Origin of the sequence: Streptomyces sp. NPDC051569 (assembly GCF_044454085.1) — a bacterium.
GTDB lineage: Bacteria > Actinomycetota > Actinomycetes > Streptomycetales > Streptomycetaceae > Streptomyces.
Genome location: NZ_JBITDJ010000009.1, coordinates 114,173 through 171,843 on the forward strand (window position 1 = coordinate 114,173; position 57,671 = coordinate 171,843).

Genomic DNA, 57,671 nt, shown 5'->3' on the forward strand with positions numbered 1-57,671 from the left:
GCGGCCACCGGGTCCCAGCTGGGCCCGAGCGCGGTCACGACCTCGGCCCGTCGCCGGGCTTCTTCGAAGGTCAGGTCGATCGTGAAGGGGACGAGGCCGGTGGTGTTGTCGTGCTGGTTCATGGCGACTCCGGTGTGCTTGCGGAACCCCACCACCTCTACCAGGCGACCACGGCGACAGGGAAGGGTGAGCTGCGTCGCCCCGGAGCGGCACACCACCCGCACCGGCGCGGGCCGTCCTCGGATCGGCCCACAGGGGCGGGCCGTTGCCGGCACCGGAGTCCGAACGGCGGATACGGTCCGCTCGCGGCACTGTGACGCACTTCATGTCCTGGTTCGGAGGAGAGGCTGAACGCCGGCCACCCGGAGAAGCGAGGCCGCCCGGGATCGGCGTCCCGACTTTCGGAGTCCCGTACGAGCCGGTGGAGCAGGCTGATGACCTGGTCGAACAGGCCGGTCTGCTGCCAGGCGGCGAAATACCCTTAGCGGCTCTCACGGGGTGAAGTCGTGCGGAGTCATCGTCAGGGCATCCCCGGCCGGTCGATATGCGACACCGGGTCATCGGCCTGTCGCAGAACGTGCCCGGCCGGCGTCCGATGCTCGCGGAACGGGCGCCGTAGCAGGTCGGGATCGTCGGGCCGGTTGAGCGCCCACACCCGCCGGGGGAGTCTCCCGCCTCGGGGCCGGCATACGGGCTGTCGCGGGAAACGCCCTCTCAGGGTACGAGCACGCTGTACGACCGCATGTCGAGGAAATTCTGCCGGTAGGCGTCATGCGCTGCGTTCGACGACAGGCGGATGATGGCCTCGTCGTTGTCCCTGAGTGACGACTTGTCCAGGTTGTGCGACCCGGTGAACACCCACTTGGTGTCCTTGTGGCCGGCATAATTCCCTTCAATGGCGATGTACTTGGAATGAACCTGGTATCCGGCGCTGTCCTTCAGGTGGTACAGACGCAGTCGCGGATTTCCGGTCATCCGGCTCTGCACCGGGCTGTCGGCGTAGACGACCTCGATCCAGCACTCCGCGTTGGCGAGGGCGACGAGCTTGTCGGCGATCGGCGCGCGGTCGAACAGCGACGCCGCCACCCGGACGACCGTCTTGTGCGACGCGGAGCCGGTCGAGGTGTTTCCCGTGCAGGTCACGTTGTTGAGGAAGTCGAGAACGGGGTCACCCGTCGCCCGGGGAAAGAAGTAGTACTTCTCGCTTCCCGCGTCTCCCTGCACGTGGTAGTCGTTGGTCTTCCTCATCGCGGCCAGGTCGTTGAAGTAGTCGACGTACGCCGTGTAGAGCGCCGTGTTTCCCACGACGGTGTAGGCGTTGTTCCAATAGCGGTTGATGTTCAACGCGGTCTGATTGGCCGACGCCTGGATCACCACGTCCTCAGCCACGCCGGCGTCACCGATGCGCGAGAACGTGAAGAACTTGTTGTGATGGATCGGATTCACACGGGCGGGTACATCCGCGATACAGGCGGAACCGGTCGGACACACAGTGACCCAGGATCCCTTGGACCTGTCGGTACCGAGAGCCGAAAGGAGATCCCGGGTCGCACTCTTGGCCCCGGAATGACTGTCCAGGACCACCCGCACGTCGACACCTCGGGCGTACGCGCGCTTGAGCGCGTCCGTGTAGCCCTGATCATCGAGCACATAGAGAGCCACTCGGATCAACCGGCCGGACTGCGTCTGATCGACAGCCGAGATGATGTGGTTCTTCACGGCGTTCTGCTCGGCGGTCGTCCCACGCGGGTTGTTGAACACGGCGCCGGTCGCGACGAGTGGTTCGGCGACGGCGTAGGCGGGTACGGGCGCGACGCCCAGAGCGGACACCGCGAAGAGAATCACGGACAACATCTGAAGCTTCGTTCTCACTTGTACATCCCCCTGTACATCCCCCCGCGTCACCGACGGCGAACTCGCCGGTTCCTCCGACGGGAACGGCGGTGATTCCACTGAACGGCCGTTACCGGTGTCCCGCCTGGATCGTGGACAGCGACGCGATCTTCACGGCCAGGCACTGCCTTTACGGCAGATCCGGAAGCGGATATTCCGACAACGCGTTCTTATTCCGGGTGAAGAACCTCAACCGTACCAGTGGCGGCGAATCGTGGACATCGCATTTCACCGCCGCTCCCGGGACCCCGCGACGGCGCCTCCGGAAGCACGGTGGACGAAAAGGGTTTGCCGACCGGGCCGGCGGTTGGATAGACCTTGCGGCTGGACCCCCGCCGACAGGGCTGAGGGGCCAGGACAGTGAGAGGAGGGATAAGCCCATGATCGCCATGATCACCGCGCTTGTGTCCTCCCGGGGTGCGTACCGCGCCTGACCCCGGAGCGGACGGGCGCCTTCACCGGAGCGTGCCTTGACCGTGGAACAGAACGACCTGACCATGCGTCCGATCACCGGACGCGAAGAACTCGACCTCTTCTCCCGATTGCCCTACGTCCTCAACGAAGAACTGGCGGACGACCTCGCCGGCGGCCGCCGACGGCCGGAATGGATGTGGGTCGCCCTGCGCGGCGACCGGCTGCTGGCGAGGGCCGCCTGGTGGAGTCGGACAGGAGATGACCCACCGTTCCTGTTGGATGTCCTCGACATCGATGACAGCGCCCCGGCATCCGAGCGGGTGGATATCGCGGTGCGACTGGTGCGCACCGCCCTGGCCAGGATCCTCCCCGCCGGTGTCCGTCCGCCCGAGTACAGCTGTTTCGTCCCGCCCGACTGGCGTGAGAGCCCGGTGTCCGGACAAGCCGTCGAGGACCGTATGGCGGTCCTGGAACGGATCGGCGCGCGGCTGTTCGTCGAACGCCTGCGTCTGGAATGGCGTCCCGAGGCGCCTGTTCCCGGGCCGAGCAGACGTCTTGCGTTCCGCCCGGTCCGCGATGCCGAGGAGCTTCTGACCCTGATGGCCTCGGCCCTGGAAGGGACGCTGGACGCACACAGCCGTGACGATCTGATCCGGATGTCCGTGCGCGAAGCGGCGGTCAGACACTACGAGGAGGAGCTCGCGCGTTACCCGAGCCCGAAGGACTGGTGGCGGATCGCGACCCTGCCCGGGGGAGACCCCGTCGGGTTCGTGATCCCGGCCCGCAACGCCTACAACCCCATCATCGCCTATCTCGCGGTTCTGCCCGCGCACCGCGGCAACGGCTATATCGACGACATCCTCCGCGAGGGCACCCGTGTCCTCGCCCAGCAGGACGTCCCCCGTATCCGGGCCTCCACGGACCTCGGCAACACCCCTATGGCGAAAGCCTTCCGGCGCGCCGGATACGTCAATTTCCAACGCGAGATCAACATGACCTGGAGCTGACCGAGCAGGGGGCGAGGACACGCGGAAACGGCGTCCTCGCCCCGCTCACCCGCCGTCGGACCGAGCGAACGCGCACGTCAGCGGCGCGGGAACACAACACACACCACGCTCACCGTCACGACCGTGGCGTGGCCACAGCCCGCCCGATCGGCCGCACGGGTCCCACCGCAGGCGGTCACGCGTCCACCACTGCCCGCCGGACTGGGTGACGGCCCTGCACGACGACCCGGAGTCGACGGCTTCGCGGCGCGTGGCGCTTCCGCTACGGCGTCCTCTCCGCAGGTCAGTTGACCCGCTGGAAAGGCGAAGCGCGTCGGGCGGGTCAACTCGGCGCGGAGGCGCTCCACACTCCCGTGGGGATGCCCCCCCGGCGGAATCGCCCTGGAGCGGTCCCTGACGGCTTCCCCGGACCTTGCGGGGGTACGGCCGCCCCGGGACGGGCTTCCTGTACGTACGTCAGATGCCGTGCAGGCTCTTCTTCGCCAGCTCGTACGCCGGGAGCATGCCCTCGTGTTCCTCCGAGTCGAGGCCACCGAGGTGCAGGACGACCACACCCATCGGTGTCGCCAGGGCCAGCGCCCGTTCCTTCTTCGGGGCGTCGAGGGCATCGCTGGTGTTGACGTACGCGACCTCCGTCGCGGCGAGGCCGCCCAGCGTGAGGTCGCTGTATGTCTCCTGGTCGCGGTGCTCCGCCTCGACCGCGACGAACGCCTCGAGCGCCCCGTGGGCGTCCTCGCCCTTCTTGCTGCCCGTCCACACCCGCAGGAAGCCGATGTGACCCGCCGGCTTGGCATCGATCTCGCATGCCAGCGTCACCGTGCCCTCGGTCGGCGACCCGAACTCGCCGTTGCCCGACTCGACGGCCTCCGCCTGCCAGCCGGCCGCGAGGTCGAACGTGACCGGCAGGGCGCATGCCGAGCCGGAGCCGCCGACCGAGCCGCCCTTCTTCACGGCGCCCCCCGCGGCCGCGCCTGCGGAGTCCTTCTTCTCCTGCGGGCTCGCCGAGGAACTCGCCCGACTGTCCTTCGGTGGCTCGCTGGAACAACCCGTCACGGCCGTCAGCAACATCGCCGCCGGAACCGTTCCGAGGCCCATGCCCCGCATCACGCCTCGCAACGCACTGCGCACTGTTGGATCCCCACCCGGTGAATGTCGTTGTGCTGTCGGGTCATCATAGGGAGTCGGCACCGGCGGGGATTTCCCGGCACACAGCGGTGGACAGATGCGCCTTTACGTGAATGCCGACCATGTGCGGACTGTCGTCGGCGGCGCTGTGCTTGGGTGAGCTTTGTTCGGACAGGACCTGGCCCGCGCGGCTGTGCGTGCGGCACATCGAGTCGCCAGCCCACAAAGACTTGGACCCTCCGGAGGCGGCCGCCGGTCAGTCCCACCAGAAACCCACGCGTAAGCCTTGATGAGCTGGTCGGCGTTCGCGGTGAGGCTTCCGGCTACATGTTGATCGTGCTGAAGTATCGCGGCTCGGCTGCGGGCCGGCAGACGTGCTGAAGGCCTTTCACCGTATCGGTGCGACCGGTGAGGGGATCGAGCGGTTCCGGATGGTTGCTCTGGATGCCCCGCCGGATGCGGCCCGGCGGCGGATGCGGAAGGTCTTGAGCACGGCGAGGCGCCGTGCCAGGCGTTCCGGGCCCGCGAAGATCCGCCGGACAGGGCCTGAGAGGCCACGTCCAGGGGCAGGCATGAGCGCTGCCGTCATGGGCAGCCGTTCTCCGTGGAGCCGATGCCGTGTTCTCCACGGCGGCTGGAGTCGAGCCATTCGTCGCTGTTCCACAGACGGGCATGGCTCCGACGGGTTCGAACCGGATGTCCGGGTCGTTGCTGTGGATCAGGGCGAAGAAGCGGCGCTGAACCACCGCCGCCCGGCGGGCCTGGTTAGCCATGATGTCCAGCACGATCTGCGCTGCTCCAGGGTCTGCGGTGGCGAAGCGGTCGTAGTCGGTGAAGGCCAGCACGAGCCCGGTGCTCTCGGCATCATCGTCGTAGGGGCCGAAGCAGGCCACGTCGCCGAGACAGTCGTTGAGAGCGTCCAGGTTGTGGCCGTAGTAGTCGGGAAACCGCAGGGTTGCGGCGATGCTTCGGTGCATGTCCTCTTCCGTTGTCCACCCGATCGCCGCCAGGTGGACGACGCGGAAGCCACGGTCCGCAAGTTGCTGCACGGCATCGGTGAGAAGGTGGCGTCGCCGGAGGAGTGTCACGAAGGCGTTGCTCATGTACTCGACACCGGGGAGCTGATCCGTCGTGTCCTGTGGGGCAGGCACCTGGGCTGTGTCACGCCTGAAGTTGTCCAGGAGCCGGAAGAACTCGTCGATCGGCGTGGAATCAGCCGGTGTGTGGCGCTCGATCTCTGCGGCCCAGGTGAGGGAACTGGACATTCCGTAGTACTCGTGGCTGGAGTGCACGGCGAGTGCCACGCGGTAGCCGGTGAGTATGGACTGCAGGTGCTGGAGTGAGCAGCCCGGCAGCCATGTGCCGGGCCGCAGGCGGATCTGCTCCAGGAAGTCGTACACATCGGAGTACTCCTGCCAATGCTTGACGGCGTTGGCAGGAGTGTCTTCGGTGGGCATGAGGGCAGCCTACGGTGGACGTTTCATGGGGCGTTGCCTGCGAGGCCTCGAAGACCCTCCTTACGATCAGTGACCGCGTGTGCACACAGGTGAGTCTGCTTCCGGCGCGCGGTGAGCGCGAACAAGTCGGTCGTGAACGCTCGACGGAGGCTCACCGCCGCTGTCGTCACGTCGGCCGCGTTGGAGGTCATCGGCGGGGGTACCGTCGCCTACGGCCCGCCCGCGCAGCTGGCCACGGCAACGCCCATGCCAACGCCGCCCCACACCCAGCCGCCGGGTCGGTGTCTGCCGTAGGGCGACGGGGCCGGGGCCGCGCGGGCGGCCCCGGCAAAGCGGGAGGACCCGGCGTGATTCGCCGGACCGTCTTACGCGCGGCTCACCGTCGCCGCCGCGTTGTACCCCTCCGTCCGCAGGGCGGGCCGACCCGAGGGCAGCGCCTCGGCGGGCCAGGAGAGCGTGACCGTCCGCGACTCACCGGGCAGCAACCATACGTAGTTGTCGCTGTAGAGCGTCGGCAGCACCCGCTCGCCGCTCTTGGCGTCCAGGAGCGACAGCCGTACCATCGCGGCCACCGCCGAACCCCGGTTGTGGACCGTCGCCGTCAGTGCCCGGCGCGCGCCCGACCGGGTCACCCGGCCGAGATCGGCGGATACCTTCACCGGCGTGGCCTTGTTGAGCGCCTTCATGTCGGCCGCCGAGCGGTAGCGCCAGTACGTATTTTCGGACAGGGCCTTGCCCCGCCGGTCCTCCAGACTCAGCCGCAGCAGGTGGAAGTCCGGCATGTCCTTCGTCCACTCGGCCGTGAACGCCTCCGTCGTCGTGGAGGACGCGACATCCACCGTCGTACGCCGGGCCGGTCCGCGCTGCCGTCCGTCCAGGTCGTAGAAGCGCGCGGTGACCGTCGCTCCCCTGATCGCCGCTGCTGTGTGGTTGACGGCGATGACCTGCCAGCTCCGGGGATCGGCCTGGACGTGCACGGCCTCGCAGGCCTTCCGGGCCCCGTAGTAGGTACCGTTGACGTCGAAGTCGTAGTCGTACGTCTGCCACACGGTGCTGTGCCACGCCGGGTGGGACATCCAGAGCATCAGGCCGCTGGCGTCCTTCCACAGGTTCGCGTTCCACGCCTCGAACATGGCGCGCGTGTTCTCGTAGTTCACGAACTGCGCCTTGCGCGCGAAGTCGTTCAGACCCTTCGCCGCGCCGAGACGGGTCTCGATGGCGGCCTGGTAGTTCTGCGGGGCCTGGTTTCCCCGCGTGCTCCAGTCGTGGTAGTACCAGGCGCCGCCGATCGGCCACTCTGGCTCGTCGCCGACCAGGTCGCGTACGCTCTCGGCCGTCGAGACCACGGGCATCCCGATCTCGGTGTGGAAGCCGAAGCTGCCGCTGCCGTAGGTGGTCGGGGAGAAGTAGCTCTCCGCCTCGACCCAGCCGTACGGGCCCCCACCGGTGACGATGCCCCCGGCGGAGTTGTTCTGGTAGAAGAGCCCGGGCGCCTCGGCCTGGACCGCGTCCCGCATCCCGCTGTCGATCGCCTCCGGCGGGTTGCCCTCGTTGGCGCCGCACCACACGACCACACTGGGGTGGATGCGGTAGCGCCGTACGGTGTCCCGCGCCAGGTCGTTGAAGGCCTGGTGGTCCGGCGGGTCCATCGCCCAGGCATTGGGGAAGTCGTTCCACACCAGGATGCCGTGCTCGTCGCAACTGGCGTAGAACTCCTCCCGGTTCACCGAGCCGACCCAGTTGCGGATCATGGTGAAGTTCATGTCGCGGTGCATCCGCACCGCCGCGTCCATCCGTTCGGCCGGCATACGGCGCAGCAGCTCGTCCCAGCCCCAGTTGCCGCCCCGGCAGAAGACCCGCACACCGTTCACACTGATCTTCAGCGGGTCCGGTGCGTTGTCCACCGCCCGCACGTCCGTCCATGTGGTGGCGTCGTCGGACACCTGGATCACATAGGTCTTCGGGTACGCCTGCTCCCACACGATGACGACCCGGTCGAAGGAGATCGGAGAGCCCAGGTCCACCTGGATCCACTGGTCGTCCTCGTAGGCCGAGGACCAGCGTGTGCCGGGGTTGCCGTCCGTGGCGTTGGCGGGAGGGTTCGACCCGTCGTCGGACCGCGCGGTGGCCGGCCGGCGCAGCGCCAGATCGGTCCCGGGCTTCGCGCTGTCGATGACCGACAGACTCCACAGCGACGTACCCCAGCTGGTTGCCCGCGCGCCGCCGCTGATCCGCACGTAACGGGCTTTCCTGGCAGGGAAGTCGACGTTCTGGAGGCTCGCGTCACCGCCCTGGAACGGCAGCGGGACCGCGGAGTTGTCGACCGTCCTCGCATCCGTCCAGGTGGAGCCGTCCGTCGACACCTGCACGACATAGGTCTTGGCGTACGCCTGCTCCCAGACCAGGTCGACCCGGTCGAAGGACACCGGAGAGCCCAGGTCCACCTGGATCCACTGGTCGTCCTCGAACGCCGAGGACCAGCGGGTCGTCGGGTCGCCGTCGGTCGCGTGGGAGGCCGGGTTGCCCGGATCGTCGACCGACTGGGCGGTGGCCGTCCGGTGCAGGGCCAGGTCGGTGCCGGGCGCGGCGCTGTCGAAGACCGACAGGCCCCACAGCGACGAACCCCAGTTCGTGGCCCGGGTCAGACACCGGATCCGCACGTACCGCGCGTTCTGTGCGCCCACCGGCACCGACTGCGTGTACGCGTCGCTGCCGCCGCCGAACGGCAGCTTGATCTCGTACTCGTAACCGAACTGGCGGATGCCGAAGCGGGTGGTGCGCCGGTCGCTCTCGTCGCCGCCGACCGACGCGGTCAGAGTCAGGTCGTGCAGATGCGGCTCGCCGTAGCCGTTCGGCCACCACAGCTTCGGGTCGCGCAGCCGAAGCCGTCCGTAGGCGGCGGGCGTGAAGGTGACATCGGTGGTCGCGCCGGCGGCCACGGTGACGGTCTGCGAGACCCGTACGTCGCCGAAGGAGGCGGTGACGGTCACCCGCCGGTCGGCGGAGTCGGCGTTGCGCACCGGCACCACGATGGTGACTTCGGCGCTGCTGGTGTCGGGCAGACCGGGCAGCTTGGTGTCCACCCGGGGGTCGCCGATGACCGCGTGGCCGGTGGAGCGGAGCCGTACGTGGTTCCAGATGCCCGCCGCCCGGTCGCGTACGGCCGGCATCCAGTCCCAGCCCGACGAGGCCAGGTACGTGGGCGAGTTGCGATTCATCATGGTGGCGCCGGCGTCCACGAAGGCCAGGCCGGCCGGCCCCTTGTCACCCGGGCTGCCCGGCAGGGGCATCGGCGTGATCTTCACCGCGAGCGCCTGCTCACCGCCGGTCAGCAGGCCCGTCACCTCGTGGGCCGAGCGGGCGAACGGGAATGTCAGCCCGCCCACCTGCCGGCCGTTGAGCCACAGATCCGCCTGGTGGTTGACACCGTCGAACTCCAGCCAGATATGACGCCCGGAACCGGTGCGCAGGCCCTTGGGGAGCCGGAAGCCGCGCCGATACCACCAGGAGTGACGGGACAGCGCCTCCGGGACGCGCAGGTTGTTCAGCCCCGCCACCGGGTCCGGCAGATGCCCCTGCTCGACCAGCGAGGCCAGGACCGTACCGGGCACGGTCGCGGGCAGCCAGCGGCTGGTGTCCACCGCCGTCCCGGACAGCTTCGCGCCGTCGCCGCCGGCCCAGTCGTCCATGGTCAGCGTCCAGCCCGATTCCAGCGGGACGGTGCCGTCGGCGGCGACCTTCAGCGCGGGCGCGTCGTGGTGACGGGTGCCCCAGTCGGTCCACCCCGTGGCCGCCGGACGGTGGCCACGGGCGGTCCCGTACACCTCGAAGCCGTTCAGGCCCAGCGGGTTGGCGTTGGACCGCTTGTGCACGGTCATCCGTACCCAGCGTGCGGTCACCGGCTTGGCCGGCTTGATCTCCACGACACCGCCGGTGCCGGACGTGGTCCGGTAGACGCTGGTCCACGTACGGCGGTCGCGGGACACCTCGACGACGAAGTCCACCGCGCAACTGGACAGGACCTCCTGGCCCGTGGTGCTGTCACGCGGATTGCCGCCGGAGGACGGGACGAAGACCGGATCGCCCGCCGTGGCCTCGAAGGTCAGCCGGACGGACTCGACGGAACAGTCCGCCTGCAGGTCGACGGATATCCACTGCGGGTCACCGTCCGCGGCGCGCCACCCGCTGCCCCGTACGCCGGTGGAGCTGAGCCGGTCCACCACGAACTCGCCCGGCGTGGGGGCGTAGTCGGTGGACGACACGGCGATCGGGCGGTAGGCGGCCAGTTCGCCCGGAGGCACGGCCCCGGCCGGTGAGCCCGGCACCGCCGCCTGACTGCTCGCGGGCAGCGCGATCCCGAGGCCGAAGCCCGCGAGCAGCGTTGATCCGGTGGCGACCACAGACCGGCGGGACGGGTGAGACGACTGATGAGTCATGGGCGAGTAGTCCATTCCAGATGATCAGGAGAGGAACAGGCGGCCTGAACGCTGCTGGCCTGACAACGTTGCCATAGGCTGTAATTCGCAGCCGTTCATGTCAAGCGTTCTGGCAAAGTCCGGTTCGCGCCGGGCAGGGAAGGGGCCCGTGGAGCTCGCCGGCCGCCGCGCGATCGCCGACACCGTGCTGTCGTCGAGCCGCAGCAGGCCGACCGCCCACTCCACCGCCCGGCTGGTGAGCTCGGCCCGCGGCGGCGCGAAGCCGTGCTCCTCGGTCCAGGCCCCTCGATCGAGGAGACGAGTCGGAGCGCGCCACGACTCGCCAGGGCCATACGTAAGTGGCGCGCCTGAGGTCTTCTCTGGATTCAGTTGCCTGGTCGCCGCTGATCCTGGAAGGCCTCGCTCCGTCTCGCCCTCGTGCCACGCCGTGGACTCGGACGCCGCGAGACGGCTCACCCAGGCGCACCTACGAGAGCGAAAAAAATCGGACGGCGATGTCGAGAATCCCGTGGCCGGCTCCGTCCCCGCGACGAACGCGACCAAGATGGGCCGCACCAGCACCGAGGAGAAACACGATGGCCAAGTACTTGCTGCTCGAGCACCACCGCGGCGCCCCGGCTCCGGTCAACGACGTACCCATGGACCGGTGGACGCCGGAGGAGATCTCGGCCCACGTGCGGTACGTGCACGACTTCGCGGCCCGGCTCGAGAGGACCGGCGAGTTCGTCGACAGCCAGGCGCTCGCCCCCGAGGGGACGTTCGTCCGGTACGAAGGCGAGGGTCGCCCGCCACTCACCGACGGCCATTCGCCGAGACCAAGGACCTCACGCCGACTGGATGGTGATCGATGTCGACAGCTACGAGCGTGCCATCGAGCTGGCCGGGGATCTGGCGGCCGCCCCGGGGCGGGCGGGGAGCCGATCCACAAGTGGCTCGAGGTGCGCCCTTTCCTGGCCGCGCCGCCAGCATTCCCACCATCAGCCCACAACAGCGTAATGGCCCGCCGGAAGAGCCGAAGGACCGCCATGCAAGATCGACATCAATGTTCGATGTGGAAGCGGCTCTGGGAGATCACCGCCTGTCGGAGCTTGGTGGTGAAGTCCGCGCTGCGGGCGATTTGGTCCACGCCTCCGGCCTTGTTCCGGCGTAGGGCGGATTTGAAGTTCTGGTCGAGGGTTCCGGCCATGCGCTCCATCAGCTCATTGCTCAGGTGGTTCAGGTCGATATTGAGGAGATCCCGTACTGTTGGCTGTCGTAGTCGTGTGAGCGTATAAGCGGATACGCACGCCAGGGGATAGAGCCAGTTCTCGACTGTTTCCCCTAGCAGGGGCCGGTCTTCTGCGTACTCGGACAAGAAGCGGCGGAGCTTGGCGTGGACGTCCAAGGAGAGACGGTAGATGTCAAGGTCGTACCTGGGCGAGAAGATCTGGCCGTAGTGTCCGTCGTCCAGCAGCAGAGCCTCTGAGTGCCTGAGCGCCGTGTGAGGCTCCCGGAGGGCGAAGGCGGTGAACTCGCGTGCCAGGCGCGCCATGCTGACGACCTGGGCAAGGGGAAACCCCAGGTTGCGGTAATAGCTGGCCCGGCGTTCGTAGTGATAGCCCCCAGCGTGGGTCAGGCTCTCTTCGATGTCTTTCTGGATGGACTCGGTTGCCCTCAGCGCGCCGGCGGGAAGCTGTGTCTGGCTGTTCGTAGCCCGGATGATCCTGTCACGTGTCGTTCCTGATTCCGGGGCGACCACGATCTTGACGAGTAGGGACCTGTCCCGGTGCTGTCCACCTGACTGGAAGTAGCTATAGACCTCGTGACTGGTCTGCAGCCCGTTCACGATCTGCGGGTCTTTGATGACGATCTTCTTGCCCGCGATCTGTGCGGCGTCGGCGACGACCGTGACGCCGTTGTTGAACCACCAGAAGTCCTCGCGTGTGCCTGACTTCAGTGTCTCGCCGATGGCGCTGTTCACCACAGTGGACCCGGCGTAGTCTCGGACGTTCGATTCGAAGAGCTCCAGACGGAGAGCCTCGTTGTCAGACGTGATGAAGCGGTAGTACTCGTCCAACCGTGCCAGGCACACGTAGCCTTCACCGAGAGACGTGCTCATCGGGGTTTCGGAGAAGATGAGCTGCGCCACTGCCTTCGCACCGCGGGCCGTCCGCTCGCGCAGATCGGCGGCGTTCAGGTACTCGATGGTTGCAGCGGTGTCCGAAGTGATCTTTGCGAGTTCTCGTCGAAGTCGATCACCCTTCGACTTCACGTTGGGATGAGGGCCTTCAGCAGCCTTGCTGGCGTAGATCACTTTGACCCGGACCTGGGGGAACGACGACGCCAGATCTTCCAGGATGCGCAAGAAACGGCGTGTTCGCTCCAGCAGCTTGGCATTGGTGTGGTCCACCAGTTCCTCCTCGACACGGCTCATGTCGAGCAGCGTCGGGAGATGGAAGTGCAGCTTCTCGAAGACGGTCTCCTGGTAGCCCGGGGACGTCTTCGCCTGCAGGATCACCAGCTCGATAGTGCCGGCTCTCGAGGACATGTACTGATGAGCGTCCGCGGTGACATAACGGCCGTCGACGAACGACCAGATGCCGTCGATGCCGCAGTCGTGAGCCCCGTCCACGATGCCGTCCAAGATCTCGTCGTTGTCGAGATCCCAGTCCTGCAGGGCCTTGTCTGCCGCGAAGAACGTAAAGAAGTCATCCCGTCCCTGATGCGGAGCCAGGCGACGATGCTGATCGTCCAGGATGCGGTCGAGTAGCCGCTGATCGTTGTTCTGTACAGATGACATGCAACCCCCAATGAGCCTGCGAACGCTATGAGATGCTCGCAGGGCAGGGGAGCAGACGAAACCCCCCCGAGAGTTCTGGATCCGAGGGGCAGGCAGTAAGGAAGCCTCTCTCCATCCGGAGAAGGACTGTCGGTGTCCGCCATCCAACCGTCCGTGGCAGGCGCCGTGTCCCGCGAATCCTCGGTAGATAAGCAGGCCGGCCAGGCCGCTCGGAGGGTTGCCCGTCGTACCTGCGGGGCCGGATCAACCCGTCCCTGGGTGACGACGGCCGCTGGCCCGCTTCGACCTGCGCGGCGTGGTCGTCACCGCCGACACCATGCATGCCCAGCGCAAGACCGCGAAGGATATCGTCGCCGCCGGCGGGCACTAACTCCTGGTCATCAAGGGCAACCAGAAGGAGCTGCACCGACAACTGCGCCGCCTGTACTGGCCACAGATGCAGCTGCTGGACCGCACCCGCACCATCGGGCACGGACGACGCGAGGTACGACGGCCGAATCTGTGCACCGTCCAAGCCGGACCATTCTTCCCCCACGCCGTCCAAGTGACCGAAATCAAGCGACGCCGCGTCAACACCAAGACCGGCAAGGTTCAGAGGAAGACGTCTATGCCGTCACCGGTCTCACCCCCGATCAGGTCGGCCCCGCACGGCCGGCCGAACTCGTGCAGGGCCACTGGTCCGTGGAAGCCCTGTACCACCGACGAGTTGTGACCTACGCCGAGGACGCCTCCAAGATTCGCACCGGCGGTGCCCCCTGCGGCCGTGGCCACCCTGCGCGCAATTCGCGATCGGCCTCATGCGCCAGGCCGGCTGGACCAACGTCGCCGCCGCAGCTGACCACCACCGGTCTCGCCTCGATTACGTCACCGCCCTGCTCAAGATCATCTGCTGATGCCGCACCAGCCCTACCCAGTTCCCCTTTCAGATACCAAGTGATGGTCGGTCAGGGGGCGGCTTCTGTTGAATCAACCTCCGACAGCGGCTGCCTGGATGACGTGCTACTGAACTTGATTGGGTGATGTCGGGTCGTTCGCCTGACAGCGGCTGAGTCGGGTCGGTAGCTGTGTGGTGTGAGATACGCGCAGGGTGGCGGTTTGACCGACGCCTGGAGAGCCGTGAGGGAGCGGGTCCGGCTGGAGGCAGTGGGTCGTTTCGAGGGCGGCGCGAAGAACCGGGAGATCGCGGCCGAGCTGCGGGTCAGTGAACGGTCGGTGGAGCGCTGGCGCCGTCAGTGGCGGGAGTCTGGCGAGGAGGGTGTCCGGTCGAAGGGCTCACCAGGTCGCCCGAGGCTGTCTTCAGCCCAAATGGCTTGGTTGGAGCGTGAGTTGCAGCGTGGTCCGCTTGCTCATGGATGGGTGGATCAGCGGTGGACGCTGGCGCAGGTGAAGATGTTGATCGGGCGGTTGTTCCACGTCGGCTACACGGTGGAGGGGACATGGCGGCTGCTGAAGCGGCATGGCTGGTCCTGGCAGCAGCCGGCCCGCAGGGCGATCGAGCGTGACGACGAAGCAGTGGAGTTGTGGAAGAAGGAGGTGTGGCCGCAGGTAATAGTGCGGCGGCGGCCCGCGGGGCCTGGATCGTCTGTGAGGACGAGGCCAGCCAGTCGCTGAGGCCGCCACGCGCGAGGTCCTGGGGCCGGGTCGGCCGGACGCCGGTCGTGCACGTCCGGGGCAGGGGTTCAGGGCGAGTTTCGATGGCGGGAATGGTCTGCTTCCGCCCCGGAGACCGCTCCCGGCTGATCTACGGATTCCGCGTCCACCGGGGCCGCAAGGGGGAACCCAAGGGCTTCACCTGGCAGGACTACCGCGACCTCATCGTGCGGGCGCACAACCAGCTCAAGGGCCCCATCGTCCTGGTCCGGGACAACCTGCGCACCCATCTCATGCCGCAGATGAAGGACTTCATCGCCGCGAACGAGGACTGGCTGGCCGACTTCCACTTTCCGTCCTACGCACCCGACCTCAACCCGCAGGAAGGCATCTGGTCCCTGGTGAAACGGACGATCGGTAACCTCGCCGCCGCGAACCTCGACCAGCCCGCCACCGCCGTGAAGCGCAGCCTCAAGCAGACCCAGTACCGACCGCACCTCATCGACGGCTGCCTCATAGGCACCGGCCTGACCCTGACCAGCTGACGCGATCAGGCCGACATCACACATTCAAGTTCAGTAGCGGCGACGAGGGCAGAGAGAAGACCGCCGGAGACATAGGTCGGCGCGTCCGGTGCGGCGGTCTCCGGCTCGACAGTCTCCCGCGCAGCAGCCGGTCAGTCCGGCCTGCCGGCTGAGCAGTTCGCGTGCCCTCTCACAGTGATCTTGCGCGCCGTCGCTGTCGCTCGGTCGTCGCACGGGCCTCAGCGACCCTGATCATCTGACGTCGCCTTTCTTGCTTTCACCCCGACAAAACCGCCTATCAGATGTAAGGCCGACGAAGCGGCGTATGCACCCGACTGAAAATGCATCAGCCCTGCAGGAGGAGCCGAGCCTGTGCCTGTTGGGCGAAGGCCATGGTAGGTGATCTTGGACCTGGAGCGGTCGCCGAAGAACCTCCCGGCGTAAGGGGCGTGGAATGGTCGGTAGCTTGTCCTGGGAACTGGAGAGAGCCTCTATGGCCCCGGGTTTGCGACCCGGGAAGCGCGGCTTGTCCATAACCGGTAGAACCGGGAAATGGCGGGTTGTCGAGAGGCAGTCGGAGGGGGCTGTAAGGCTCGTAGATCTTGCAGGGGATACCCGGTTGAACGTGTGAGGTGTTCCGGTAGCGGTCCGTCGCCCGTCATGGCAGAGTCGTCTCGCATGATCGATGGATGACAGCGCGGACGCCGCGGCACGCGAGGTCTGCGCGGATCTTTTTGGAGCACGCCTTGTCTCCGAGCAGGGCGTCCGGTGTGGTGCGTCGCCTGCCTCGGCCGCATCGGCGGGACCCGGATAACGCCCAGCAGGAGCGGCAGGATCTGTCCGTCGTGGACCTGCCCCGGGTGACCACGATGGGCCAGTGGGCGGCCGTTGCCGTCCATGGCGTGATGGATTTCGGTTGCCGGGCCGCCGCGCGATCGGCCTTTTGCGTGCGTCCCAGGTCCACGGTCGATCACCGTATCCTCGCTCTCGCCTCGGCGGTGGCGGCGCTGGTGTCCGACTCCAGCCGAGTCGTGTCCGTGGCGTGCTGACGAACTCGGGTGATCGTCGAGTCCATTGAGACCGTCCGGTCGATTGCGCCGATCGAGTCCGTCTGGGAGGTCAGTTGTGCCAGAACTGAGTTCCACGTGCCGCCAGCAGCCCACCGGCGATGTCGTTTCCACACCCTCTGCCAGGGTCCGAACACCTCGTGGGGCGGGTCTCGCCAGGGGATCCCGGTGCGGTACCGGTAGATAATTGCCTCGATGATGCGGCCGTGGTCGGCGAACGGGCGCCCTACTTTCCCTGTGTCGCAGGGAAAGTAGGGCGCCAGCCGTGCCCGCTGCTCGTCGGTCAGTTGCTGCGAGCGCCCGCTGGTGGTCACCGAGGCCGGTAGGCGGTGGCCAGCACGGAGACGGTGACCTGGTCGGGCACGAGACCGTAATTGCCCAGGCCCGCACCGTTCAGATGGTGTGCGCTCGGTGTCATCCCCACCAGATCGAGGACCTCCGCTCTCGTCAAGTACGTGACGTACTCGACCAGTTCGGTACCCGCGGCCTCGAAGAAAGGGGCCAGTACCGTGTGCAGGCGGTGTTCCTTGGCCGGGTCGATCGTGACCATTCCGGGCACCTGGCTGCGCAACTCGAGCAGGTGCCGCCCGGTCGGACGCACCACGATCAGTCGACCGCCCGGCCGCAGCACCCGGTGAAACTCGGACGGGTTGCGCGGGGCGAACACGTCCAGCACGACGTCGGTCATCCCGTCGGCCAGCGGGAGGGGGCGGAAGACGTCCCAGGCCGCGGCGGCTGCCCGCTCATGGGCATGGGCCGTCGCGCGCAGAGCGCGCACCGAGGTGTCCAGACCCAGACCGCGGGCACCGGGCAACTGCTCGAGGACGCCGGCCAGGTAGTAGCCCGTGCCGCACCCCACGTCCACCACGGTGCTCTGCCCGGGCACGGCGTCGGCCGCCAGGTGAGCCACGATCCGGCGGATCGGCCCGTACCTGCCGGAGGCCAGAAACCGGTCCCGGGCTCGGGTCATGGCCGCGTCGTCGCCGCTGGTGGCCCGGGCGCCCGTCAAGAGGCTGACGTAGCCATGCCGGGAGATGTCGAAGGTGTGGCCGGCCGGGCAGCGCAGCGCGCCGCGGTCGGGGTGGAGGCAAGCGCCGCACGTCGGACAGCGCAGGAGATCGAGGAACGATTCGAGGGCAGGGGGAAGCGAAACACGCACAAGGCACTCCTGGCAACGGTGATGGGAAGGGACCGTGCCTGCACGCGTGCTCAGAAGATGACCGTCCCAGGAGGACCGATCGGCGTCGGCCCTCGCTGCGGGCAGCGCCGGAACGCGGGTCACGCGGCAGGCATACCGAGGAGGGCGATGCCGTCCGGCATCGCCCTCACAGCCTCCCGATCAGTGGAAGCAGCAGTGCGGAGTGCTCATGAATGCCACAGCACGATTCTACGAGGCGAGGCTCGGCCGGAGCCCCTCGCACGTTCCCGCGGTGAAGAGGGCATCTGATCTGGACAGCCGGTAGTGAGTGATGTTTTTGTGACTGGTGGAATCGGCGGTCGTTGTACGGGGCGTGAGTGCTCGTCGTCCGTACCGCCGTGACGTGTCCGATGCCCGCTGGGCTCTGATCGAGCTGAACTTCACCGCCTGGCGGGCGAGACGGACAGGGGTCCGGCACGGCTGCTCGGGTGCACGACTTTCTACGCGACGGGACTCGCCGAGCGCACGGTCGAAAGACAGAGCCCTCTGCGGCTGTCGTGCACGCCCGGAGCGTCAAGGCCTCCAGCAACGTCGCCGAGACCAGCCAGGGCATCGACGCGGGCAAGAAGATTTGTCGGCCGCAGGCGGAGCATCGTCATCGGCACCGTCGGACTCCTCCTCGGGGTGCTGGCCACCGCGGCCGGCGTGCAGGATTCGATCGTCGGCGGCTCCTCGTCGAACGGGTCGCCGCCGAGCATCCCGCCATCCGCAGACCGGGTCGACGGCGGCTACCGCCAGCACCTCGTCGAGCACGCCGCCACCCTCGGCATCGACACGCACATCGTCCGCCACGACCCCACCGCCACGGGATTTCTCCGCTCCGCCCCGCCGATGGACCGTCGAGCGGACTCCGGGGGGACTCACGAACCACCGACGCCTGGCCCGCGACCATGAAGCCCACCCGCACCAGCTCGAAGCCATGATCCACCTCGCGGTGATCAACCTCATGACCCGCGGAGTCACCGCCGAATCCGCCCGGCATGGGGCCGGTGCGTGAACCATGCGCAACCAGGCAATCCGGGATGAAACCTCGGGATGAAACGCGTCAGAGTGATGCTCCATGAGACGGATCACGAGATCCTGCACGGCCGTGACGAGCACCTACGTAATCCTGTTCACTCTCCCGAAGTGGAGCGACACATGGCACCTGAAGAGCCGCTTCGCCGAGAGGAGCGAAGAGCGCATGTCCAGCCTCAACCCGCAGAACCCTGGAATCCATCGCGCCCCGGTGCCGGGGACGGGGTCCCTTCGTGGGGCCGCCGACTCACCATGCCTTGTCCCGAGTGCGGCCTGGCCACCCACCGCCACCGCACCCTCGACTTCGACGGCGTGACTACCTACCGGGCCAACGCCGGCCCGGATCCCACCCGCATCGACGGCGCCTCCGGCGAACCGGCAGGCGACAAAATGTGGATCGCACTGGTACCCGGCGACTTCCCGGCCCGGTACTTCGCCGACGACGAGATCTACCACCTGGCCGGCGGCATCGCCTGGCCCGGCCAGCACCACCGCGACTACGGCACCGCCAAGATCGCCCACCACGCCTGCTGCACCGGCCGACACGAAACCCGACCCGACAGCAGTACCGGCGCCGCCGAACTCTGGCAGGCCATGCGTCTCCGCAGATCCCGCTCCCGGCAGATCCCTTGAATGCCCGTAACACGCGGCAGGTCAACCGTCTGTACGGCGGGCACCGGGCGGCCGCGAAGGCCTTGTGCGGAGTTCCAGGGGCGGCCCGCCGCGGCGGGGCCCGCCGGCACCGGTGAAGCTCCGGAATGGACGCGCGGATGGACCGGCTCGCCGGCGGGGACTTCTCCGGCTGCACCCCACGGATGACCTGCCCGGGTGCAACCCGGCCGGAGAAGAAGCCGCGTGAGCTGTCACGTCCATTACTCCGACCGGGCCCGCGCGCAGCGCGCGGCGATGAAGCCCCCGGTGCGCGATGCGCTGGATGCCGGGATGCGGCGGCTGACCGCTGCCCCCGTACGGGCTCCGCTCGACCCCGGCCCCCGGCGGCCGCTGATCGATCTCGCGCTCGCTCCCGAACACCGCCGCGGTCACGGAGCTCTGTACGGCCGGCTCAACCAGGGCGGGATCGACGGCGGTCGCACGTCCTGGACAGCGCTGCTGGACGCGGTCCGCCTGGAGCCCGGCGCCGACGTCGCCGCGGTGACCACGGCGCAGATCCGTAGATCGTCGAGCGGCTCGTCGCCCCCGGCCAGTGGCAGGCAGGCGACCCGGAGACCCTGGTCGTGCTGGACGCCGGATACGACGCACCCCGCATCGCACACCACGGCGGTCCGTACCGTACGAGTCCTCCGGGCCGGTGCCCTGGCGGCAGGGGAATCGCGGGCCGCTCATTCGATTCACCGTGCCGACCTGCGGTCAAGCCTCGCTGGAGCCTCTGGCCGTGGGTAGTGGGGAAGGCGAGGACACGCTGGTTCCGCAGATCCGCGAGATGCCGGCCGCCGGACGTGACGAGGAGGAGGTCTTCGTCGAACTGGCCGCGCGCACGGCAATGGGTATGCCTGCGCGTTGAGGTGACAGTGGGGCCGGACCACTGCCGTGCACAGGCTGCCGCCGCCGGCAAGGGATCTCACATGCGGCCGTGAGCTGAGCCCTCTCCCGGTCTTACGTCCATCTCGTGCAGACGGAGGAGTGGTTCCTCAGCCTCCGGTGAGACCGCTCGTGGCAGGGGAGAGGGCGTATCTGCTCCCATCATCCAGGCGGTGACCGTCGTCCCCGCCATCCACGTCCGACCAAGAGAATCGCCGCCTGATGACCTTTCACATCCCTGCTATCGCTGTGTGATTAAGTCGTCGCAGCTGGCCGCCGGTCAGCTTTTTCCCAGCGAGAGGAGCGGGTGAGATGCAGGCCAGTACGGGAGACCGCCTTGTGGTTCACGGCCGCACGGTCGGTCAGCAGGATCACGTAGTGGAGATCGTCGAGGTGCTGGGCCCGGACGGCACGCCCCCGTACCGCGTACGAGCCAAGGACGGACACGAGACAATCATGAGTCCCGGTCCCGACTCCGTCATCGATCACCGGAAAGCCGCCGACCGGGCCTGAGAGCTTCCACGCCACACCGCCGTCCCGCTCTCCTGGGGCGACAGCACAGCTCCGATGATCGCCGCCATGCGGTCGGCCGCGACGGCCTTGCCTGATCGTTCTCCGTCACCCTTGGGGTCGTCGGGATGGGCGAGGAGGGACTCCTCGGCCGCCCAGCCGCCGGCGACAACGGGAGTGGCGCCGCGGTTGCTGACGGCTGCGAGTTCGAGGGCGTCGTCGATGGGGCTGGGCGTGTCCACCTCGTCGAGGTGGCCTTCATGGACGAGGGTGAGACGCGTCCGGCCAAACCCGTATCTCGATCTGTCGCGGCGGCCCGGCGCTGCCCGACAGACAGTAGCGGGGCGCCGGCCGGGGCCGGGGTGGCCCGTTCCTGCCTCGCCGTCTCCGGCGGGCGGATAGTTTCCCGCTGTATGAGCGCACACCGAGCATCCCCGAACGAGCCGTGGCCCGGCTGGTCGACCAGCCGGGCGGCTCAGGCCGCGTACGGAGAGCACCTGGTCCGCATCGGCCGGCTCGTCCCGTTCCTGCTGTACATGCATGTCCTGGACCGTCAGCACCTCGCGGCCGCACACAACGCCCGCCGCCCGGAGCTCGTCGACTTCCAGGTACGTGTCCAGTCTCTGGAGTGCCGGGACGACCTGCTGGACACCGCGGCCGTCCTGGACGTGCTCGCCCTGTGCCACGATCACGGCAGCTACCTGCCGCGCCCCTACCAGGAGACCCGCGACCCGGCACCGGTGGACGCCGAGTTGCGTACCGACGCGTCCGACATCGCCGAGCGGCTCGTGCGCCACGACCGGCAGCACGGGACCAGCACCACCGGCGGCATCCCGCCGGCCCTGGAGGACGGCTGCACGGAAGCCGAGCGGGACGCGGTCCGCGCCTACGCCCGCCGGGAGTGGATCAAGGCCCAGGAGCGGCCCGACATCTGACGCGCCCGACGCCGCGCATACCGCCACCGAACTCGTCTCGGCCGGTCGTCGCCGACAGCGGCTCGGAACAGCGGATGTACGCACGACAGCGCACCTCGAACAGTCGCGCCGGGGGGTGTGCCGCGCCAGGATCGACGCCGCAAGCCCGCCGGATGAGATGACTTGCTCACAGGGCGAGCCGGGTCACGCATGGTCACGCGCCCGCGTCAGTCGACCAGCAGCACGAGCTTTCCGCGCACGTGGCCGTTCTCGCTGACGCGGTGCGCCTGCGCGATCTCGGCGAGCGGGAAGGTCTGGGCGACCGGGAGCGAGAAGCGTCCGGCCTCGATCAGGTGGCCGATCTCGGCGAGTGCGTGAAGCGCGCGGCCGGCGTCCCCGCGGCTGAACGCCACCCCGTGCTCCTGCGCGCCGGCGAAGTCGGCAACCGTCACGACGTGCTGTGGGCCGCCGGCGAGCTCGACGAGTTCGGGCAACACACCGCTTCCGGCGACGTCGAGCGCCCTGTCGACGCCGTCGGGCACGAGCGCGCGGACCCGCTCGACCAGACCCTCGCCGTAGGCGACGGGCTCGGCGCCCAGCGAGCGCAGGTACGCGTGGTTCGCCGGACTGGCGGTGCCGATCACGCGCGCGCCCCGCACCACGGCGAGCTGCACCGCGGCGCTCCCGACGCTGCCGGAGGCGCCGTTGATGAGCACCGTGCTGCCGCCGGCGACGCCGAGCTGGTCGAGCGCTCGGGTGGCCGTCTCGACGGCGGCCGGCAGCGTGGCGGCTCCGGGGAAGTCCAGGGACGGCGGGATCAGCGCGTAGTGGTCCAGCACCGCGAGCTCGGCCTGGGCCGCCCCCGCTGCGGAAGCGCCGAACACGCGGTCGCCGACAGCCACGTCCGTAACGCCCTCGCCAAGCTCGTCGACGACGCCCGCCGCCTCGTGGCCCAGGGTCTGCGGGAGCTCCTCGTCCATCAGGCCCTTGCGCTTTTTCCAGTCACTCGGGTTGAGACCGGCCGCGCGCACCGCGATGCGGACCTGGCCGGGCCCCGGATGCGGATCGGGGAGGTCCACGATTTTCAGGACCTCAGGGCCCCCGAACCGGCTGAAACGGACTGCCTTCATCATTCGCTCCGATCTGGACCAAGGAGGTGTCGTGCTTGCCGCATGCTCGACAGCAGTGAGGCTGTCCCGTCCGCGATGAACGCCGTGCGTCGCGGACGGTGTTCGTTTCAGCTCATTGTGGCGTGTCGACGATCCCGCCAGACGAGCTGCCCGCCAGGAGAGCTGCCCGGTAGGCGCCCAGTGGCCGTTCGGTCCTGGCGGCGCCTGGTGCTTTCGGCCCCGCACCTGGCCATCGGTACAGCCATGAACGTCACGTACGTGATCGTGGACGGCTGGCCGGCCCCGGCGGCTCGTGACCGGCTCGACCCGCTCGTGCGCGATCGGCGTGTGCGTCAAACGTTCTGGGCTGCTCCCGCGTCATAGGAGCAGTGTGGAAATACTCGGCGTGCGACGGAGAGGAAATGCCGGTGCGGATCAGGAGATCTGCGAGGGCGGCCGTGGATCCGCTGGACGCGGCGCAGGCCGACAGGGTACGTGCGGTGCTGGCCCTCGGCGGGGTGCCGCAGGACGATCTTCAGGACGGGTTGCAGCAGGTGCGGCTCCGGCTTCTTGAGCGCCGGGCGCGCGGCGACGAACCACCGCGCGATGTGGGCGCCTGGGCCGCGGTGGTCGCCTCGAACCTGGCGGTGGACTGGCATCGCACGAAGCACCGGCAGGAGCGCGTCAGTGAACGGCTCACCCTGCTGAGCGCTCCGGACGCCGGTTTTCAGGACGGCCCTGAGAACCGCCTCCTCGGGCTGGCGGTGGCCGAGGCACTCGACGGGCTGCCGGACACCCAGCGGCAGGTACTCGTCCTGCGCTACTACGCGGACCTGTCGGTGCCGCAGATCGCCGCGGAGCTGGGAATTCCGGTCGGCACGGTCAAGAGCCGGCTGTTCGCGGCGGCGAAGCCGTTGCGCGAGCGCCTTCGAGTGGAAGCGGAAGAGGTGGCGTGAGGTGGAGAAGGACGAGTACCTGATGGCGGTACTGCTGAGCGAGCCCGCACCCGCGGCGGCCGGGGACGCGGCGAAACACGCCGCCGCGGAACGGGACATGGCCGAAGTGCGCGACCAGCTCCACCGGATCGGTGACGGGCTGGCGCGCGTGGCCGCCGGCCCGCCGGAGAAACCGGTTCGACGGCGGCGGCGCAGAGGGCTGCTGGTCCTGGCGGCATCCGTCGCCCTCGCGGTCCTCGGCACGGGCGGGTCCTATCTCGCCGCCCGTGTGGGAAGCCCGGATGACGGCGGCGCGGAGGCCAGACTCACCGAGCAGGCCCTGCTGGCGTGCTCCACCGCCATCGCCGAAGGAGTCGTCGCGAAGGTCGAACCACTCGGCGGCGAGGACAGGTTCAGGATCGTGCTCGACGTCGAGCACACGTACAAGCCGGGGACGGGGGAGGCGCGGCTGGCCTTCACCGCCGAGGGTGCGGAGACCAGGACGTACTACCGGATCGGAGCACGGATGCTGGTGGTGGTCTCCCGATTCCCCGAGGAAGGGCCTCAGACCTACCGCGCCGGCGACCCCGCCCCCCAGGAAGGCGAGTCCGATCGGGCGCGCGACGCCCTGGACTGGGGACGCGAATGGATCCGGGGAACGCTCCCGGTCGTGCGCGGGGAGAAGTGCCCCGGCGTCGGCTGACATGGCTTCACTGTGCATTGATCGTTGTGCGGAGCGTCACGCCCCTTTATTTTCCATTCCTGATCTTTATGGCATGTGCACGCCATAAAGGCCGTAAGGGGTGGGGGGTTGCCATGAAAGCGGGCAGAAACAGATCGACGTGGAAGGCCGCGGTCGCCGCAGCGGTCGCCGGCGCCGTCATCGGCGGGGGAGCGTGGGTCGTCTCAGGAGGGGAATCCGCGGCCCCGCGCCTCGACGCGCAGGCCGTACGCATCATGCACGGGCGCGAGACCCGCGTGTTCAAGAACCTGGAACAGCTGGTCGGTTCGACGCCCTACATCATCGAAGGGACGGTCACGGGCATCCAGCCGGGCCGGAGCACCGGCAGTGCGGAGGACGGCGGTATCGACCAGGCACGCGACGTCACGCTCTCCGTCGATGTGAAGTACGGAAAGATCGTGCTGCCGTCCACGCTCGTCGTCGAGGAATGGGGATGGGACGAGGAAGGCGCGGGTTACCAGGTGGAGAACGTGGCCTGGAGCAAGGTGGGCGACAAGGGCTTCTACTTCCTGATCAGGAGCCAGGAGGCCGGCGGACGCTATCGGCTGATCAACACGCAGGGGCGGGCCCTGAAGATGTCCGACGAGTCGCTCGACCTGTCGGCCGATCCCGATTCGGAACTGAGTGCCGGCATCAGCTGGATGGATTCGTTCGAGTTCGGCCAGAAGATCCGTTATCTGCTCCAACCGGCGAACAGTGACCAGTTGCAGACCGTCGAGGAGCCGCCGGTCGCTCCCAGCGCCTCCCAGGACGCGCCGGCGGTCGAGGACGGGACCGAAGAGCCTCTCCCCGACGACTCGGTCACCGACGGCTCGGAACCCGGCGCCTCGGCAATGCCCACCAGCGGATGATGCCGCCACTCGTGCCGCACGACGACCTCGGCCCCGCCCCCTGGGCCCTCTCCGACAGAAAGCGAACTCCCGTGCCGCGACGCTCCTCCCGGCTGACCATGGCCTTCGCCATGGCAGCGGCCCTCGCCCTGGCGATCCCCACCGTTGCCCACGCCGACCACGACGACAGCGGCACCGACCCGGATAACCGGAATCAGGCCGTCAAGGGCTTCAGCCTGACGACCAACGGCACCAACGCCATGAACCAGGGCAAGGCCGAACTCGAACGCAGCGTCATCACCACGTCCTGGGGCGGCGGCGACATCGAGGTCTACGACGGGAACTACGGCAACTCGGGATGGCACGGCCGCACGGACTGCACCGATTGGAACGCCCTGTGGACCTCGTGCGACATCATCCGCGTCCGGCTCAACACGTATCAGAGTAAGACCGCCTCGCAGTGGCGCAGCCTCGGCTGCCACGAATTCGGGCACACCGGCGACCTGGGGCACCGCAAGGGGTCGAACGACTCGGACAACAACTCCTGCATGCGCGTGGAGATCTGGCCGACCCACTACGACCAGCACGACCTCAACGCGATCAAGGCGGGAACCTGATCATGAGAAGGGGATTTCCCGTCGCCGCGCTGACCGGGGCGGTGCTCGCGCTGGGCACCACGGGGTTCCTCGTCCTCGGTGATTCCGACGCGGAGGAGTTCAGGGGTTCGGCGAAGGCCGCCACGTTCTGCCGGACGGCCGGACCGCTGGACCTGGAAAGGTCCGGGGAATTGAGTCCGCACGAGCGCACGCACATCATCGAGGACCTGAACAGCGGTCTCCCCGGAGGGGTCGCGGAAGACTTCGAGCGGCTCGTCGCCTGGTACGAGCACCCCGAGCCGGCGCACGAGGAGGCGGCCCGCCGGTCCAGTTACGCGGTCGGCGAGTTCATCGAGCTGGTCTGCGACGACGTCAACATCGGCGGCGTCAGGACATCCAGGTAGCCGGGCCGCCACCCGCCCTGCGACACCGCACACTCCCCGAGACGGGGCTCGGGTCCGCGCGCGATGTGCGTGAACCCGGGCCCCGTGGAGGCGGCCGCCAGGAGGTCCGGCCCGAGGCCGAAGTCACGGGCCGGGAGGAGGCCCTGGCGCGGGCAGCCCACCAGCACATCCGGTCACGTGCCAAGCGGCGGTCCACTGCCCACCCAGGGCGTCGAAGGCGCGCCGGGCGGCCTGGTCCCAGTCGCGTGGCGACCACCGGTCGCCGGTGGCGTGGTCCGCGGTGCGGATGGTGGAGCGGATCAGGCGGCGGAGGTGGAAGGGCCGCACAACGTACGGGTTTCGAGATGACTTCTGCCAACGGCGACCTGCGGAAACGTGATCACTCCCAGGCCGGTCGCAGAACTCTCCCAGATGAACATTTATGAGAATGACCGTGTGTGACGCACGGTCGGCGGCGAAGAGGTCCTGTCCCGTCCCACGGCACCTTGCCTCCGTCTCACCTGACCTCGTTCGGTGCGCACGCCAGAGACAACGTCACGTGAGACGGACTCAGGAATGAGCCTGGCGGACGCCTACCCCGTGCGACAACACGCTGCTAGATTCGCTCGCCATGCGATCACGTGAGTACGACATCGACTTCCGCGACAGGGCCCGGCGGATACGCGCCTGGGGTATCGGTCTGTTGGTTTTGGCGGCGCTCCAGTGGACATGGTGTGCCCTGTTACTACTCACGCCGTACGAGGTCGGTAAGAAGCCCGGCGACCCTTACCCCGCGGAGTGCGAGTCACGATTGTTGACCGAACGTGGTACGGCCAACAACGGCCTGCAAAGGGGTGATTGGTGTCAGGACGAGCGCGACTGGCCTGAAGTCCTGGCAGTGCTCGGGCTGTCCGTGCCGGTGTCGGTCGCTGGTGTGGCGCTCTTCACGAGTGGCAGTGTGAGTAGCCGGATGAGCGCCCACGCCGAGGCGATGCGCGAACTGGACAAGCTCGCCGACGCACGGAACGCGTAGCCCGCACGGGTTGGCCGCCGATTCGGGGGCATCGGCCGGAGCACCAGGGAGAGTCACGGGATCGTGAGACAGGGCCTCGCGCCGTCACCGTGAGACAGCAAAGAGGCCGCTGGCCAGCGAGTCGACCGCCCGGAATACCGTCCTGGAAACGCCCCGCGCCTTGCTCGTCGACGAGGCCCAGTGGCTCAACGGGGAGGTATTCGAATACTTCCGCTACCTGTGGGACGAACCCGCCACTCAGCTCGCGATCATCTTCGTCGGTGGCGCGGGCTGCCACACCGTGCTGCGCCGCGCACCTATGCTTTCCTCCCGCGTTTTCATCTGGCAGCACTTCGCCCGCCACACCCCCGGCGTGGTCATCGAGGTGATCCGGCTGTTCCACCCGGTCTGGGCCGACGCCGACGCCGACGCCGACCCCGACCCCGACGACATCACGTTCGCCGACAGCCACGCCGTGCACGGCAACGTCCGTGCCCGGGCTCAGCTGACCCGCCCACGCCCTTACCGCGCTCGCTCGCACAGAGGCAGGCCCCGGGCGGACCGGGAACTGCTGCGCTGGGCCTTCAGCCGCCTCGCATGACCGCCACCAGCCGCGTGTTGCCGCCCGTCGCACTGGTCTCGGACCGCTACGATCACGTCGCCCATACCCACACCGCCCTGGCAGCCCACGATCCCGCCGCCGGCGGATCACCCTGCCTCTCGGGCCGGGCGCCACCAGCGACACCGCTCTTGCTCACGACCTCCTCGTAGCCCTGGGTGAACCGCCGTTACTGCCAGGCCGCCTTCTCGCAGGCCGACAGCCCGCATGGGAATCGGGTCGGCGAGGCCGGTCCGCAGTGCTCAGACGCGCCGGAGGGCCGGCAGCACGCTCACCGGTGTTCTGTGCATGGAGCGCAGGCCTGGGTACACGTGCTCTGCGACGACCGGCCCACCACCGGCACCCTCGGACCGGGGGCCGGGGAGGAGTTCGCCACCGTCGTCCTGGCGCGAGTTGCCGTCGCCGGCTGGCAGTAGCTCCCCCGGTGGCGGGCCTCCTCCCGAAGAGCCGCCCGCGCCCGGGCCGCGTCAACGTCGGCCAGGGGCATCAGACCGTACCGAAGCCGGCGCGCGGGTGGCCTCCGCAGCGGGGCCGGGAAGGACCGACCCGTGCCGGACACGCCCCAGGCCCGGGAGCGGACACCCCCGTGGCCCGACTCGGTGGCGCGCGGGGTGACACGGATCCAACATCCACCACTGTCAGTGGTCCCCGGAAGGATGGAAGCGGGACTAAACCGCCCTCACGGGAACGCAGTTGACGATGGAGACAGCACGCACCACGAGACTGGCACCGAACAAGGAGTGGGCCGTCGGCGCCCGCATCGGCGGTGGCGGCTTCCGCGCCGTGTTCGAGGCGGAGAACACCGCCGGTGCGAAGGCGGCGGTGCGAAGGCGGCGGTGAAGCTCGTACCTAAGGCTCCGGGCACCGAGCGCGAGATGCTGTTCCCGAACGTCTGCCCCCGTACGCGCGGGGACGGTCCCTACGACCGTCGATGTCCCGGGAGCACAGCATGGTCTGCCCCGTACACGAGGAGACAGTCTCTCTCAACGCCAGGGAATCAGCGCCGGCGCTGCTTGAGCGGCGGTGGTGCCGGCGACGCGCGACAGGTGCTGGAGACCGCGCGGACGTGAATCCGATCAACGAGACGTACGTGAGCCGTCCGGGTCTGGTCGTGGTCGACGCCGCCGCTGCCGACGACGCCACCGCGCTCGTCTTCCAGCAGCCGCTCGCTGACCGTGCTTCGTGCGCCGGTGGCAGCGGTGAAGTGGAGTGGGGCGGTGCTCGGCGTGGGTGGGTCAGACGATGATCGGCACGGAGTTGGCGGGGTTGGTGGCCCAGCCGGTGACGATGGGCTTGTCGACGGTGGCGGGGGCGGGGAGCTTGAGTTCGGCGGGGTCGGGGTCCTCTTCGCTGACGGCGATGATGACGTTCTCGAACTCCTTGCCGGAATTGTTGTTGGTGGTCTTGGGGTTGATTCCGGCGTAGGCGGCGGTGGAGCCGGTGAGCTTGATGGGGTCTTCGCCACCCTGCCCGACGGGGGAGGCGACGCCGTCGGCGCCGGACCCGAAGGACACGCTGGGGGTGTTGATCTCCAGGTAGCAGGTGATGCCTGACTTGGCCTTGGCGGTGACGAGGTAGTAGCCGCCGGCCTGGGACTTCGAGGTGACTGTGAAGTCCAGGTCGTTGGTGCCGCAGGACTGCCCGTAGCCCTCCTTCTTGGCGTCGTCGGTGCCGGCGTCCTTGTCGGAGGAACCGCTGGAGCCGGAGCTCTTCGAGCCGCTGGAGCCGGAGCTCTTCGAGCCGCCGGAGCCGGAGCCGGAGCCGCTGGTGCTGGTGCTGGAGCCGTCCGTGGCGGCGCTGTCCCCGTTGCCACCGTTGCCGGCGGGTTCGGTGGAAGGGGAGGTCGCGGTGGCTGCGGCGTCGACATCGTCGGGGCTGCAGGCGGTGGCGGTGGCGGCGAGGGCCGTCACGGCCGCGGCGGCCAGAAAGAGGCGGGCGGAGCGGGCGGCGAGACGCGAACGCATCATGATCTCCAGCGGCTGTCGGTTGCGGTGTTTCCGTCTGACACCGATGACACTAGGGCCGAGCTGATCTTGAAATGATCCGGTAAATGTCCGGGTTCTGTCTCAGCAACTTCGGTTCAAAAAAACGACGTTGGACCGTAGTCCACCAGCTCAAAGGGGCACGTCCGGGACCGCGCGAGCCGCCGAGACACTGCGAGAGATCCAGCAACTCCCGCAACCGACGACAGCGGGACCGGCCAGGAAACCGGAGCACCCCGCTGCACGCCCGTACGGCTACATCCACCGCATCCCGACCTTGGAGAGCTGCTCGTGTCCAGGAGCGATCTGCGGATGGTGATTGCGGGGCGTCGGTAGCTTCGATGGCTACGGGGCGCGGGCGGGGGCGGGTGTCTGGCCTGCGGAATTGTCAGATGGTTGGTTGGGTGATCAGGCCGTGTCATTTACGCTGCGCACGATTCAGGTTCGGTGATCGTTGGTTGGCGACGGGGCTTGGGTGGGCCGGCCGCGTGGATCCGCGCAGGACCCGGCAGACGCCGCGCTCCGGGTTTCTTCGTCACGTACCGCTGCACGGTGCGCTGCGACGCCCCCAGCGTGGTGGCCATTTGCCGGGGGAGCCCTGGTGTGCGGCGGGGAGGAACCGCAGACGGGCCTCGATGCTCGAGGGAACGGGCCGGGTGCGTAACGATCCAGCCCAAGGTCCTTTCTCAGACAGGACCTAGACGAGTTATTCCGAACACGCCGTCAGCATTCGGAATAACTCGTCTAGGAGCGCGAGCATCTGCTTGCCGAGCGCATCCTCGACCAGCGTCGGCTGATGGGCCCGGTCGGCCCGGAACACATCCCGGAGCCGGTCGGCCTCGGCAGCGATGCGGCTTGCGGCCCGCCCGTTTCAGAGCGGCCTGGAGCTGGGGCAGATCAGTCGGACCGCACGGGCCTGCGTCAGGGCCATCTTGAGGATCTCGCGGGCCTCGGGGCGGCAGAGACCGTTCTTCCAGTACTCAAACGCGGTCAAGGCGGCTGGGTAGTACTCCCGCAGCAGGGAATGGAGCTGGTTGGAGATCTGCTGCCGGTTCCACGTGGCGTCCTGCTGAGCGCGGGCAGGGTCGGAGACGGCGCGGGCGAGGTCGCTGTCCTGCGGCAGCGGCCGGTGGACGTGCATGGCAGTGCGCAAAATGTTCTTCAGGACCAAGGTGTCGCCGGGGTCCGACTTCTTGCGCGAGACGGAGTGCCGGTCACGGTAGCGGGCGGCGGCCATCGGGTTGATCGCGAACACCTGTCGCTTGCCCGTCCGTAGCACTGCCACCAGTAGGCCGCGGGACGTCTCGATCGCGACCGGGATCGGATCCTCCTCGATGTCGCCGTACTCGGCGAGCAGGTCCAAGAGGATTCTGTAGCCGGCGGCGCGTCGGTGTGATGTGCCGCTTGGCCAGTAACTGGCCGCTGTCGTCGACCGGGGCGACGTCGTGCGTGCGTTCCGCCCAGTCGATGCCGCAGGAGAGCAACGTTCCTCCCCGATAGTGCAGTTCGTGCAGGTCACGAGCACATGCGGGCCACGCAGCGACCTAATCCCAGGACTCAGCGCGAGGGCCGGTCCGCCACCTCAGTAGCTTTTCGCGGCACCAGCTCATCCCACGGGCCTCGATCTGTGCGGGAGCTCAGATGGCTCGGGCAACATGAGAAGTCACCGTGCAATGGGCTCGCACCGCCAACTCCACGAGTGATCAAGCGGATGGTGTTGACGCTCGTCGGATGCGGGCGCCGCACGGTCTGCAACGAGACCTCTGCGGGTCAGGTATGCCAAGGACGTCCGCCCGGTGTCGACAGACGCCGAGACCATCCGCTTCGCGATGGCGGGTTAGCCGGGATATGCCGAGACGTACCGCTCTCACAGAAAGCCTCATGGGCCGCGTTGGGGAAAGGCCTCCACTCGACCCCGGCCACCTTAAATGCCGCTGACACCGGATCAGGTCCGGGGGACGCGGCTGGCGGGTGGTTTGCCTGCGAGCGCGGTCGGTCCGCGGTGGTGATCGCAGGCGCGCAGTCAGGTGGGGAAGGCGTCGCGTCGTTCCTGTTCCGTGCGGTAGGGGCAGGCGTAGGCCCATGCGTCGGCGAAGGTGCGGTTGAGGCGTTCGACCTTACCGTTGGTCTGCGGCCGGTAGGGCCTGGTTCATCTGTGGGTGATCCCGGCCGCTGCGAGGGTGTCGCGCCAGATGGGGGACTTGTAGCAGGCGCCGTTGTCGGTCAGGACGCGTTCGACGGTGATTCCGCGGGTGATGAAGTTTGCGTGGGCCCGCTGCCGGAATGCGGTGGCGGTCTCCTTCTTCTCGTCGGCGTGGCTTTCGCTGTATGCGAGGCGGGAGTGGTCGTCGACGGCGGTGTGGATGTAGCTGTAGCCGGTGCCGGAGCGGGTCTTGCGGCCCGTTCGGCGGCCCAGTGTCCTGTGGCCGCCGCCGTCGGGGACGTTGCCGAGTTCCTTGATGTCGACGTGGACCAGTTCGCCGGGGCGCTCGCGTTCGTAGAGGCGTATGTTCCGGCCGGTGGCTCGGTCGAGATGAGCGCGTCGGGCCAGTGATACGGACGGGAGGAGAGGTCCGTCATCCCGGCCTCGCACAGGGTCCGGTAGCGGCCGGTCCCCGCTGAGCGGTCGTCGGTGAGACCTGGTGTTCGGCGGCCCGGCGAAGCGGCCAGCCGTCCTCGACCACGCAGCGGGCCGGACGCAGGCGGCCGGTCTCGGTTCGGCTGGACGGTGACGTACCGGAGCTTGTTCCCACAGCTCCATCCAGCGCTGATCTGCATTCCCGTCCACGGATGCTCGGGCCCGCCGTGGATCAGCGCGGCCCCCAGCTCGCGTCGGCGCCGCGCGGCGGGGCCCGGACGGGGTACGGCGAGGGCGTGCGGCACGGGGAACTCCACCCGCCAAGGGTGACCCGGCACCGTGAATTAATCGGGGAGGCGCAATGCTCAAGCGCGCACGCTGCGAATCGTCGAGGGAGCATTGAAAAGCGGGGACGGTACGCTGCGGCCGATCGTCTTCATGGGAGCGGCCACCTGTGCCGCACTCACCCTCGGTGGTGGCGCCTGGCTCGCGGGTCTGCTGTAGCGGTGCTGAGGCGCGATCCAGTTTTTTCGGAGTTCGGCGGTCTGAGGATGTCGTGCCACCGGCTCTGTCCAAGGACATCAGCGGCTACCACCGGCCGCACGAGGAAGAAGGAGAAACCAGCATGGCGATTCAGCGGATGGACAACGTCGGCATCGTCGTCGAGGACATGGATGCAGCCATCGCGTTCTTCGTGGAACTCGGTATGGAGCTGGAGGGCAGGGCGGAGGTCGAGGGCCTCTTCGCCGACCGGTGCACCGGACTCGACGGCGTCCGCTGTGACATCGCGATGGTCCGGACCCCGGACGGTCACAGTCGGCTCGAGCTGGCGAAGTACCGCAGCCCCGCGGTGATCAGCGCCGGGCCGCGCAACCGGCCGCACAACATTCTGGGCACGCACCGCGTCATGTTCGCCGTCGACGACATCGAGGACACCGTTGCCCGCCTGCGCCCTCACGGCGCCGAACTCGTCGGCGAGATCGCCCGGTTCGAGGACAGCTATCTGCTCTGCTACGTTCGCGGCCCGGAGGGCATCATCGTCGGGCTGGCCGAGCAACTGCGCTGAGAAGGAGAAACCGACCGATCAGCCTGCGCCCCCGGGATACCGGCCGCCTGTTGGCGTGCGCCACCGGCCGACAGCGTCACGGGCGATATCGGCCGGTGGCTGCCACCACCAGCTCGTGCTCCACCAGCGTGACATCCCGCGTGCCCCACCCGGCGGAGAACGACCACCCCGTCCACGGATGACCGTGCCGGGCGGCGGTGAGCATGCCCGCGACCGGGCTGCTCACGTCCGGGCTAGGTCCTGTCTGACAAAGGTCCTTGGGTGGGTTCTCGGAGCCAGAGGATGAGTGAGGCCAGGTGGACTCCGGCCCGGTAGCGGTCGGCGAGTTTGTCGAAGCGGGTGGCGATCGCGCGGAACTGCTTGAGACGGCCGAAGCAGCGTTCGACGACGTTGCGGGCTTTGTAGAGCTCGCGGTCGAAGGCCGGCGGTCTGCCGCCGGCCCGGCCGCGCCTCCGGCGGTTCGCTTTCCGGTCGGCCCGCTCGGGGATCACGGTGCGGATGCCCCGCCCGCGCAGGGCCTGCCGGATCGCCGGTGACGAGTACGCCTTGTCCGCCAGGACCATGTCAGGTCTGCGGCGGGGACGCCCGGCACCGGTCCGGGGCACTCGCAGCTCGCCCATGACGGTGTCGAAGACGGTGGAGTCGTTGACGTTGCCCGGCGTGACGACGACGGCCAGGGGCAGGCCCCGGCCGTCGCAGGCAAGATGAACCTTGGTGGTCGGCCCGCCGCGGGACCGGCCGAGCGCCTGGCGAGCCGCCGCGCGTGCCGGATCTTCCAGTTCGTCCCCCTCCGGTGCCCCCTTTTGCGGGCACCGGCGGCGTGCTGGTGAGCCCGGCTGACCGTGGAGTCGACCGAGACGGTCCACTCCACTGCCCCGACGGAGTCGTCGCGGACCTGGACACGCTCCAGCAGCCGGGCCCAAGTGCCGTCCGTCTCCCAGCGGGCGAACCGCTCATAGACCGTCTGCCACGGCCCGTAGCGCTCCGGCAGATCACGCCACGGAGCACCCGTGCGCAACCGCCACAACACCCCGTTGATCACCTGTCGGTGATCACGCCACGGCCGGCCACGGCCATCAACACCAGGCAGCAACGACGCTATCCGCTGCCACGCTGCATCCGTCAGCTCACCACGACCCACCACAAGATCAATTATCGGACAGGACCTAGCCCATGCGCCGGTGCTGCTTGGCCACCCGGAACAGGTACGCCTCGTGGGCCGTCCCGCGCTGGGAGAGCAGGTAGGCGAGCGGGTGCTGTTCGGCGCTGGTGTCCACGGTCACGGCGGCTTTCCCTTCGCGAGCACACGGGACACCAGTCTTCCGGCTGCGCAGGGGCGGGGGAAGGGCGCCGGGCCCGGTCCGCAACCCAGCGCAACGGGCGGCAACCGGCAGCAACGCCGCTGCTCTGTGCCCTGGGCGGCGGGCGCGGTGTGGTGTGTCCCGGCGGTCCGTCCGGGCCCCGCAGCACCGAGGTGAGGGGAGAGACGTATGGGGACGACGATGTTCGCCGCGACGGCGGCCACCGAGGAGATCAGCAGCCCGGGGCCGGATCTGCTCGGGCAGGTGGCGAGGTTGGCGGACCTGGACGAGGCGCTGGTGGAGCGGATGCGGGCAGAGGCGCTCGGGGCGCCGACGCGGGGGAAGGTCGCGTACGGCGAGTACCAGTCCGGCGGCTGGTGGACCGCCTCGCTGATGAACCACTCCCCGGACGGGGACCCGCACGACGTCGTGATCGGGGATGGCCGGCCCCGCCCGACCACCCTCCTTAACCGCATGCCCGTCACCAAGGACTTCCTGGCGGGACTGGGGCTGGACTTCATGTACGTACGCCTCGCCCGTCTGGAGCCGCACTCCTACCTGTGGGAGCACCGCGACTACGCGGAGCTGAACGAGCGCGGCCGCCACCGCCTGCACATCCCCCTCGTCACCAACCCCTCCGCCGTTCTCGTGACGGCCGGGGCCCGGGTGCACATGGCGGCCGGCTCGCTGTGGCGGCTGACGCCCTCACAGGCTCACGGGGTCCGCAACGCCACCGGACCCGACCGGCTGCACCTGATCGCCGACGTCTACACCGACGACACCTACCGCGAGCTCGCCGCCCGGCCGCATCTGCGCGCCGGGGACGCGGTCCGGCTGCCGGTGCTGACGTCCGCCGACCGCGGCCGGCTGATGGAGTGGGCCAAAGAGCTGGCCTCGCTTGGGTTCGTCTCCTCCGCCGAGCAGGTCCTGCTGCGGGCGTACTACGCCTACGCGCTCCCCGAGGGCGGGGCCTACGACCTGATCACCGAACTGCACACCAACCGCGGGGCCGACCTGGAGGCCACCCGATGGACGGAAGCCAAGCGCCACCTGCTCGCCCGCACCTCTTCCTCTCTCGCAGGAGGGAAGGCCGAATGACCACGACAACACCCCCGGCGCCGCTGGCGCCGCTGGAGGAACTGGCCTACGCCCACCGGCCCTCGCAGCTGACGGTGCTCGCCGATCTTGTGCAGACGCTGTCCGATGTTCCGGCGGTGACGCAGCTGCTCGTGCGGGACTCCCCGGCGACTGGGACGGCGGACCGGCTGTCCGACGTCGACCTGGTCGTCGCCGTACGGGACGAGCGGCTGCTGGCGCTGATGGGAAGTCTGGACGCGGTGATGTCCACCGAGTTCGGCACGCTGCTGCCCGGCTGGCGCGACACCATCGTCGGCGACCTGGGCGGCGCGGGCTTCGTCTACCTGCTGCCCCACGACGGGCACCTGCTCCAGCTCGACCTCTACCTGTGCCCGGACAGCAAAGTGGACGCGCTGCGCCGCCGGATCGGCCCACGCCTGCTCTGGCAGGAGACCCCCACCGACGCCGGCCCGTGCCCGGACGCGGGGGCCCGGGTGGAGACGGCGGCGGAGCTCGCCCGTACGGCGGCCGCGCCGGCTACCTGTTCGACGCTGCTGGTGCAGGCGATGGTCCTGCACGCGATGCTCCGCAAACGCGTCCTGCGCGGGCAGGAGTACATCGCCTACGGGCTCCTTCACCAGCTGCACGAAACGTGCCGGGACGTGATCCGCACCGCCCTGGTCCCGCACTCCCGCCACCACGGCTGGTACCACCTGCCCGACGAAGTGGGCCGCACGACGATCGGCCGCGAATGCCTCGCGGAACTGACCGACGCTCTGAGCGGCCCGCCGGTGCCCACCGTCGCCCAGGCGGACCAGGCGCTGGAACGGATCCTGCGCCTGACCGGACGGGTCGCCCCGCACGCGGTCGCCGCCCTGTCCGACGAAGTCACCGCCTACCGCGCCTACCAGTACCAGGAGGGACCGGCATGACCCGCCCCACGCGTACCGCGGCGCTGTTCGCCGGCGTCGTCGCCCGCCCCGGCGAAGAACACCTTGCCCTGGCCGCCGGGGTCGCCCTGGGCGCGGCTGGCTACGGGCTGCGGCACGGCGGCTACAACGGCCTGATGGAAGCCGCCGCCCAGGGCGCCGCCCCCCACGGAGTGCCGGTCACCGCGATCACCCTGGCCGACCGACCGGACTGGGGGCCGTTCAACCCTCACGTCACCGACGCCGTGTACGCGCCGACGATGGGGGATCGCCTGCATGCCTATCTCGACGACGTGGACATGGTCGTGGTCATGGGTGGCGGGGTCGGCACCCTGCATGAGGTGACCGCCGCCCTGTACTACGCGACGACGATCCGCCCTGTCCCGGTCCGTCTGCTGGGTCAGGCCGCCCGCCGACTCTGCACCTTCCTCCGTGACGAGCAGTGGTTCGTGGAGGGCCCGACCGCCCCCTGGGGTTCCTCGCCGACCTCCCCGACGTCGCCGCGCTGGAGAAGGACCTGGCCAACCTCACTGCCGGGAGCCCGCGATGACGGCCCCGACGACGTCCTCCGTCCTCGCGGACCGGATCAGCGCCGCGTTCCGTCCCGGTCCCTACCAGCTCCCGACGGGCGCACTCTCGACTCCTACTTCGCCCCCTACCGGCTGGCCGCCGACCCGCTGCTGCTCAAGGAGACCGCGGCCGCGCTCGCCGGTCTGCTGCCCCCGGACACCGAGGTAGTGGCCCGTCCGGCGCTCGCGGCGATCCCGCTCGTGACCGCGGTGTCCCTGCACACCGGCCTGCCCGCGGTCTACGTACGGGCCGCGCCGAAGGAGCACGGGACGTGGCGGCAGATCGAGGGCGCCGACCTGGAGGGTCGTCGCACCGTCCTGATCGACGACACCGCCCGCAGCGAAACGAGTCTGCTGCGCGGAGCCAGGCTGCTGCGGATCGCGGGCGCCCGCGTCACCACGGGGCTCTGAGTCCTGGACCGCGAGGCCGGGGCCACCACCCTGCTCACCGAGCACCGGATGACCTTGTCCGCGCTGCTCACCGACCCCGGAGGTATCCGGTGATCCGGCAAGCCGTGCTCTTCGACCTCGACGGCGTCCTCCTCGACAGCGGCCCGGCTGTACGCACTGCCCTCGCGGCGGTCGCGACCTGCGCGACCGGCCGCCCCACCACCCCGGCGGATCTTCCGCCCGGCGCCCTGCACCGCCCCCGCGCCGAGGTTCTGAACCTTCTCGGTGTCACCGACCCAGACGACGCCTGCGGCCGGTGGTGGGACGGCGCACTCGCCGCCGCACTGCCCACTGGGTTCCCCGGCGTGCCCACCGGGCTGCTGGCCCTGCGCGCCGTCAACGTCGCGCTCGGGGTCGTCACCCTCCAGGACCGCGACCGCCTGCCCTGGTACCTGCCACCCGCCCTCATCGACCTGCTGGACGTCGTGATCACCCGGCAGGACGCACCCGCGAAACCGGCCCCCGACGGCCTGCACGCCGCCCTGACCCGCCTCGACGTCCAGCCCAAGCAGGCGCTGTTCGTCGGGGACAGCCCCGGCGACATGACGGCTGCCCGCGCCGCCGGCGTCTGACAAATCCGTTAGTGATCACTAGATGAGTGACGTGCTGACCTGGGTGTCTAGTGATCATAAGGAAATCCCACCCCGATCACTACATTCCAAGACGATCACTGAATCCGCACTCCAGAGGCCCTCCGGCTTCTGCGCCTTCACGGGAACCCCAGCTCGGAGACGCACCACACCACAGCAGAAATCTCGAAATGATCACTAGACACCCAGGTCAGCACGTCACTCATCTAGTGATCACTAACGGATTTGTCAGTCGTCGAAGGCGAGGCCGAAGACCCGGGGGGTGTTCTCCTCGAAGAAGTGAGCGGTGTCAGCCTTCACATCCACGATGGCGTTCGGGCCCGGGAAGCCAGCCGTGTGCTTGAACCCGTTGCGCAGTTCGGTCAGGCGCTTGATCCCGTACTGCCCCTGCAGTTCCACACCGTCAGGGAAGTTACTGGGGTGCAGGCCCTCGAAGAACCGTTTGATGAACCCGTCCCGGTCCTTCACCACGGCGCCCAGATGTTCGGCCGTGACGATGAGGAACAGCTCCACAGCGTCGTGGAAGGTCAGCACCGAGGTGAAGGAAAGCGGCTCGGGAAGGAGCGACTGCTCGACGCCCTGGCGGTGCAGCAGCCTGATGAAGGCCAGGTTCTTCATGTTCTGAGGCGAGATCGGCTTGCTGATGTCGGCGCTCCTTGCTGTGAGAGGGCTGGCGTTCCAGAGGGATTCTGGTCCGCAATGGCCCCTCAGCGCCTCCGGTTTCATCTGTCGCAAGCGCCCTCCCGCATCGAACCCGCCGCTCGGCCGACGGTTAGGTGCGGCGCACCGCCGAGGCGCAACTCCGGTGAGCACGGCCCGATCCCCGGACAGGGTGGTACGCGACGTGTTCAGGGCGCGCCTACAGGTCGAACTCGAGGTGCTCGATGCCGGTGAAGCGGACCTCCTCCAGTTGGCCGGCGCGGCGGCCGTTGTCCTGGAAGTACGCCTCCTTGAGTGCTTCTGCGGCGATCTGCTGGAGTTGCCGGTCGGTGGCGCCTTGCTCCTGGGCGTCAAAGAGGCGGGCGGCGTAGCGGGGCGGCAGCGCGACGGTCAGGTGCCGGAGGCGGTCCTCGTCCGTCGTGCCGATCGGTGCGGCATAGCCGATCCGGGCGCGGGTGTCGATGACGATGCCGCCGGTCGTCGCCGCCCTCTGCCGGGCCTTCGCCCGGATCTGCGGCTGCCACCGGGCCTTCACCTCACGCTCCAGGCGCGCGGCGAGGTCGAGGCGGGGCTTTTTGATCTGGTCTTTGACGTACCGCTCGACGGTGCGCTGGGAGATGCGCAGCATCTGGGCTACCGCCTTGGTGCCCTTGAGCTGCTTGACCAGGTAGCGCATCTGCGCGCCCGCATTCTTGGGTGCCGGGCGGGTGAACGCCTTCTGCACCGCGGCGTCCAGGCCGTCCCCGAACATGCTCATCGCGGTCTACTCTCCGGTGTCCTGGTCGGTGACGGTGCCGTCCTTGATGTACCGGGCGAGGTTGAGCTCCGGGGCGTTGAACTGCTCGCGCACGCCCTCGCCCCACAGCACGCTCTGGGTGCCCTCATGCTTGACCAGCCCAGGGTTCACGCCGAGCTTGAAGCCGCCGGGCAGCGGCTTGCCGTCACGGTAGGGCAGGAAGTCCAGCGGCGACGGCCCGTCGGACGCGTAGACGGCGCAGTCCGAGAGGACCGCGACCGGGTACTGCCCGGTGAACGCCGCGTGCTTGACGATCTTGCGGTGCATGTTGATCCGCGTGCGGGAGATGACTGCGGCGCGGATGTCCGGGCGCCACGTCGGGCGGGCAAGGGCCCGCCACGACTGCCCGGGCTTCCAGCCCTCCCCGCGCGGGCGCTCACGCAGCTTGCCGATGCCGCCCTTCACCGTCGCCTTGACCGCGGACACCACGATCGCCAGTTGGGGGTCACGCTGCCGGTAGCCGTCCATCGCTGCGAGGAACTCCGCCGGCGACAGGTCGGCGCCCACTCCAAGGTCGGCCATTGTGGCGAGGTACGCGTCGCGCAGCCGGTTGTACCAGCCGTCCAGGTAACGCCCGTTGTCGTAACGCACCCACGCCTCGACCGGGCGCACCTCGTAGCCCAGCTCGACCGCGTACGCGACGGTGGGCGTGGCGTACCACGCCGGGCCCTCCGGCCGCTCGCCCTTCGGCGTGAACGGGCTCGGCAGCAGACTGTCCTCCAGGTCCACCCACGTGTCCTTGGCGCCCTTCACCCTGGACAGGTCGATATGGGACAGGTCGACCAGCCAGGAGCCGGGCAGTTTCGCGTCGAAGGCGGGGTTCTTGACGTGCGTCGGCGCACCGAGCCCGACGATCAGCCCGTTGGCGCCGGCGGCGAAGGCCATGTTCACGTCGATGCCCACCAGGTGGGGGCGAAGGCATTCGGCGTCGGTGAGCGGGCGCGCCCAGTCGTACGCCTCCTCCACCAGAACCTCCGCCGGAGTGCGGTGGTGGAAACGCGGCAGGCCGGCGAGCAGCGGGTGGCCGTCGGGGGCCTCGCACGGTGCGCAGTCCACCGGGTCTTTGCCCAGCGAGCCGGGGTTGTGCTCGGAGTGCCGCTTGCCCGTCTCGTCGGGTTCGGAGGCGCGGGTGGGCGGGTGCAGCGCGGTCATCAGCTCCAGGCCCGTGACGGCGGTGGAGCCGCGCGGCGTCATCACCCGGGTCGCATACGTACCGAGCAGCTGGGCGAGTTCGGCCGGCGGAAGCTGGGCGGCATCGGCCCAGTGCCGGGTGTCCAGCGCGTCCCACGACGGAATACACAACTGTAGGCAGGCCCGCTCTGAGCCCTGCGCGGGGCGGTAGATCCGCGTCCAGGGCCCGAAGCCGCGCTTCGTCAGCTGCCAGTTGGCGCGGGCCAGTTGCTTGATGGCCTTGTGGCCCTCCGGGATCCGCCCGGCCAGGCGCTCCTCCTTGGTGAGCGTGACCGGCAGGCCGTAATGCTCCAGCGCAGCCTCCGTGAGTACGAGCAGCGGATCGCCGTCCTTGCCCGGCCCGGACAGCTTCGGCTGACCGAGCCGCCCCTCGCTCAGTGTCCACTCCACCAGGGCCGCAATCGACTTCGCCGGTACGTCCAGGACCAGGCCGCCGACGCAGTACGCCAGCACCTGGCCGTCGGCGACGTCGACGACCGCGAGCGGCCCGTTCTCGAACCGCGCATCGGCGCCACCGGCTGGGCTGCCGGCGGGGGAGGTCCTGCGCGGGGGCGGCCGACGCGATGTCGGCCTGGTCGTGGCCACCGGATGCGGCACAGCGGCGGGGCGCAGCGCGGTGTCCTCGGAAACAGGCTCCGGGGTCCGGTCTGCGGGTTCGGTGCGAGCTTTGGCCGGTTCAGCGACCGATGGCGCAGGAATGGCCGAGACGGCAGGCGTCTCGGGGACCGCCGTGTCCTTGGAGGGCACCGGGGCGTTGGCGGGGTAGAGCTGGGCGAGTTGCTTGAGCATGCGGGCGTATGCGTCGCGCTCCGGCGGCCTGGGCTCGGTCTTGCCGGCCTCCCAGCCGCTGACCGTCGCACGCCGCACCTGCAGTGCGGCGGCCACCTCATCCAGCGTCAGACCGTGCGCCTGGCGCAGCCGTTTGCGTTCCGCCGGGGGCGGCAGCGTGGAGCGGGACGAGACCAGCGCGTCGACCGCGTCGAACAGCTCGGACATACAGAACCTCCTGCCTCAGACTCTAGCGCGAAACGCACCTTTCGCGTACTAAACACGTACGGGAAGCGTTCACATGTTGATCTCGCGCGGCTGGACGGGTGGCCGGGGCACAGCAGCGGTTCGGTGAGACCCTCACCGTGTCCTCGCAGTCTGACCGGGTGTTGTGCTTGGGAATCGGCCCCATCGCGTGCGCTGGTGAGACTGTGGAGGGGCTGGTGACGGATCCGTTCTCCCCGTGGCCGGCGATCGGTGTCGTCCACCTGGCCCCGCTGGCAGGTGAAACGACGCTGTCGTTCGTGAACCGACTGGCCGCTCGCTACAACGTCACCATGACGGGCTTGTTGTCTGCGATGGCGGGCCCCGGTGTGCGTGGTGTCTGGGGAAAGGGCTGTCTCGTCGGCGAGGTGTTCCTGGCGTCCGCGGTGCGGCGCCGACTGGCCTCCCTCTGCCAGGTGCCGGAGTCGCATCTGTCCCGCGCGCTCCCTTCCTGGGATGAGCGCGCTGACACGAAGGCGAACGGTGACCAGCCCAACGTGCGTTTCGCCTCCGGCAGCACGGTTCCTGCCGTCACGCTGGGATGCCGACTGTGTACGGCGGCCCGGACAGGCTCCCTGTGTTCTGCCCGTCTGTACTCCGACCTGCGTTCAAGGATCTGCATCAGACACCAGTGCTGGTCCCTCGACTCACTGGCGCTGGACAGAGTCACGCTGGTCGAAGGCCAGGTGAGCCTCGCCGGGGTACCGGAGGTGATCCGTGCGCACCAGCGCCTTTTGCCGCTGCTGCGCCGTAAAGGCTCGTGCGAGAACGCTTTTGCCGTGGCCCAGGCGGTCGTTGCCTCCTGGTGGGATGCGCACTGGCGGGACGAGGTGCTCTGGCCGGCGCGTCTTGGCCATGTCCGTGCCGATCTCCCCGAGAGTGAGATACCGGTGCTCGCCCGGGACATGGTGACGTATCCCGAGGCTGTCGCGGTCACGACGGTTCTTTGTGACCGGTTGTGGCGACAACGCGTCTTGGAAGACACGCACGGTCAGATGCCGCACACGCTGGCCGAGGTACCCCGTCTGCTGACCGAGCTGGCCCACCGCCTGGACCGCCCGTGGCTAGCGAAGCAGCTCGCCACCTCCAGCGCAGGAGCCTTGTTCGCCTGGGTGCGGGCGTGTGTGCGGCAGGGGCGCGGAACAGTGCCCGAGGAAGACGTGTGGGCGGTTCCGGTCGCGCACCGGCCTCGTGGGCTTGCGGCACAGGTGCGGGAGCTGCGCCTCAAGCAGCCCTTCGGCAGCGCTCCAGCGGCAGGAAGGCCGTCCCTTGCAGAGCAGGCGTATCAGGTCGGCTTGGCACACGCCCGTTCCTACGCGGTGCGTCACGGGCATCTCGCCGTTCCGAAGTATGGCCGTCACGAGGGATTCGCACTGGGAACGTGGCTGGCCAATCAGAGAACCGGAGTAGCGGCGCTTCCTGTCGATCGGGCGCGGGCCCTGCATCGCATCGATCCCTGGTGGAATGGTCCCTGGCCCATCTCCTGGCGACGGACGTACCACCGCGCGCTGGAACACGTTCGAAAGCACGGCCCCGTCGACGCCACGGCAGGATTCCCCGGCACCAGTCTCGCCTTGGGCGAGTGGCTCCATGAGCAGTGTTCCCGGTACGACGACCTCCACGTAGGCCAGCAACGCCTGCTCGCAGATCTCGGAATCCGGCCCGCGCACGCCCGCTCAGCACACCCTCGCCGCAAAAGCCTTGCTCAGGCCTTCGCGGTCGGCCTGGACTGCGCTCGAGCCTTTGCCGCCGTCCACGGCCACCTCGCCACGTCCAAGAGCACGCGCCATGATGGATTTCCTCTTGGGCAATGGCTGATGAGCCAACGCAACCGGGCCCGTATGGCGGAGATGGAAACCGACCGGAGCCGTGCGCTGTCCTCTATCGACTCGTGGTGGAACCCGCCATGGCCCCTGGCATGGCAACGGGCCTACCACCACGCCCGCAAGCAGTGCGGCAGCTATCAGCTGCTGGTGCCGGGGGATGACTTCGCCGGGGTTGGGGCGTCTGCCGCATCGTGGCTGTACGCGCAGTGCGCCTTGTTCGAAGAGCTCCACCCCCGCCAGCAAGATCTACTGCGGAAGATCGGCATCACCGGCGAGGCCGCACAAGCGAGGCGGACGGCGCGGTACCGCCCCACCGGTGCCCGGATCGACTTCGCCGTGGGCTTGGCCCATGCCCGGGATTACGCCGGTGTTCACGGCCACCTCGCGCTGCCGCACCCCGTCCAGCACAACGGGTTCCCGCTGGGCAGGTGGCTCGCCAGCAAGCGGGGAGCGGCCGGGGCCCACGCGCGCCGCTCACCGGATCCGTGGCCGGGCATGCAGTCCCTCGCTGCTCTGGATCCGTGGTGGTTCCCTCCGTGGGCGTTCGTATGGCAGCGCGATTACCACCGTCTGCGTCTCCTGCTCACCGCCGACCTCGAACCACCGCCCAAGCTGGGCTCCTGGTTCAGCGAGCAACTTGCTCATCGCCATGCCTTGTTACCCGGTCAACAGCGGCTCCTGCAGGAACTGCGAATCTTCCCGGTCTGACCACAGTTGCAAGAGCTCGGCATCACAGTCGCCGTTCACCCGTTCGGGTGGCGGATCCGGATCACGGTGTTCAGCTGCCCCCCATGGACTTGGCTGTTGAGTGTGGAGGGGCACGAGCACAGCAGGCGGGTGGAGCAGGCTGCCGTAAGAGGCGCCGGTGCGGGAATCGAAGCCGCGTTCGCCACGGCCGCTGGGCAGGTGACGCAACTGCCGTGGGGTCAGGCGGCGGCGTCGGTGCGGTTCGAGGACCTCGCGCCGGTATCCGCGTTTCCTGTCGTGCCGGGCCGCAGGTGGGGGCCCGGCTGGTGGTGGTCGGCGACCACCGGACGGCACGTCGTACACGGTTCGGCAGCAATGCGCACCCAGCTGATGTTCCTGGACCGGAATCCGCATGTGATCGGTCTGTCCGCACGTCCGGTACGGCTGCTGTGGCGGGATGCCGACGGGCAGGTGCGTTCGTGGGTGCCTCAGCTGTTCGCCCGGTACGCGGACGCCACCGGCCTGCTCGCCGACTGCCCCTCCACCCCGAGTATCGGTGGAGACAGGGCGCAGCGGGCGCGGGTGGTCCTGGAAGAGGCGTGTGCCCGCGTGGGCTGGTCCTACCAGCGCCTCGAGCCGCCTCCGGCGGTGGTGGCGGCGAATCTGCGGTGGCTGGCCGGCTACCGCCACCCTCGCAATCAGGGCCCGCCCGGGCTGCAGGCCACGCTGGCCGAAGTATTCGCCGGGCCACGGCCGCTGGCCGACGGCGCAGCCGCGGTGGGTGAGCCTCTGCAAGTACTGCCGGCTGTCTATCACGCCCTGTGGTGCGGGCATCTGACGACGTCTCTTGATAAGCCGCTGCACGAGGAGGCGCTGGTCTGCGCTGACGCCGAACGTAGTGGTGGGGGCGTCGAAACGCGGCTGGACGCCGGGAGCGGCCAAGGGAGGGGTGAGTGCAGTGGGCGGCACACGCGGTAAGAGCCAACGACCGGTGGTGGAAGTCGGCGCGCACGTCACCTACCGGGGACAGACCTGGCAGGTCGCCGCCCTGCAAGGGGCGCGGGTCTACCTGCTGCAGGAGACTGGCGCCGAAGTGAGCCTGCTGCTGGGGCGGTTGTTCGCCGATCCGGGCCTCGAAGTGGTGGGCGCGCGGGCGCCGGACACGGTGCCGCAGTGGGGACTGTTCGAGACCGTTCCGGTGGCGGCCCAGCAGCGGGCGCTGGCCTGGCTGCCCCATATCCGGGAGGTCGAGACCGGATGGCCGCACCCTGAGGGTGGCCGTGACGGCCAGACGATGCGGCGGGAGTACGACCCCGAGCGGTGGACGCTGGCGCAGCGGGACGCGGCCAAGGCGCAGGAGCTGGCGGCGCTCGGCTTCGCGCGGGTGACGCGTACGACGGTTGAGCGGATGCGGCACGCCTACCGCAAACAGGGCTTGTGGGGGCTGGTCGACAAACGCACGGTGCCGGCCCGTGGCCGTCACCCGACGGGATATGCCGACGAGCGGGTCGTGGCCGCGGTGCTGGAGGCACTGCGGCGCCAGCGGGGCCGGTCGAAGGGGACGGTGAAGGGACTGCAGGTACTGGTCGGGCAGATCCTGGAGGACACCCATGGGCGCGAGGTGGTGGAGATGCCGTCACGCTCGACGTTCTACCGGCTGGTGAGTGTGCTGGCCGACCCGGCCGACCGTCCGGGACGCCCGGCGCGTACCGCCACCGCACCCGCCCGCGCCTCATCGTCGGCGCCGGTGGTGCTGCGGCCCGGGGAGCAGGTGCAGATCGACACCACCCGCCTGGACATCATGGCCGTCCTGGAGGACGGCAGCCTGGGCCGGCCGGAGCTGACGATCGCCGTCGACGTCGCCACCCGCTCCATCCTGGCCGCCGTCCTGCGCCCGCACAGCACCAAAGCCGTCGACGCCGCACTGCTCCTGGCCGAGATGGCTGTTCCGCATCCTGCCCGCCCCACCTGGCCCTCAGCGCTGCATCTGTCGCGGGCTGAAGTGCCCTATGAGCGGATGCTGTCGCTGGACGAGCGGCTGGAGGGAGCAGCTGCGCGGCCGGTGATCGTGCCCGAGACGATCGTCGTCGACCGCGGGAAGATCTACCTCTCTCAGGGCTTCGTCGCCGCCTGCGAAACACTCGGGGTAAGTGTGCAGCCCGCCCCGCCCCGTCGGCCGCAGGCCAAGGCCGTGGTGGAGCGGACCTTCGGCTCGATCAACGACCTGTTCTGCCAGCACGTCGCCGGCCACACCGGCTCCAACCCCCAGCGCCGCGGCATAGCGACGGCGGCCGAGACACAGTGGACGATCCCGCAGTTGCAGGACTTCCTCGACGAATGGATCACCTGCGGCTGGCAGAACCGGCCCCACGACGGACTGCGCCACCCCGTCCTGCCCAAAACCGCCCTCACCCCGAACCAGATGTGGGCCGCGCTCATCACCATCAGCGGCTACGTCCCCGTGCCGCTGAGCGGGGCCGACTACCTCGAACTACTGCCCGTGCGCTGGCAGCCCATCACCGAACGCGGCATCCGCCTCGACTACCGCACCTACAACCACGACATCCTCGACCCCCACCGCAGCGAGCCCTCCCCCGTCGCGGCCAAGGACGGCAAGTGGGAGGTCCACCACAACCCCCACGACGCCCGCCAGATCTTCGTCCGCCTCACCGACGGACAGCTCCACGAAATCCCGTGGATCCACCGCGACCACGTCCACCAGCCCTTCAACGACGCCATCTGGCGCCACGTCCAGACCGAGATCGAACAACGCGGGGACCGTGAGCAGCATGAGGCCGACCTCGCCGACGCCCTCGACCAACTCCTGCGCCGCACCCGCCACCCCGCCGAGACCGAGCAGAAAACCCGCCGCCGGAGAGCCCTCCGCCCCGGTACGCCAGCACAGTTGCCCGATCTTCCCGGCCAGCGGCGCCCACTCGACGCAGAGACCGCACCGGCCCCGGCACCGGACTGGAGCGAGAGCCTGGACGACCTCATCAGCGTCGACACGGCGGCCGAGACCGACACGAGCGAGCCGGAGGGCATGGGCGTGCTGCCGGCCGAGGCAGGCGGGTACGGGCTGTGGGACGCCGAAGCGGAGGCCGCGCAGTGGTGAACGCCTCGCCAGGCATGAGCGATGCGCCGGCCGGCAAGTCGCCGTCGACGGCGGAGCGGTCTCCCGGTGCCGCGGCAAGCGCCAACGGCGACGCCCCTGATCCACAGCCACAGGCGGTGGCCACCTGGGACGGCTTTAAGGCCTTCGCCACCACCCCCGTGGCAGCCCCTCCCCCACCCGGCACGCCGCACCGCAGTCTGACAAATCCGTTAGTGATCACTAGATGAGTGACGTGCTGACCTGGGTGTCTAGTGATCATTTCGAGATTTCTGCTGTGGTGTGGTGCGTCTCCGAGCTGGGGTTCCCGTGAAGGCGCAGAAGCCGGAGGGCCTCTGGAGTGCGGATTCAGTGATCGTCTTGGAATGTAGTGATCGGGGTGGGATTTCCTTATGGCTGCGTGGTGCGAATAGGTTGGTCTGTGCTGGTCTGGTGGCTGGGCCGTGTCTGAGTGGTGGCGGCAAGGTCCGCAGCGCCTGGCTTTCCGGAGCGGTGGCCGGGGCTGACCGAGCTGTGTCGGCCTGCGACGAGGAAGCCGTTCTTCGATGTAGTGATGGCTCGAGTCGTTCCCGGTCAAGGGGCGGGGCTGCGAGGGTGCTCAGTTCGGTTGGGGCCAATCCGCGTCCGTGGTCTCGTTCGTGCCGTTTCCCGGTGGGATGTCAGTGTCCGCTCCTAGTCTTTCCGTCATGACATCAGCGATGTCCATACGGCCGGTCAGTGAACTCCCGGGCGATCCAGCCCGTCTTCACCTCCATTACGGGCACGGACATCCCGCGGTGCCGTTCGACTGCGAGGACACCCTGGAGTCCTGGTACGTCGCGGTCACTTACGGGACGGTTGGCGACGAGGGGTGGGAAGACGAAGAAGAGGGCGGCCATGCTCCGGCTGCGGGCTCCGAGATCGGGCACCTCATCTTGTGGAGGCTGCGTGACGACACCGGCGACAACCGGTGGGAGGCGGCGGACGCCGAATCCGGCGATCTTGAGGTTACTGTCTCCGCCGTTCTTGGCCGTTCCGGACGCACGGGCTACAGTGCCGCGTTCGAGAGAGCAGTCACACATCCCGTCGGTGATCTGCTGATCCTCGATCGCGTCAGTCTCGACAAGGCGTGGAGGGGTTTCGGACTGGGTCCGGCGCTGGCTGCCGAGGCGATCCGTCGTCTGTCCGGGGGGTGTTGCGCGGTAGCGGTGTTTCCCGGCATGGGGGTGTACTCCGAAGACCGCGAGCAGGTCACCGAGGCTTATCGGCTCCAGGCGAAGAAGAAGATCTCCGCACTGTGGGAGAGCATCGGCTTCCAGCCGTTCCGCCGCGGGGTGTGGCTCCTGGACACCGCCCTGCGCCGACCGGAGGAACTCATGCAGGCCCGCCGCGCTCAACTGCGCGCGCTCGGCACGGCCTTCCGACAACTTGGGTCCGTCTGAGAGCGGCCCCGGTGGGCGCCACGGCTGGCGCAGACGGCACCGGCAGGTGCCGGTGCGAGACCGCGTAGGATCCGGCTCTTCTTGCGGGCGCCGCATCGCGCGGATACACGAACATCGACGAAAAACAGACAGTGGGGGAGCGGGGCATCGTGGGCGAGCGGCAGCCGGTGGACGAGGACATCCAGGACGCGCTGGACTGGGCACGGCAGCGTCTCAAGGAGATGGGCGTCTTCGAGGCGGAGGACGGACTGCGGTGGGCAGCGGCCCACGGGCTCGTCCTGTCCGTGTGGCGCAACGGCCCGATTGAGGACGCGCACGCCTCCCGGCCGACCAGTCGGCGCAAGGCTTTGCACGACGGGACGATGTTCGCACGCAACACCTGGCTCACCCGGCAGGCGTTCGACGTCCTGGGCTCCCACGACCAATTCCGTCTCTACGAGCTGGAGGACCTGCTCCTGGACCGGGACATGGTCTGGCCGGGATGCGAGGGGACCCTGACGGACTTCGGCTGGGGGTTCCTCGGAGAGATCAAGAAACAGGTGAAACAGCGCATCGGCATGTTCAGGCACTTCGAGAAAAGTCTGCCGCCGGACGACTTCCTCGTCTTCGCTGGTGCTCCCCGGATCGGGACCCGCGATGATCACTACGGGATGCCGAAATGGCCTGTCTGCGTAGAAGCGGCGGTGCGCCGGCTGCGCGGCGAGGACGAGGAGTTCTGGCGCGCACGGGGCGACTTGATGACCCGCATCGGCTCTGCTCCGGTTGCCGTCACCGCGGACCTCGAGGCAACTCGGAAACGGTTGCTGGAGTCCCCGTGGGAACTCGGTGCCGAGAACCTGGACTGGTTCGCCTGGAACCCGATCCTGCAGCCACCGGACAGCACGGCACTCTAGTGCTGTGACCGAGAACTTTTGCCGGGTTGCTCGTTGTGTTGGGTCTCAGTGACGGCATTCGGCAAGGTGGCGGGTATGGCATCGCTGGTGAGGATTCGCCGGCTGACCGAGCAGGAGGGGCAGAAGCTGCAGCGGATCGTTCGGCGGGGAAGCACCAGTTCGGTGCGGTTCCGGCGGGCGATGATGGTGCTGGCATCGTCGGGCGGCAGTCCGGTACCGGCGATCGCGCAACTGGTCCAGGCCGACGAGGACACCGTCCGGGACGTGATCCACCGGTTCAACAAGATCGGGCTGGCCTGTCTGGACCCTCGGTGGGCAGGAGGCCGTCTCCGCCTGCTGAGCATTGGCCCAGTCGACGGCCGGACTGTCGATGTTGACGGTGCGACCCGCCCGTTGACCATCTGCACGCCCTGCGCCTTGAGTCGGCGCACCGTGCCCTGGACCCGTTTGCCCGCCGCGGTCAGCTGCTTGAGGACCCAGGACGTTTCCCGCTCTACCGTGCCGGGCTCACCCTCGTGGGCCTTGATCTGCACGACGACACCACCAGCGGTGTCGAGTCCAACGTACAAAGCCAACCCATCCGATTTCAGCTCAAAGGCGAGGTAGCGCGGCCAGACGCGCCCACCCAGGGGCAGCGTGACTTCTTTGGTGCCCGCACGTACCGGCGGACGACCGTGACGGCTCGTTCCACACGCTCTGGGGCGGGGACCGGTCCGAGGTGACGGGCTGACCCAACCGTGACGCACCAGTAGGCCGGTGTCGCCACTGGCCCACTGGTGCGTTGATATTCTCGCTGCCCCGCCCGACAACAGGTGCGGGCACAGGGGTTCGGGGGGTGTGGAGTAGATGAGGCCACGTCTGGTGTTCGTGCACGGGGTGGGAAAGCCACGGGAGGCCAAGACCGAGCTGGAGGAGTGGCGGGCCGCGCTGACCGTCGGCGCGCGTGCGGCCGGGCACTCCCGAAAGGCCGCGGAGCTGCTCGACGGCGGAGCGGTCGACATCCACTTCGCGTACTACGGCGATCTCTTCCTCCCGGGGGCCGCTCCCGACAATGAGGCTGTGGCACCCGCACCCGCACCCGCACCCGCACCCGCCGGACCGGACGAGGACGAGGAACTGCGGGAGCTGCTCCTCGACATGGTCGACGAGCAGCTCGAAGCGCCCCGCGACGACCGTCAGGCACAGGCGCTGCGGGTGACCAGGAACAAACTGGCGCCGACCGGAGAGGAACAGGGACCCGGCAGCCTCGCACGGCAGGTGCTCGTCGGGGCCAACGCCCTGTTCGCGGTGCCGGGTCTGCGCACCTTCGGCGGCTGGATCAGCGCCGGAGCGATGAAGCGCGATCTGCACCAGGTCAGGAGATATCTCGCCCGCAAGGGGACCGACAAGGCCGGCCTGAGCCTCGACCGGCGCATCCGTGCCCGCGTCGCCACGGAACTCGACCCCGAGGGACCCACGGTCGTCGTCGCGCACTCGCTGGGGACCGTGGTGGCGTTCGAGACACTGCACGCGCACTCTGCGCACGTCCCGTTGTTCGTCACGCTCGGATCACCGCTCGGAATGCGCACGGCAGTACGGCCGCGGGTGCGCCCACAGCCCGTACGGACCCCGGAGTCGGTCGGCCGCTGGCTGAACTTCTGGGACCGCGACGACTTCGTCACCGGCGGCACCGAACTGGCCCTGTGCATCGCCTCGAACGGCGCCTCGGTCGCTCCCGTGAGCACGCGGGTCGATTCGGACGGACTGAACGTGCATCCGGCCGTCAGGTACCTGGCGCAGCCCGCCGTCGCGGGCCCGCTGATCGAGGCGCTCGACGCGGTCACCGTCGCATGACACCGTCCAACCCGCCGCGTCACCTGCTGGTCATCGCGCCGCAGTGCCCGGACCAAGGACTGCTGACCGGTCTGGAGGAGACCGCCGAGTCCCTGCACGCCGTCCTCCTGGACGAGGAGCTGGGCGGCTGCGAGCCGAGCCCCCCGGGCGTGCCCTCCCTGCTGTGCGGGCCCGGCGTCGGCAGGGCCGAGATCGACCAGTCGGTCCGGGACGCGGCGGACCGGGCCGGAGCCGCGGAGGCGGTGCTGGTGATCGCGTTCCTCGGACACGGCACCACCCTCGGCCAGACGCCCAAGCTGGCCTTCATGGCGAGTGATTCCCACGAGGACGTCGCGACCAGTGTCGTGGACGTCGGCGGGCTGCTCACCCTGGCCCTGGACGTTCCCGGTGTGCGCGGCGTCATCGCCCTGGTGGACACCTGCCGCGCCGGCGGAGCCGTACCGGATCTCGGTGGGCTGGCAGGAGGGGTCCGGCAGGGCGCGACGAGCCTCTCCCTGCTGATGTCCGCGAGCGCGGTCGAGTCGGCCCACGGTCTCGCCTACACCCGGACGCTGGTGCGCGTGCTGCGCGACGGCCTGTCCGGCGCGGGGATGTTCCTCTCGCCGCAGGACGTCCAGGAGGCCGTGGACAAGGAGGCGGGCACCAGCTCCCAGTTGCTCACGCTGATCGGTCTCTCTCTCGATGCCCGGGCCTGGTTCGCCCGCAACGCACGGCACAGGGCGGGCGGCGCGCTGCTGGGGCCGCTGGGCGAGGAGGATCTGCGGCTCGCCCTCGACCCGCTCGGCGCTGCGGTTCCCGCCCTGCTGGTCGTCACCTCCGACGATCTGGGGCGGCTGCGCCGGACCCTAGCGGCCCTCGACCGGCACCCGGCCACCGCCGACCAGCACCTCGCCTACGCCCTGCGTACGCTCGACCGGCTCGCGACCGCCGTACGCACCCGCGAGTTCCTTCTGTCGTCCTGGCCGGGCAGCCTCCCCGAGTCGGAACGCATCCGCCGCGCCTATGTGACGGCGGCCGGCCGGCCCGCGTCCGCGTCCGACGGGGACGAACTGCTGCGTGACTGCGTCGAGTCGCTGTGCCTGCGGGTGCCACGTGCCAAGGGTAGTCCTACGGCGCCTCTCGCCGCCTTTGTCGCCGCGCTCGCCGTGGAGGACGGTCTTGCGGCGGGAACACCCGGTCTCACCGTGTGGGCGCGAGGCATCGGGGCCGGTGTGGAACTCGTCGACGCTTTCTCCGCCCAGGCACGTCGAGCCGCCGAGAACAGGCTGCGGCTGGTGGTCAGCCTGCACTCCGCGATGGCCGACGATTGGCCCGAGACCCTTCTCGTCTGGCTGCTGGACGGCGACACCCTCGTGGGACGCGAGGACTTCCGCTGCCCTCCGACGCAGGCTGGCGTCGAACAGCGGTTGGGCGCGGTACTCGCCTGGGCCACCCGACAGGCCCGGTGCACCGGATTCAGGCTCAAACGCATCGACATCGCAGCGCCCGCCGCGCTGCTCGCCTGTTGGCGCCCCGAGGAAGCCAGGCTCGGGCAGCGGCTCGGGCTCCACTACGACATCGTCCTGCGCTGGAGCGACCGGCTGAACCTCCCCGCCCACCTGGGCCTGATCAACGAGTTCGCCCGGAACCAGCTCGACGAGATGAAGGACGGCCCGGCGGCGCCCGTCAACTGGCTGGACAGGGCCGAACTCAGCGCGGTGCAGAAGCTGGTGGAGAGCCTCGGGAACGGCTGCTACGGCGGCGCGCTGGCGCTGCGACACCGGCCGGAGCGGCTCCAGGAACTCCTGGAACCCCTGCTCGCGTACGCCCCGATGGTGCTGTGGCCGGATGGCACGGGAGAGCTGCCGCAGGCGTCGCAGGACAGCGTGGAACGCAACTGGGCGAGACTTCCCGGAGAGTTCAGCGCCGCCTATCGCACCTCCTGGAAGCAGCAGGACCCGGCGCACGAGCACACCGATCTCGCCCGGGTGCGTTCCGTGTGGCTGGACGAGCAATGGCTGGACTTCTGCGACGCGTTCGCGAACGACTCGGTCGATGGAGAGAACCCGCGATGACCTGGACACCCTTCTACGCCGGCGACGGCACCCCCCGCGACGTGGACCTCGGTGCCCCGCCGCCCTGGCGCGCCTTCCCCCGGCAGCCCCGGCCCGAGCGGTTCCAGCCGCCGCCCGGGCTCGTCGAGGCCGTGAATGCCGCGCTCGCCCTGCGCCGTCCGCTGCTACTGACGGGCGCCCCGGGCTCTGGCAAGTCGTCGGTCATCAAGCAGGTGGCGACGGAGTTGCGGCTCGGGGAGCCACTGCGCTGGCACATCACCTCCCGCAGCACCCTCGTGGACGCGCTCTACCGTTACGACGCCCTGGGGCGCATTCACGCACAACGCCTGGGCGGCGAATCGGGCACCGACGAAATCGCCCCCTTCCTGCAGCTCGGACCGCTGGGGACGGCACTGCTGCCGTCGAAGGCGCCGTCCGAGCAGCCCCGCGCCCTGCTCATCGACGAGATCGACAAGAGTGACCTCGATCTGCCGAGCGATCTGCTGGACGTGCTGGAGCATGGGGAGTTCGAGATCCCGGAGCTGGCGCGGTACCGGGACGACGACGTGGACGTGCGGGAATGGGAGAGCGATGCCGTCCACCGAATCGTCAAGGGCCGCGTGCGGTGCGACAACTTCCCGTTCATCGTGCTGACGAGCAACGGCGAGCGTGACTTCCCCGCCGCCTTCCTGCGGCGCTGCATCCGGTACACCATGCCGATGCCGGACACGGAGTCGCTGCGGCGGGTGGTGGCGGCCCACTTCGAGACCGAAGTGGCGCCCTCGGGTCCGGTCGACTCGCTGATCGCCGCATTCGTCGAGCGGCTGCGAGCGGGCGAGAGCCTGGCCGTGGACCAGTTGTTGAACGCCGTGCACGTCCTGACCGGTGCCCAGGCCCCGGAGGGAGCCGCCGCCGAGGAGGTCAGGGAACTGATCCTGCGTGAGCTGACCGGTGCCTGAGGAAGCGGACGGGGCTGGGGATCCCCCGGGCGTGGAGCGGGCCACCAGCCTGAACCGGGCCGTCTCGGCGATCGTTGCCGTGGCCCCGGGGTTCGACGGGACGGCGCTCGCGGAGGCGCTGTGGCTGGCCTCCCGTATGGCTGCCGGTTCGGCTTCGCCCGCACCGGGTGAATCGGCGCCCACGTCGGCGCAGACCCCGGCGCGGACCGGGCCGTCCGTCCAGCCCCTGCCACGCGTGGGTGGCTTCGCGCGGCAGAGCCCTCCGACGGCACCGGAGAACCGGTCGGCCCGTCCCCTCCACGAACGGCTGCCCGGATCCACCGGCCGAGTCTCAGGTGACGCGGTAGCCGTCCCCCGGGCGACGGCGCTGCCGTCGGCGCTGGAGATGACGCGTGCTCTGCGTCCCTGGAAACGCCCGTGGCGCACGGGGCGGCGGCATGCGCTCGACCTCGACGCGACCGTGGCGGGGTATGCCCGCAGCGGGGAACTGATCCCGGTCTTCGCTCCCGCTCCGGAACGCTGGTTCGACCTCGTGCTTGTCGTCGACCGCTCACCCTCGATGCAGGTGTGGCGGGACACCGTCAGCGCCTTCGCGGGGCTGCTCGATCGGCTCGGCGCGTTCCGCACCCTCCAGGTGCGAGACCTCACCGTGGACCCGGATGACGGTGTCGGCCTCACCGACCGTCAGGGCCTGCCGACCTCGACCGGTCAGCTGGGCTCCCCCGACGGCCGTCGGCTGATCGTCGTGGTGTCGGACTGCGCCGCACCGGCCTGGCGGGCACCGGAGATCTGGCAGCAGTTGCGGACCTGGGCGAGCCATGAACCGGTGGCCCTGCTCAACCCGTTGCCGCCCAAGCTGTGGCGGCGCACCGGACTCGACCTGCCGACCGTGCGGGTGTCCCCGGACGCCCCGGGCACCGGCAACACGGGACTTCGCTTCCGGCTGCCTCCGCTGCTGGCCGCTGGCGAGGCGGATCCCGACGGGTGGCTCGCGCTGCCGGTGCTCTCGCTCTCCCCTCACGCCCTCGGGCGCTGGTCGCGGACGGTGATGCTGGCGGCCCCCGAGGGCTGCTCGGCGGCCCTGATCCCGCCTGCCGGCCGCCCGACTCCGCTCGGTACGGGCCATCCCCCGGCCCGCAGAAGCGCCGAGGCCCGCACGGACGGATTCCTGCGCACGGCGTCGCCCTCGGCCGCCCGACTGGCGATGCTGACCTCCGTGTTCGACCGACTGAGCCTGGATCTGCTGCATGTGCTCCGCCAGGAGCTGGTGCCCGAGGCCACGACCGAGGACCTGGCTGAGCTGCTCGGTTCCGGGCTGTACGCGCTGGACACGGACACCGGCGGCCCGGTGACCCTGACGCCCGCTCCCCAGGTGCGGGCCCGTCTGGAAGAGGCGTTGACGGAGCACGACACCCTGCGGCTCAACCGGGTGCTGGACCGGCACATCGCCTCGGGTCAGGGCGGCGGGGGCCGACTGCCGGCGGTGGCGGGCCGATCGGACGGCGACGAGGGGATCGCCGCTGAGGCCACGGCTGCGGGGGTCGCATGGGGGAGGACGCTGGAGCTGCTCGGACTCCCCCTGCCGACCGACGGTACAGAGCCGCCGGAGAGCGTCGGCAAGACGACGGAGCCCGCGGACGCCACCGACCTCGCGCTGCGGGTGGCGCTGGCGATGTTGCCGCAGGACCGACCGGCGGAGCCGGTCGAGGTGTACGAGACCGTGCACTCCGTCGTCACCCTGCTTGCTGCGCGGGGCCTCGCGGTCGACAGGGGGGCTCTGCTGAGGCAACTGGAGGCCTCCGTCGTCCAGTTCGTCGCACGACCCGCCGTCCTGACGGACGACCGGGACCACGAGCCGTGGTCATCGGACGGTGACAGCACCCGCGCGCGGGAGTTCTGGGAGCGCTATCTGAGGTTCCTGGAGTACGAGCGGATCCTGCCGCCGGCACAGATCCGTCAGCTGGACGATGTCACCAGCGGCCTGCTGTCCCACCTGGAAGACCCTCGTCGACCGGGCGGTTGGCGGCGCACCGGTCTCGTCATGGCACCCGTCGGCTCGGGCAAGTCCACCTCGGTGATCGCCCTCGCCGCCAAGGCGGTCGACGCAGGCTACGGCACGGTCATCATCCTGGCCGGTGCGACCAACGCCGAGCGGGATCAGATGCAACAGCGCGTGGACGAGGGGTTGTTGGGATTCGACAGTCAGTACACGGCGAGTTCGGAAGCCGGCGGCCGGATCGGCGCGGGTGCCATGCCCCATGCCCGCGCCCTCCCCATCGTGTCCGTGACGACCCGTGGCGAGCAGGGCGACTTCTCGCTGTACAAGACCTTGAGCCTCAGGCCCCCCGTCTACCCGCAGGTCTTCGTGATCAAGAAGAACCGTCGGATCGTCGACAGAGTCCGCGACTGGCTCACGCACACCTCACAGCCCGAAGACCGGCCCACGCTCGTCATCGACACGACGGGCGACGCGAGGGGCACGCTCAGCTCTCCCTCGAAAGTGGACGAGAGCGTGGAACGGTTGCTGTCCTCGTGTCCCAGGGTCGGCTACGTCGGCTACACCTACACGCCCTTCCTCACGACATCGCAGGCCCTCCCCGACTTCATCTACCACGTCCCGAAGCCCCCTGGCCACTTCGGCCCCGAACAGCTCTTCACGGACACGGAGCAACCGCTGCCCCTGGTCCGCACGGTGTTCGATCAGGACCACTGGCTGCCGCCCGGACATCGGGCCGACCACGTGCCGGGCCGGGAACTGCCGGACTCCCTCTTCACCGCGCTGAAGTCGTTCGTGCTGGCGTGTGCCGCACGCCGGGTCCGGGACCGGAACCGGACGAGCAACTCGATGCTGGTGTCCGTGAGTCGGTTCGTCGCGGTCCAGAAGCGAGTCTGCGACCAGCTCGCCGAGCGGGTCGGCGTCATCGCCGAGGACCTCAGAGACCGGCGCGGCCCACGCGGACAGCGGCTCATGACCGACTTCGAGGAGTTGT

46 protein-coding genes and 7 pseudogenes (2 of these 53 running past the window's edge) are annotated in these 57,671 nt (G+C 69.1%); 35 read left to right on the top strand and 18 right to left on the bottom strand.

Going from position 1 to position 57,671, the window contains the following annotated elements; all coding sequences use genetic code 11:
- Positions 1-122 carry the start of a DUF6400 family protein gene (locus ACIBAE_RS16265; protein WP_399285479.1) on the bottom strand. It extends 133 nt beyond the left edge of the window, so 122 of the gene's 255 nt are visible here — the first part of the coding sequence; it begins with the start codon at positions 120-122; its stop codon lies off the left edge, out of view.
- A gap of 592 nt (positions 123-714) precedes the next feature.
- Complete coding sequence (locus ACIBAE_RS16270; protein ID WP_399285480.1) at positions 715-1,845, bottom strand: phosphatidylserine/phosphatidylglycerophosphate/cardiolipin synthase family protein; 1,131 nt, start codon at positions 1,843-1,845, stop codon at positions 715-717.
- Positions 1,846-2,390: 545 nt separating this feature from the next.
- Between ACIBAE_RS16270 and ACIBAE_RS16275 the strand changes: the two genes are divergently transcribed.
- Positions 2,391-3,314: a GNAT family N-acetyltransferase gene (locus ACIBAE_RS16275; RefSeq protein WP_399285545.1), complete on the top strand. Its 924-nt coding sequence runs from the start codon at positions 2,391-2,393 to the stop codon at positions 3,312-3,314.
- A gap of 456 nt (positions 3,315-3,770) precedes the next feature.
- Here the strand turns inward: ACIBAE_RS16275 and ACIBAE_RS16280 are convergent, their stop codons facing one another.
- From ACIBAE_RS16280 to ACIBAE_RS16290, 3 genes are all read right to left on the bottom strand, one after another.
- The gene (locus ACIBAE_RS16280) at positions 3,771-4,409 is read right to left on the bottom strand and encodes a lipoprotein (protein ID WP_399285481.1); all 639 of its coding nucleotides are present in this window, start codon (positions 4,407-4,409) and stop codon (positions 3,771-3,773) included.
- Positions 4,410-4,762: 353 nt separating this feature from the next.
- Complete coding sequence (locus tag ACIBAE_RS16285; RefSeq protein WP_399285482.1) at positions 4,763-5,896, bottom strand: barstar family protein; 1,134 nt, start codon at positions 5,894-5,896, stop codon at positions 4,763-4,765.
- A gap of 365 nt (positions 5,897-6,261) precedes the next feature.
- Entirely contained in the window at positions 6,262-10,332 is a 4,071-nt protein-coding gene (locus ACIBAE_RS16290) for a discoidin domain-containing protein (RefSeq protein WP_399285483.1), read from the bottom strand.
- A 575-nt stretch (positions 10,333-10,907) separates the two neighbouring features.
- On the opposite strand from ACIBAE_RS16290, the pseudogene ACIBAE_RS16295 reads away from it, so the two are divergent.
- Positions 10,908-11,297, top strand: a pseudogene (locus ACIBAE_RS16295) (YciI family protein); the annotation flags it as partial.
- A gap of 74 nt (positions 11,298-11,371) precedes the next feature.
- Here ACIBAE_RS16295 and ACIBAE_RS16300 read toward each other — a convergent pair.
- Positions 11,372-13,111: an AIPR family protein gene (locus ACIBAE_RS16300; protein WP_399285484.1), complete on the bottom strand. Its 1,740-nt coding sequence runs from the start codon at positions 13,109-13,111 to the stop codon at positions 11,372-11,374.
- 1,071 nt (positions 13,112-14,182) lie between these two features.
- On the opposite strand from ACIBAE_RS16300, the gene ACIBAE_RS16305 reads away from it, so the two are divergent.
- On the top strand, positions 14,183-14,722 hold the full coding sequence (locus ACIBAE_RS16305; RefSeq protein ID WP_399285485.1) for a winged helix-turn-helix domain-containing protein: 540 nt from the start codon (positions 14,183-14,185) through the stop codon (positions 14,720-14,722).
- Positions 14,719-15,246 carry a transposase gene (locus ACIBAE_RS16310; protein WP_399285546.1) on the top strand — a complete coding sequence of 176 codons (528 nt, stop codon included), beginning with the start codon at positions 14,719-14,721 and terminating at the stop codon, positions 15,244-15,246. Before ACIBAE_RS16305 ends, ACIBAE_RS16310 begins: the two co-directional genes overlap by 4 nt.
- A 667-nt stretch (positions 15,247-15,913) precedes the next feature.
- Here the strand turns inward: ACIBAE_RS16310 and ACIBAE_RS16315 are convergent.
- Both ACIBAE_RS16315 and ACIBAE_RS16320 read right to left on the bottom strand, forming a co-directional pair.
- Positions 15,914-16,606: pseudogene (locus ACIBAE_RS16315) on the bottom strand (IS5 family transposase); the annotation flags it as partial.
- A complete protein-coding gene (locus ACIBAE_RS16320; RefSeq protein ID WP_399285486.1) occupies positions 16,603-17,451 on the bottom strand; it encodes a putative RNA methyltransferase in 849 nt (282 codons plus the stop codon). The gene ACIBAE_RS16320 and the pseudogene ACIBAE_RS16315, both read right to left, overlap by 4 nt.
- 352 nt (positions 17,452-17,803) lie before the next feature.
- On the opposite strand from ACIBAE_RS16320, the pseudogene ACIBAE_RS16325 reads away from it, so the two are divergent.
- From ACIBAE_RS16325 to ACIBAE_RS16345, 5 genes and pseudogenes are all read left to right on the top strand, one after another.
- A pseudogene (locus ACIBAE_RS16325) lies at positions 17,804-18,487 on the top strand (transposase).
- Positions 18,488-18,759: 272 nt separating this feature from the next.
- The gene (locus tag ACIBAE_RS16330) at positions 18,760-19,140 is read left to right on the top strand and encodes a hypothetical protein (protein WP_399285487.1); all 381 of its coding nucleotides are present in this window, start codon (positions 18,760-18,762) and stop codon (positions 19,138-19,140) included.
- 354 nt (positions 19,141-19,494) lie between these two features.
- Positions 19,495-19,781 (top strand): annotated as a pseudogene (locus ACIBAE_RS16335) (transposase); the annotation flags it as partial.
- 119 nt (positions 19,782-19,900) lie between these two features.
- Entirely contained in the window at positions 19,901-20,029 is a 129-nt protein-coding gene (locus ACIBAE_RS16340) for a hypothetical protein (RefSeq protein ID WP_399285552.1), read from the top strand.
- A 329-nt stretch (positions 20,030-20,358) separates the two neighbouring features.
- Positions 20,359-20,559 (top strand): DUF1918 domain-containing protein, encoded by a 201-nt coding sequence (locus ACIBAE_RS16345; protein WP_399285488.1) that lies wholly within the window; start codon positions 20,359-20,361, stop codon positions 20,557-20,559.
- Here ACIBAE_RS16345 and ACIBAE_RS16350 read toward each other — a convergent pair.
- A complete protein-coding gene (locus ACIBAE_RS16350; protein ID WP_399285489.1) occupies positions 20,532-20,798 on the bottom strand; it encodes a hypothetical protein in 267 nt (88 codons plus the stop codon). The two genes, ACIBAE_RS16345 and ACIBAE_RS16350, sit on opposite strands and share 28 nt — an antisense overlap.
- Positions 20,799-20,969: 171 nt before the next feature.
- Between ACIBAE_RS16350 and ACIBAE_RS16355 the strand changes: the two genes are divergently transcribed.
- Positions 20,970-21,491: a hypothetical protein gene (locus ACIBAE_RS16355; protein ID WP_399285490.1), complete on the top strand. Its 522-nt coding sequence runs from the start codon at positions 20,970-20,972 to the stop codon at positions 21,489-21,491.
- Between the two features lie 206 nt (positions 21,492-21,697).
- Here the strand turns inward: ACIBAE_RS16355 and ACIBAE_RS16360 are convergent, their stop codons facing one another.
- Positions 21,698-22,600, bottom strand: coding sequence for an NADP-dependent oxidoreductase (locus ACIBAE_RS16360; RefSeq protein WP_399285547.1), 903 nt, complete (start codon positions 22,598-22,600; stop codon positions 21,698-21,700).
- 401 nt (positions 22,601-23,001) lie between these two features.
- On the opposite strand from ACIBAE_RS16360, the gene ACIBAE_RS16365 reads away from it, so the two are divergent.
- The 10 genes from ACIBAE_RS16365 to ACIBAE_RS16410 all read left to right on the top strand — a co-directional run bounded on the left by ACIBAE_RS16365 (position 23,002) and on the right by ACIBAE_RS16410 (position 28,942).
- Positions 23,002-23,535 carry an RNA polymerase sigma factor gene (locus ACIBAE_RS16365; protein ID WP_399285491.1) on the top strand — a complete coding sequence of 178 codons (534 nt, stop codon included), beginning with the start codon at positions 23,002-23,004 and terminating at the stop codon, positions 23,533-23,535.
- Position 23,536: 1 nt separating this feature from the next.
- Entirely contained in the window at positions 23,537-24,217 is a 681-nt protein-coding gene (locus ACIBAE_RS16370) for a hypothetical protein (protein ID WP_399285492.1), read from the top strand.
- 113 nt (positions 24,218-24,330) lie between these two features.
- Complete coding sequence (locus tag ACIBAE_RS16375; protein WP_399285493.1) at positions 24,331-25,107, top strand: hypothetical protein; 777 nt, start codon at positions 24,331-24,333, stop codon at positions 25,105-25,107.
- 11 nt (positions 25,108-25,118) lie between these two features.
- On the top strand, positions 25,119-25,703 hold the full coding sequence (locus ACIBAE_RS16380; protein ID WP_399285494.1) for a hypothetical protein: 585 nt from the start codon (positions 25,119-25,121) through the stop codon (positions 25,701-25,703).
- Positions 25,704-25,705: 2 nt separating this feature from the next.
- Entirely contained in the window at positions 25,706-26,086 is a 381-nt protein-coding gene (locus tag ACIBAE_RS16385; RefSeq protein WP_399285495.1) for a hypothetical protein, read from the top strand.
- 610 nt (positions 26,087-26,696) lie between these two features.
- The gene (locus tag ACIBAE_RS16390; RefSeq protein ID WP_399285496.1) at positions 26,697-27,098 is read left to right on the top strand and encodes a hypothetical protein; all 402 of its coding nucleotides are present in this window, start codon (positions 26,697-26,699) and stop codon (positions 27,096-27,098) included.
- Positions 27,099-27,240: 142 nt separating this feature from the next.
- Positions 27,241-27,678 (top strand): ATP-binding protein, encoded by a 438-nt coding sequence (locus ACIBAE_RS16395; protein ID WP_399285548.1) that lies wholly within the window; start codon positions 27,241-27,243, stop codon positions 27,676-27,678.
- A 302-nt stretch (positions 27,679-27,980) separates the two neighbouring features.
- Positions 27,981-28,112 carry a hypothetical protein gene (locus ACIBAE_RS16400; RefSeq protein WP_399285497.1) on the top strand — a complete coding sequence of 44 codons (132 nt, stop codon included), beginning with the start codon at positions 27,981-27,983 and terminating at the stop codon, positions 28,110-28,112.
- Between the two features lie 283 nt (positions 28,113-28,395).
- Complete coding sequence (locus ACIBAE_RS16405) at positions 28,396-28,536, top strand: hypothetical protein (protein ID WP_399285498.1); 141 nt, start codon at positions 28,396-28,398, stop codon at positions 28,534-28,536.
- 226 nt (positions 28,537-28,762) lie between these two features.
- Positions 28,763-28,942, top strand: coding sequence for a DUF6207 family protein (locus tag ACIBAE_RS16410; RefSeq protein ID WP_399285499.1), 180 nt, complete (start codon positions 28,763-28,765; stop codon positions 28,940-28,942).
- Here ACIBAE_RS16410 and ACIBAE_RS16415 read toward each other — a convergent pair.
- The 3 genes and pseudogenes from ACIBAE_RS16415 to ACIBAE_RS16425 all read right to left on the bottom strand — a co-directional run bounded on the left by ACIBAE_RS16415 (position 28,932) and on the right by ACIBAE_RS16425 (position 32,431).
- Positions 28,932-29,660, bottom strand: coding sequence for a hypothetical protein (locus ACIBAE_RS16415; RefSeq protein WP_399285549.1), 729 nt, complete (start codon positions 29,658-29,660; stop codon positions 28,932-28,934). The two genes, ACIBAE_RS16410 and ACIBAE_RS16415, sit on opposite strands and share 11 nt — an antisense overlap.
- 754 nt (positions 29,661-30,414) lie before the next feature.
- Positions 30,415-31,162: pseudogene (locus tag ACIBAE_RS16420) on the bottom strand (IS110 family transposase); the annotation flags it as partial.
- A 461-nt stretch (positions 31,163-31,623) separates the two neighbouring features.
- Positions 31,624-32,431 (bottom strand): annotated as a pseudogene (locus tag ACIBAE_RS16425) (DDE-type integrase/transposase/recombinase).
- 450 nt (positions 32,432-32,881) lie between these two features.
- Between ACIBAE_RS16425 and ACIBAE_RS16430 the strand changes: the two are divergent.
- The gene (locus ACIBAE_RS16430; protein WP_399285500.1) at positions 32,882-33,322 is read left to right on the top strand and encodes a VOC family protein; all 441 of its coding nucleotides are present in this window, start codon (positions 32,882-32,884) and stop codon (positions 33,320-33,322) included.
- A gap of 76 nt (positions 33,323-33,398) precedes the next feature.
- On the opposite strand, the gene ACIBAE_RS16435 is transcribed toward ACIBAE_RS16430, so the two are convergent.
- Both ACIBAE_RS16435 and ACIBAE_RS16440 read right to left on the bottom strand, forming a co-directional pair.
- Complete coding sequence (locus tag ACIBAE_RS16435; RefSeq protein WP_399285501.1) at positions 33,399-33,548, bottom strand: hypothetical protein; 150 nt, start codon at positions 33,546-33,548, stop codon at positions 33,399-33,401.
- Between the two features lie 7 nt (positions 33,549-33,555).
- Positions 33,556-34,466 (bottom strand): IS5 family transposase gene (locus ACIBAE_RS16440; RefSeq protein WP_399285502.1). Its coding sequence is split into 2 segments (ribosomal slippage): positions 33,556-34,127 and positions 34,127-34,466, totalling 912 coding nucleotides; the frame shifts between segments, so codons are not numbered across the junction.
- A gap of 346 nt (positions 34,467-34,812) precedes the next feature.
- Between ACIBAE_RS16440 and ACIBAE_RS16445 the strand changes: the two genes are divergently transcribed.
- The 4 genes from ACIBAE_RS16445 (at position 34,813) to ACIBAE_RS16460 (ending at position 38,220) form a co-directional block, all read left to right on the top strand.
- Positions 34,813-35,721 carry an aspartyl/asparaginyl beta-hydroxylase domain-containing protein gene (locus tag ACIBAE_RS16445; protein ID WP_399285503.1) on the top strand — a complete coding sequence of 303 codons (909 nt, stop codon included), beginning with the start codon at positions 34,813-34,815 and terminating at the stop codon, positions 35,719-35,721.
- Positions 35,718-36,632 carry a hypothetical protein gene (locus ACIBAE_RS16450; protein ID WP_399285504.1) on the top strand — a complete coding sequence of 305 codons (915 nt, stop codon included), beginning with the start codon at positions 35,718-35,720 and terminating at the stop codon, positions 36,630-36,632. The genes ACIBAE_RS16445 and ACIBAE_RS16450 overlap by 4 nt, the downstream gene beginning before the upstream one ends.
- Positions 36,629-37,609 carry an orotate phosphoribosyltransferase gene (locus ACIBAE_RS16455; RefSeq protein ID WP_399285505.1) on the top strand — a complete coding sequence of 327 codons (981 nt, stop codon included), beginning with the start codon at positions 36,629-36,631 and terminating at the stop codon, positions 37,607-37,609. The genes ACIBAE_RS16450 and ACIBAE_RS16455 overlap by 4 nt, the downstream gene beginning before the upstream one ends.
- An 89-nt stretch (positions 37,610-37,698) precedes the next feature.
- A complete protein-coding gene (locus ACIBAE_RS16460) occupies positions 37,699-38,220 on the top strand; it encodes an HAD family hydrolase (RefSeq protein WP_399285506.1) in 522 nt (173 codons plus the stop codon).
- Positions 38,221-38,466: 246 nt separating this feature from the next.
- Here ACIBAE_RS16460 and ACIBAE_RS16465 read toward each other — a convergent pair whose 3' ends face one another.
- From ACIBAE_RS16465 to tap, 3 genes are all read right to left on the bottom strand, one after another.
- Positions 38,467-38,856, bottom strand: a complete 390-nt coding sequence (locus tag ACIBAE_RS16465) for a hypothetical protein (RefSeq protein ID WP_399285507.1) — start codon at positions 38,854-38,856, stop codon at positions 38,467-38,469.
- A gap of 241 nt (positions 38,857-39,097) precedes the next feature.
- Positions 39,098-39,655, bottom strand: coding sequence for a telomere-protecting terminal protein Tpg (gene tpg / locus ACIBAE_RS16470; protein WP_399285508.1), 558 nt, complete (start codon positions 39,653-39,655; stop codon positions 39,098-39,100).
- Positions 39,656-39,661: 6 nt separating this feature from the next.
- Complete coding sequence (gene tap / locus ACIBAE_RS16475; protein WP_399285509.1) at positions 39,662-41,881, bottom strand: telomere-associated protein Tap; 2,220 nt, start codon at positions 41,879-41,881, stop codon at positions 39,662-39,664.
- A 215-nt stretch (positions 41,882-42,096) separates the two neighbouring features.
- Between tap and ACIBAE_RS16480 the strand changes: the two genes are divergently transcribed.
- The 10 genes and pseudogenes from ACIBAE_RS16480 to ACIBAE_RS16525 all read left to right on the top strand — a co-directional run.
- Complete coding sequence (locus ACIBAE_RS16480; RefSeq protein ID WP_399285510.1) at positions 42,097-44,451, top strand: helicase associated domain-containing protein; 2,355 nt, start codon at positions 42,097-42,099, stop codon at positions 44,449-44,451.
- 102 nt (positions 44,452-44,553) lie between these two features.
- A complete protein-coding gene (locus ACIBAE_RS16485) occupies positions 44,554-45,408 on the top strand; it encodes a TnsA-like heteromeric transposase endonuclease subunit (RefSeq protein WP_399285550.1) in 855 nt (284 codons plus the stop codon).
- A gap of 13 nt (positions 45,409-45,421) precedes the next feature.
- Positions 45,422-47,545, top strand: a complete 2,124-nt coding sequence (locus ACIBAE_RS16490; RefSeq protein ID WP_399285511.1) for a transposase — start codon at positions 45,422-45,424, stop codon at positions 47,543-47,545.
- A gap of 683 nt (positions 47,546-48,228) precedes the next feature.
- Positions 48,229-48,963, top strand: coding sequence for a hypothetical protein (locus ACIBAE_RS16495; RefSeq protein WP_399285512.1), 735 nt, complete (start codon positions 48,229-48,231; stop codon positions 48,961-48,963).
- Between the two features lie 149 nt (positions 48,964-49,112).
- On the top strand, positions 49,113-49,856 hold the full coding sequence (locus tag ACIBAE_RS16500; protein ID WP_399285513.1) for a hypothetical protein: 744 nt from the start codon (positions 49,113-49,115) through the stop codon (positions 49,854-49,856).
- A gap of 75 nt (positions 49,857-49,931) precedes the next feature.
- Positions 49,932-50,199 (top strand): annotated as a pseudogene (locus ACIBAE_RS16505) (transposase); the annotation flags it as partial.
- A 503-nt stretch (positions 50,200-50,702) separates the two neighbouring features.
- A complete protein-coding gene (locus tag ACIBAE_RS16510; protein WP_399285514.1) occupies positions 50,703-51,689 on the top strand; it encodes an alpha/beta hydrolase in 987 nt (328 codons plus the stop codon).
- Complete coding sequence (locus ACIBAE_RS16515) at positions 51,686-53,743, top strand: hypothetical protein (RefSeq protein ID WP_399285515.1); 2,058 nt, start codon at positions 51,686-51,688, stop codon at positions 53,741-53,743. Before ACIBAE_RS16510 ends, ACIBAE_RS16515 begins: the two co-directional genes overlap by 4 nt.
- Complete coding sequence (locus ACIBAE_RS16520) at positions 53,740-54,681, top strand: AAA family ATPase (RefSeq protein WP_399285516.1); 942 nt, start codon at positions 53,740-53,742, stop codon at positions 54,679-54,681. The genes ACIBAE_RS16515 and ACIBAE_RS16520 overlap by 4 nt, the downstream gene beginning before the upstream one ends.
- A gap of 31 nt (positions 54,682-54,712) precedes the next feature.
- Positions 54,713-57,671: the 5' portion of an SAV_2336 N-terminal domain-related protein gene (locus ACIBAE_RS16525; protein WP_399285517.1), read on the top strand. The gene runs 1,172 nt beyond the window's last position; only the first 2,959 of its 4,131 coding nucleotides appear in the window; the start codon lies at positions 54,713-54,715; its stop codon lies off the right edge, out of view.

Excerpts from the sequence above, each read along its gene's own strand:
- ACIBAE_RS16385 (WP_399285495.1), top strand. The coding sequence starts at position 25,706 with ATGAGAAGGGGATTTCCCGTCGCCGCGCTGACCGGGGCGGTGCTCGCG.
- tap (WP_399285509.1), bottom strand. The coding sequence starts at position 41,881 with ATGTCCGAGCTGTTCGACGCGGTCGACGCGCTGGTCTCGTCCCGCTCC.
- ACIBAE_RS16375 (WP_399285493.1), top strand. The coding sequence starts at position 24,331 with ATGAAAGCGGGCAGAAACAGATCGACGTGGAAGGCCGCGGTCGCCGCA.
- ACIBAE_RS16390 (WP_399285496.1), top strand. The coding sequence starts at position 26,697 with ATGCGATCACGTGAGTACGACATCGACTTCCGCGACAGGGCCCGGCGG.
- ACIBAE_RS16360 (WP_399285547.1), bottom strand. The coding sequence starts at position 22,600 with ATGAAGGCAGTCCGTTTCAGCCGGTTCGGGGGCCCTGAGGTCCTGAAA.
- ACIBAE_RS16445 (WP_399285503.1), top strand. The coding sequence starts at position 34,813 with ATGGGGACGACGATGTTCGCCGCGACGGCGGCCACCGAGGAGATCAGC.
- ACIBAE_RS16365 (WP_399285491.1), top strand. The coding sequence starts at position 23,002 with ATGCCGGTGCGGATCAGGAGATCTGCGAGGGCGGCCGTGGATCCGCTG.
- ACIBAE_RS16450 (WP_399285504.1), top strand. The coding sequence starts at position 35,718 with ATGACCACGACAACACCCCCGGCGCCGCTGGCGCCGCTGGAGGAACTG.
- tpg (WP_399285508.1), bottom strand. The coding sequence starts at position 39,655 with ATGAGCATGTTCGGGGACGGCCTGGACGCCGCGGTGCAGAAGGCGTTC.
- ACIBAE_RS16300 (WP_399285484.1), bottom strand. The coding sequence starts at position 13,111 with ATGTCATCTGTACAGAACAACGATCAGCGGCTACTCGACCGCATCCTG.
- ACIBAE_RS16355 (WP_399285490.1), top strand. The coding sequence starts at position 20,970 with ATGAGCGCACACCGAGCATCCCCGAACGAGCCGTGGCCCGGCTGGTCG.
- ACIBAE_RS16285 (WP_399285482.1), bottom strand. The coding sequence starts at position 5,896 with ATGCCCACCGAAGACACTCCTGCCAACGCCGTCAAGCATTGGCAGGAG.
- ACIBAE_RS16465 (WP_399285507.1), bottom strand. The coding sequence starts at position 38,856 with ATGAAGAACCTGGCCTTCATCAGGCTGCTGCACCGCCAGGGCGTCGAG.
- ACIBAE_RS16515 (WP_399285515.1), top strand. The coding sequence starts at position 51,686 with ATGACACCGTCCAACCCGCCGCGTCACCTGCTGGTCATCGCGCCGCAG.
- ACIBAE_RS16275 (WP_399285545.1), top strand. The coding sequence starts at position 2,391 with ATGCGTCCGATCACCGGACGCGAAGAACTCGACCTCTTCTCCCGATTG.
- ACIBAE_RS16430 (WP_399285500.1), top strand. The coding sequence starts at position 32,882 with ATGGCGATTCAGCGGATGGACAACGTCGGCATCGTCGTCGAGGACATG.
- ACIBAE_RS16280 (WP_399285481.1), bottom strand. The coding sequence starts at position 4,409 with ATGGGCCTCGGAACGGTTCCGGCGGCGATGTTGCTGACGGCCGTGACG.
- ACIBAE_RS16455 (WP_399285505.1), top strand. The coding sequence starts at position 36,629 with ATGACCCGCCCCACGCGTACCGCGGCGCTGTTCGCCGGCGTCGTCGCC.
- ACIBAE_RS16510 (WP_399285514.1), top strand. The coding sequence starts at position 50,703 with ATGAGGCCACGTCTGGTGTTCGTGCACGGGGTGGGAAAGCCACGGGAG.
- ACIBAE_RS16520 (WP_399285516.1), top strand. The coding sequence starts at position 53,740 with ATGACCTGGACACCCTTCTACGCCGGCGACGGCACCCCCCGCGACGTG.
- ACIBAE_RS16405 (WP_399285498.1), top strand. The coding sequence starts at position 28,396 with ATGGAGACAGCACGCACCACGAGACTGGCACCGAACAAGGAGTGGGCC.
- ACIBAE_RS16495 (WP_399285512.1), top strand. The coding sequence starts at position 48,229 with ATGACATCAGCGATGTCCATACGGCCGGTCAGTGAACTCCCGGGCGAT.
- ACIBAE_RS16345 (WP_399285488.1), top strand. The coding sequence starts at position 20,359 with ATGCAGGCCAGTACGGGAGACCGCCTTGTGGTTCACGGCCGCACGGTC.
- ACIBAE_RS16415 (WP_399285549.1), bottom strand. The coding sequence starts at position 29,660 with ATGCGTTCGCGTCTCGCCGCCCGCTCCGCCCGCCTCTTTCTGGCCGCC.
- ACIBAE_RS16330 (WP_399285487.1), top strand. The coding sequence starts at position 18,760 with ATGCCTTGTCCCGAGTGCGGCCTGGCCACCCACCGCCACCGCACCCTC.
- ACIBAE_RS16290 (WP_399285483.1), bottom strand. The coding sequence starts at position 10,332 with ATGACTCATCAGTCGTCTCACCCGTCCCGCCGGTCTGTGGTCGCCACC.